Source organism: Kribbella sp. VKM Ac-2568 (genome assembly GCF_004345365.1).
GTDB classification, from domain to species: domain Bacteria; phylum Actinomycetota; class Actinomycetes; order Propionibacteriales; family Kribbellaceae; genus Kribbella; species Kribbella orskensis.
This window is the reverse complement of sequence record NZ_SLVF01000002.1, coordinates 1-57,671: the sequence shown is the minus strand read 5'-3', so window position 1 is coordinate 57,671 and position 57,671 is coordinate 1. Positions and strand designations below refer to the sequence as shown.

The 57,671-nt window shown below is 68.8% G+C and carries 51 protein-coding genes (1 of these 51 running past the window's edge); 34 read left to right on the top strand and 17 right to left on the bottom strand.

The genetic code is table 11. The features are described from left to right. Window positions 1-325, top strand: the 3' portion of a protein-coding gene (locus EV648_RS04165; protein WP_241994877.1) for a trimeric intracellular cation channel family protein. Its footprint begins 293 nt before the window's first position; only the last 325 of its 618 coding nucleotides appear in the window; its start codon lies beyond the left edge, outside the window; its stop codon occupies window positions 323-325. Here EV648_RS04165 and EV648_RS04160 read toward each other — a convergent pair. Continuing rightward, window positions 308-1,228 carry a MerR family transcriptional regulator gene (locus EV648_RS04160; protein WP_132285187.1) on the bottom strand — a complete coding sequence of 307 codons (921 nt, stop codon included), beginning with the start codon at window positions 1,226-1,228 and terminating at the stop codon, window positions 308-310. The two genes, EV648_RS04165 and EV648_RS04160, sit on opposite strands and share 18 nt — an antisense overlap. A 91-nt stretch (window positions 1,229-1,319) precedes the next feature. Continuing rightward, window positions 1,320-2,519, bottom strand: coding sequence for an MFS transporter (locus EV648_RS04155; protein WP_132285185.1), 1,200 nt, complete (start codon window positions 2,517-2,519; stop codon window positions 1,320-1,322). 46 nt (window positions 2,520-2,565) lie between these two features. On the opposite strand from EV648_RS04155, the gene EV648_RS04150 reads away from it, so the two are divergent. From EV648_RS04150 to EV648_RS04135, 4 genes are all read left to right on the top strand, one after another. Next, on the top strand, window positions 2,566-3,699 hold the full coding sequence (locus tag EV648_RS04150) for a ferrochelatase (RefSeq protein WP_132285183.1): 1,134 nt from the start codon (window positions 2,566-2,568) through the stop codon (window positions 3,697-3,699). After that, on the top strand, window positions 3,696-4,496 hold the full coding sequence (locus tag EV648_RS04145; protein WP_132285182.1) for an inositol monophosphatase family protein: 801 nt from the start codon (window positions 3,696-3,698) through the stop codon (window positions 4,494-4,496). Before EV648_RS04150 ends, EV648_RS04145 begins: the two co-directional genes overlap by 4 nt. Before the next feature lie 278 nt (window positions 4,497-4,774). Beyond that, window positions 4,775-5,074 carry a DUF4193 domain-containing protein gene (locus EV648_RS04140; protein WP_132196133.1) on the top strand — a complete coding sequence of 100 codons (300 nt, stop codon included), beginning with the start codon at window positions 4,775-4,777 and terminating at the stop codon, window positions 5,072-5,074. Window positions 5,075-5,265: 191 nt separating this feature from the next. Next, on the top strand, window positions 5,266-6,102 hold the full coding sequence (locus EV648_RS04135) for a DUF427 domain-containing protein (protein ID WP_132285181.1): 837 nt from the start codon (window positions 5,266-5,268) through the stop codon (window positions 6,100-6,102). On the opposite strand, the gene EV648_RS04130 is transcribed toward EV648_RS04135, so the two are convergent. Both EV648_RS04130 and EV648_RS04125 read right to left on the bottom strand, forming a co-directional pair. After that, window positions 6,099-6,401: a DUF4235 domain-containing protein gene (locus tag EV648_RS04130; protein ID WP_132285180.1), complete on the bottom strand. Its 303-nt coding sequence runs from the start codon at window positions 6,399-6,401 to the stop codon at window positions 6,099-6,101. The genes EV648_RS04135 and EV648_RS04130 overlap by 4 nt on opposite strands. Window positions 6,402-6,431: 30 nt before the next feature. Beyond that, entirely contained in the window at window positions 6,432-6,911 is a 480-nt protein-coding gene (locus EV648_RS04125) for a DUF3093 domain-containing protein (protein ID WP_132285179.1), read from the bottom strand. Between the two features lie 52 nt (window positions 6,912-6,963). Between EV648_RS04125 and EV648_RS04120 the strand changes: the two genes are divergently transcribed. The 5 genes from EV648_RS04120 to EV648_RS04100 all read left to right on the top strand — a co-directional run bounded on the left by EV648_RS04120 (window position 6,964) and on the right by EV648_RS04100 (window position 10,102). Next, a complete protein-coding gene (locus tag EV648_RS04120; protein ID WP_132285178.1) occupies window positions 6,964-7,521 on the top strand; it encodes a PaaI family thioesterase in 558 nt (185 codons plus the stop codon). Beyond that, the gene (gene dut, locus EV648_RS04115; protein ID WP_132196123.1) at window positions 7,518-7,970 is read left to right on the top strand and encodes a dUTP diphosphatase; all 453 of its coding nucleotides are present in this window, start codon (window positions 7,518-7,520) and stop codon (window positions 7,968-7,970) included. The genes EV648_RS04120 and dut overlap by 4 nt, the downstream gene beginning before the upstream one ends. 100 nt (window positions 7,971-8,070) lie before the next feature. Beyond that, complete coding sequence (locus EV648_RS04110; protein WP_132285177.1) at window positions 8,071-8,763, top strand: DUF3710 domain-containing protein; 693 nt, start codon at window positions 8,071-8,073, stop codon at window positions 8,761-8,763. Between the two features lie 54 nt (window positions 8,764-8,817). Beyond that, entirely contained in the window at window positions 8,818-9,207 is a 390-nt protein-coding gene (locus tag EV648_RS04105; protein WP_132196119.1) for an OB-fold nucleic acid binding domain-containing protein, read from the top strand. Then, on the top strand, window positions 9,200-10,102 hold the full coding sequence (locus tag EV648_RS04100) for a DUF3159 domain-containing protein (RefSeq protein WP_132285176.1): 903 nt from the start codon (window positions 9,200-9,202) through the stop codon (window positions 10,100-10,102). The genes EV648_RS04105 and EV648_RS04100 overlap by 8 nt, the downstream gene beginning before the upstream one ends. A gap of 37 nt (window positions 10,103-10,139) precedes the next feature. Here EV648_RS04100 and EV648_RS04095 read toward each other — a convergent pair whose 3' ends face one another. Continuing rightward, complete coding sequence (locus EV648_RS04095) at window positions 10,140-10,280, bottom strand: hypothetical protein (RefSeq protein WP_199234428.1); 141 nt, start codon at window positions 10,278-10,280, stop codon at window positions 10,140-10,142. A 186-nt stretch (window positions 10,281-10,466) separates the two neighbouring features. Here EV648_RS04095 and EV648_RS04090 point away from each other — a divergent pair, with 186 nt between their 5' ends. Next, a complete protein-coding gene (locus EV648_RS04090; RefSeq protein ID WP_199234427.1) occupies window positions 10,467-14,153 on the top strand; it encodes a S8 family serine peptidase in 3,687 nt (1,228 codons plus the stop codon). A 560-nt stretch (window positions 14,154-14,713) separates the two neighbouring features. Here the strand turns inward: EV648_RS04090 and EV648_RS04085 are convergent. Both EV648_RS04085 and EV648_RS04080 read right to left on the bottom strand, forming a co-directional pair. After that, window positions 14,714-15,388 carry a TrkA family potassium uptake protein gene (locus tag EV648_RS04085; protein WP_132196115.1) on the bottom strand — a complete coding sequence of 225 codons (675 nt, stop codon included), beginning with the start codon at window positions 15,386-15,388 and terminating at the stop codon, window positions 14,714-14,716. Continuing rightward, the gene (locus tag EV648_RS04080) at window positions 15,388-16,050 is read right to left on the bottom strand and encodes a TrkA family potassium uptake protein (protein ID WP_132286600.1); all 663 of its coding nucleotides are present in this window, start codon (window positions 16,048-16,050) and stop codon (window positions 15,388-15,390) included. Before EV648_RS04080 ends, EV648_RS04085 begins: the two co-directional genes overlap by 1 nt. A 98-nt stretch (window positions 16,051-16,148) precedes the next feature. Between EV648_RS04080 and EV648_RS04075 the strand changes: the two genes are divergently transcribed. The 4 genes from EV648_RS04075 to EV648_RS04060 all read left to right on the top strand — a co-directional run bounded on the left by EV648_RS04075 (window position 16,149) and on the right by EV648_RS04060 (window position 24,826). Continuing rightward, window positions 16,149-18,176, top strand: a complete 2,028-nt coding sequence (locus tag EV648_RS04075; RefSeq protein WP_132285175.1) for an APC family permease — start codon at window positions 16,149-16,151, stop codon at window positions 18,174-18,176. Beyond that, the gene (locus tag EV648_RS04070; RefSeq protein ID WP_132285174.1) at window positions 18,173-19,342 is read left to right on the top strand and encodes a class I SAM-dependent RNA methyltransferase; all 1,170 of its coding nucleotides are present in this window, start codon (window positions 18,173-18,175) and stop codon (window positions 19,340-19,342) included. The genes EV648_RS04075 and EV648_RS04070 overlap by 4 nt, the downstream gene beginning before the upstream one ends. Before the next feature lie 110 nt (window positions 19,343-19,452). After that, window positions 19,453-23,883, top strand: coding sequence for a hypothetical protein (locus EV648_RS04065; RefSeq protein ID WP_132285173.1), 4,431 nt, complete (start codon window positions 19,453-19,455; stop codon window positions 23,881-23,883). Between the two features lie 10 nt (window positions 23,884-23,893). Beyond that, complete coding sequence (locus tag EV648_RS04060; RefSeq protein ID WP_132285171.1) at window positions 23,894-24,826, top strand: LLM class F420-dependent oxidoreductase; 933 nt, start codon at window positions 23,894-23,896, stop codon at window positions 24,824-24,826. 1 nt (window position 24,827) lies between these two features. Here EV648_RS04060 and EV648_RS04055 read toward each other — a convergent pair whose 3' ends face one another. Next, window positions 24,828-26,027 (bottom strand): MFS transporter, encoded by a 1,200-nt coding sequence (locus EV648_RS04055; protein ID WP_241994876.1) that lies wholly within the window; start codon window positions 26,025-26,027, stop codon window positions 24,828-24,830. Window positions 26,028-26,269: 242 nt separating this feature from the next. Here EV648_RS04055 and acnA point away from each other — a divergent pair, with 242 nt between their 5' ends. From acnA to EV648_RS04040, 3 genes are read left to right on the top strand one after another with little or no spacing between them, the layout of a single operon-like run. Next, window positions 26,270-29,044 (top strand): aconitate hydratase AcnA, encoded by a 2,775-nt coding sequence (gene acnA / locus EV648_RS04050; protein ID WP_132285169.1) that lies wholly within the window; start codon window positions 26,270-26,272, stop codon window positions 29,042-29,044. 60 nt (window positions 29,045-29,104) lie between these two features. Beyond that, a complete protein-coding gene (locus EV648_RS04045; RefSeq protein WP_132285167.1) occupies window positions 29,105-29,821 on the top strand; it encodes a sulfite exporter TauE/SafE family protein in 717 nt (238 codons plus the stop codon). A 60-nt stretch (window positions 29,822-29,881) separates the two neighbouring features. Beyond that, on the top strand, window positions 29,882-30,439 hold the full coding sequence (locus tag EV648_RS04040; protein ID WP_132285165.1) for a HEAT repeat domain-containing protein: 558 nt from the start codon (window positions 29,882-29,884) through the stop codon (window positions 30,437-30,439). A 4-nt stretch (window positions 30,440-30,443) separates the two neighbouring features. Here the strand turns inward: EV648_RS04040 and EV648_RS04035 are convergent, their stop codons facing one another. Continuing rightward, window positions 30,444-30,860: an HIT family protein gene (locus EV648_RS04035; protein WP_132285163.1), complete on the bottom strand. Its 417-nt coding sequence runs from the start codon at window positions 30,858-30,860 to the stop codon at window positions 30,444-30,446. After that, on the bottom strand, window positions 30,860-32,767 hold the full coding sequence (locus tag EV648_RS04030; RefSeq protein WP_132285161.1) for a Na+/H+ antiporter: 1,908 nt from the start codon (window positions 32,765-32,767) through the stop codon (window positions 30,860-30,862). The genes EV648_RS04035 and EV648_RS04030 overlap by 1 nt, the downstream gene beginning before the upstream one ends. Before the next feature lie 155 nt (window positions 32,768-32,922). On the opposite strand from EV648_RS04030, the gene EV648_RS42415 reads away from it, so the two are divergent. Beyond that, the gene (locus tag EV648_RS42415) at window positions 32,923-33,075 is read left to right on the top strand and encodes a hypothetical protein (RefSeq protein WP_158293893.1); all 153 of its coding nucleotides are present in this window, start codon (window positions 32,923-32,925) and stop codon (window positions 33,073-33,075) included. Window positions 33,076-33,095: 20 nt separating this feature from the next. Here EV648_RS42415 and EV648_RS04025 read toward each other — a convergent pair whose 3' ends face one another. Beyond that, window positions 33,096-33,590 (bottom strand): DUF402 domain-containing protein, encoded by a 495-nt coding sequence (locus EV648_RS04025; protein WP_132285159.1) that lies wholly within the window; start codon window positions 33,588-33,590, stop codon window positions 33,096-33,098. A gap of 53 nt (window positions 33,591-33,643) precedes the next feature. Between EV648_RS04025 and rfbB the strand changes: the two genes are divergently transcribed. The 6 genes from rfbB to EV648_RS03995 all read left to right on the top strand — a co-directional run bounded on the left by rfbB (window position 33,644) and on the right by EV648_RS03995 (window position 39,974). After that, window positions 33,644-34,642 (top strand): dTDP-glucose 4,6-dehydratase, encoded by a 999-nt coding sequence (gene rfbB, locus EV648_RS04020; RefSeq protein WP_199234425.1) that lies wholly within the window; start codon window positions 33,644-33,646, stop codon window positions 34,640-34,642. A 133-nt stretch (window positions 34,643-34,775) separates the two neighbouring features. Then, on the top strand, window positions 34,776-36,602 hold the full coding sequence (locus EV648_RS04015; protein WP_132285157.1) for a LamG domain-containing protein: 1,827 nt from the start codon (window positions 34,776-34,778) through the stop codon (window positions 36,600-36,602). A 52-nt stretch (window positions 36,603-36,654) separates the two neighbouring features. Next, on the top strand, window positions 36,655-37,098 hold the full coding sequence (locus EV648_RS45035) for an Imm53 family immunity protein (RefSeq protein ID WP_132285155.1): 444 nt from the start codon (window positions 36,655-36,657) through the stop codon (window positions 37,096-37,098). Window positions 37,099-37,270: 172 nt separating this feature from the next. Then, window positions 37,271-38,485 carry a formaldehyde dehydrogenase, glutathione-independent gene (fdhA, locus tag EV648_RS04005; RefSeq protein ID WP_132285153.1) on the top strand — a complete coding sequence of 405 codons (1,215 nt, stop codon included), beginning with the start codon at window positions 37,271-37,273 and terminating at the stop codon, window positions 38,483-38,485. A 138-nt stretch (window positions 38,486-38,623) separates the two neighbouring features. Continuing rightward, on the top strand, window positions 38,624-38,815 hold the full coding sequence (locus tag EV648_RS04000; protein WP_132196091.1) for a hypothetical protein: 192 nt from the start codon (window positions 38,624-38,626) through the stop codon (window positions 38,813-38,815). A 37-nt stretch (window positions 38,816-38,852) separates the two neighbouring features. Then, on the top strand, window positions 38,853-39,974 hold the full coding sequence (locus tag EV648_RS03995) for a CapA family protein (RefSeq protein WP_132285151.1): 1,122 nt from the start codon (window positions 38,853-38,855) through the stop codon (window positions 39,972-39,974). Here the strand turns inward: EV648_RS03995 and EV648_RS03990 are convergent. Then, entirely contained in the window at window positions 39,943-40,914 is a 972-nt protein-coding gene (locus tag EV648_RS03990) for an aldo/keto reductase (RefSeq protein ID WP_199234424.1), read from the bottom strand. The genes EV648_RS03995 and EV648_RS03990 overlap by 32 nt on opposite strands. A 117-nt stretch (window positions 40,915-41,031) precedes the next feature. Beyond that, entirely contained in the window at window positions 41,032-41,544 is a 513-nt protein-coding gene (locus EV648_RS03985; RefSeq protein WP_241994875.1) for a DUF402 domain-containing protein, read from the bottom strand. 191 nt (window positions 41,545-41,735) lie between these two features. On the opposite strand from EV648_RS03985, the gene dxs reads away from it, so the two are divergent. From dxs to EV648_RS03965, 4 genes are all read left to right on the top strand, one after another. Next, a complete protein-coding gene (gene dxs, locus EV648_RS03980; protein ID WP_132285149.1) occupies window positions 41,736-43,649 on the top strand; it encodes a 1-deoxy-D-xylulose-5-phosphate synthase in 1,914 nt (637 codons plus the stop codon). Beyond that, the gene (locus tag EV648_RS03975; protein ID WP_241994874.1) at window positions 43,609-44,979 is read left to right on the top strand and encodes a hypothetical protein; all 1,371 of its coding nucleotides are present in this window, start codon (window positions 43,609-43,611) and stop codon (window positions 44,977-44,979) included. The genes dxs and EV648_RS03975 overlap by 41 nt, the downstream gene beginning before the upstream one ends. Before the next feature lie 190 nt (window positions 44,980-45,169). Further along, window positions 45,170-46,462 carry a hypothetical protein gene (locus EV648_RS03970; protein WP_132285147.1) on the top strand — a complete coding sequence of 431 codons (1,293 nt, stop codon included), beginning with the start codon at window positions 45,170-45,172 and terminating at the stop codon, window positions 46,460-46,462. Between the two features lie 72 nt (window positions 46,463-46,534). Then, the gene (locus EV648_RS03965) at window positions 46,535-48,016 is read left to right on the top strand and encodes an APC family permease (protein ID WP_132285145.1); all 1,482 of its coding nucleotides are present in this window, start codon (window positions 46,535-46,537) and stop codon (window positions 48,014-48,016) included. Here the strand turns inward: EV648_RS03965 and EV648_RS03960 are convergent. After that, the gene (locus EV648_RS03960) at window positions 48,013-48,849 is read right to left on the bottom strand and encodes an aminoglycoside adenylyltransferase domain-containing protein (protein ID WP_241994873.1); all 837 of its coding nucleotides are present in this window, start codon (window positions 48,847-48,849) and stop codon (window positions 48,013-48,015) included. The two genes, EV648_RS03965 and EV648_RS03960, sit on opposite strands and share 4 nt — an antisense overlap. A gap of 94 nt (window positions 48,850-48,943) precedes the next feature. Here EV648_RS03960 and EV648_RS03955 point away from each other — a divergent pair, with 94 nt between their 5' ends. Further along, window positions 48,944-50,236 (top strand): hypothetical protein, encoded by a 1,293-nt coding sequence (locus EV648_RS03955; protein ID WP_132285141.1) that lies wholly within the window; start codon window positions 48,944-48,946, stop codon window positions 50,234-50,236. Window positions 50,237-50,392: 156 nt separating this feature from the next. Here EV648_RS03955 and EV648_RS03950 read toward each other — a convergent pair whose 3' ends face one another. From EV648_RS03950 to EV648_RS03940, 3 genes are all read right to left on the bottom strand, one after another. Further along, window positions 50,393-52,510 (bottom strand): 3-hydroxyacyl-CoA dehydrogenase NAD-binding domain-containing protein, encoded by a 2,118-nt coding sequence (locus EV648_RS03950; protein WP_132285139.1) that lies wholly within the window; start codon window positions 52,508-52,510, stop codon window positions 50,393-50,395. Beyond that, window positions 52,507-53,706: an acetyl-CoA C-acyltransferase gene (locus tag EV648_RS03945; protein WP_132285137.1), complete on the bottom strand. Its 1,200-nt coding sequence runs from the start codon at window positions 53,704-53,706 to the stop codon at window positions 52,507-52,509. The genes EV648_RS03950 and EV648_RS03945 overlap by 4 nt, the downstream gene beginning before the upstream one ends. A gap of 152 nt (window positions 53,707-53,858) precedes the next feature. Further along, window positions 53,859-54,494 carry a TetR/AcrR family transcriptional regulator gene (locus tag EV648_RS03940; RefSeq protein WP_158293891.1) on the bottom strand — a complete coding sequence of 212 codons (636 nt, stop codon included), beginning with the start codon at window positions 54,492-54,494 and terminating at the stop codon, window positions 53,859-53,861. 121 nt (window positions 54,495-54,615) lie between these two features. On the opposite strand from EV648_RS03940, the gene EV648_RS03935 reads away from it, so the two are divergent. The 4 genes from EV648_RS03935 (at window position 54,616) to EV648_RS03920 (ending at window position 57,394) form a co-directional block, all read left to right on the top strand. Then, window positions 54,616-55,353, top strand: coding sequence for an SDR family NAD(P)-dependent oxidoreductase (locus EV648_RS03935; protein ID WP_132285133.1), 738 nt, complete (start codon window positions 54,616-54,618; stop codon window positions 55,351-55,353). A 110-nt stretch (window positions 55,354-55,463) separates the two neighbouring features. After that, window positions 55,464-56,183, top strand: coding sequence for a hypothetical protein (locus tag EV648_RS03930; RefSeq protein ID WP_132285131.1), 720 nt, complete (start codon window positions 55,464-55,466; stop codon window positions 56,181-56,183). Between the two features lie 33 nt (window positions 56,184-56,216). After that, window positions 56,217-56,897, top strand: a complete 681-nt coding sequence (locus EV648_RS03925) for a dienelactone hydrolase family protein (RefSeq protein WP_132285129.1) — start codon at window positions 56,217-56,219, stop codon at window positions 56,895-56,897. A gap of 8 nt (window positions 56,898-56,905) precedes the next feature. Next, on the top strand, window positions 56,906-57,394 hold the full coding sequence (locus tag EV648_RS03920) for a glutathione peroxidase (RefSeq protein WP_132285127.1): 489 nt from the start codon (window positions 56,906-56,908) through the stop codon (window positions 57,392-57,394). The last annotated feature ends 277 nt before the right edge of the window (window positions 57,395-57,671 follow it).

Below are 57,671 nucleotides of genomic sequence, written 5' to 3'. Positions count from 1 at the left end.
GGCCGGGCTCGCCCTCTTCTGCGTGACCGGTGCGCGCAAGGCCCTCGATTACGGGCTGCCGCCGCTGTCGGCGGCCATGGTCGGGACGATCGCCGGCATCGGTGGCGGGGTGATCCGCGACCTCCTGTCCGGCCGCGTTCCGGTCGTACTGCGGAGCGAGATCTACGCGACCCCCGCCTTCCTGGGCGCGACCATCGTGGTCGCCGCCCATGCCGCCGGCTACACGGCTCCCTGGATCGCGATCGCCGCAGCCGCTGTCTGCTTCGTCATCCGGCTGCTCGCGATCCGCCGCGGCTGGAACGCCCCGCTACCCCGCACGCAGTAACGCCTCGATCGTCCAGTCATAGATCGGCGCGAGTGGCTCCGGTGCGGCCCAGCCGTTGATGGTCGCCAGCAGAGTCAGGTACTGCGCCCAGCGGGGGTCGTTCGCGGTCTGCAGGAGTTCCGCGAGACGGGCTCGGAGGTGGTCGTCATCAGCCGCGCCCACCGCAGCCGCGTAGTCCGCCGTCAGGCTCCGCAGTACGGCGTCAGCCTCGGGGGAGTGCGGGTCGATCCCGGCCCGCACCGCGGGATCAACCTGTTCGCGAATCCTGGCGACCAGGCCCGGCCGCAGCGGCACGCGCCCCGGCCCACGAGCCGCCTTGTAGTCCTCAGCCATCTGCCGTACTGCGGAACGGAAGCCAGGGTCCTGGGAGAGTTCGGCCAGTTCCACCCAGGCCTCGAGCTGGGCGGTCGTGGGGTGGTCGGGGAGCTCGGCGGTCAGCGTGCGCCGGATCGCGGCGAAGTCGGGGTCGTCGCCGAAGACGGTGTCGAGGAAGTCCCCGATCAACCGGTCGCGTTCGGCTTCGGACAGTCGGGCCAGTCGGTGCATCAGGTTCAGCTCCTCCGGAGTGGAGCCCCGCTCGGACACCGCGGTGAGGATCGCCCGGCGCAACCGCAACGTCCGGATCTGCACCGTGAGCGCGGCCGCGTGTGCCGCGGCGACCTCGGAGAGCGCGATCTCGTGATCCAGGACCCGGCGGACCGTGGTCAGGTCGAGTCCCAGTTCGCGCAGGGTGCGGATCAGGTCGAGACGGGCGACGGCGGCGAGGTCGTAGCGGCGGTAGCCGGCGGGGCTGCGGTCGGTCGGCGGCACGAGCCCGCGGTCGGAGTAGAACCGGATCGTCTTGACCGAGACCCCGGTCCGCCGCGCCAGTTCCCCGATCGAGTACAGCTCGTCGTCGTTCACGACCACACCCTTCCGTCTCCCCTCGCTGGAGACTCAAGTCTCGCCCTGGACCGGGCACAGTTGAAGCAAGCGCCAGCGTTCCGGCCTGGGGTCAGTTGTGGGCGAAGCGGGTGCGGGGCCGGGCGAAGGTGACGGAGACGCTCGCGACCAGGGCGCAGGCGATGCCGATGATGACCGGCACCCAGTACGCCGTCGAGGCGCCCCAGAGGTCGACCGCATGACCGGCCGCCGCGTTGCCGGGGGCAACACCGAGGAGTATGCCGGTGACGGTCCAGGTGATCGCCTCGGTCAGCCGCTGCGGCGGGACCCATTCCTCCACGCACGCCGTCACCGCGACCATCGTCGGCGCGATCGTCATACCCGCGCCGAAGAGCACGATGGCGAGCATGACGATGTTGCCGACCCAGGGGAGTGGCGACAGCGTGATGGCCAGGGCGATCGTGCCGATCAGCAGCCGGCGTTCGACCGGCGCGCGCCAGTGCACCGACCCGTACCAGAGCCCCGCGAGCAGACTCCCGAATGCCCAGACCGCCAGTACGACGCCCGACATGTCCGGCTGCCCGACCTCCGCGGTGAAGGCGATCGTGACCACCTCGGCGCTGCCCAGCGTGGCCCCGAGGCCCAGGCCGATGAGGCTCAGCAGCAGCAGCGAGAGCCACGGCAGCGGCGCCTTCTCGGCACCGTCGGACCTCCCGCGCCCAGGTGGGTCGGATGCCTTGAGCAGGGCCAGCCAGATCCCGCCGGCGAGCCCGAGAGCCCCGGCGGCGCCCAGTGCGGCGTACGGGCTGACCTGGTTGGCAAGGACGGCGACCAGGACCGGGCCGACGATGAAGACGACCTCGTCGCCGACCGCCTCGAGCGCGAACGCGGTCTGCAGCGCGCGGCCCCGGCCGAGCAGATGGGTCCACCGGGCCCGGACGAACGAGCCGACCTGCGGGCGGGTGCCGCCGGCAACGAACGAGATCAGGTAGAGCACCCACGCCGGCGCGTCCGCGTTGACTGCGAACAGCAGGCCGGCCAGCCCGATCGTGCAGAACACTGTCCCGACGAGCAGCAGCCGCCGCTGGCCGAACCGGTCGACGAGCCGCCCCTGGATCGGGCCCGTCAGCGCTCCGGCGACCACCGCGACGCCCGAGACCGCCCCGGCCAGGCCGTAGGAGCCCTTCTCCTGGGCGATCAGGATGACGATGCCCAGACCGATCATCGAGATCGGCATACGGCCGACGATCCCGGCGGCGAAGAAGGCGCCGGCACCGGGACGGCGCATCAGGTGTACGTAGGGCTTCAGCATGGGGGACCGTGCACACCGTATCTGCCCGGCCTGAGAACATCGTTGTATGCCCGTCGAAGTGTCGCCAGACCCAACCCCGTACGACGCCGTCCTGCTGCTCTCCTTCGGCGGTCCGGAGAAGCCCGAGGATGTGCTCCCCTTCCTGCAGAACGTGACCCGCGGCCGGGGCATCCCGGACGAGCGCCTGAAGGAAGTAGGCGAGCACTACTACGCGTTCGGCGGCAAGAGCCCGATCAACGACCAGAACCGCGAACTGCTGGCCGCGCTGCGGGCCTCCTTCGACGAGCTCGGCCTGGACCTGCCGCTCTACTGGGGCAACCGCAACTGGGCGCCGTACCTGACCGACACCCTGCGCGAGATGACCGCGGACGGAGTACGGCGGGCTGTGGTGATCGTCACGTCCGCCTACCCGTCGTACTCGGGCTGCCGGCAGTACCGGGAGAACCTGGCCGACGCGGCCGCGCAGGTCGAGGGTGCCCCGGTGATCGACAAGCTGCGCCACTACGCGAACCACCCCGGCTTCGTCGGCTCTTTCGTGGAGTCCACGGCCGAGGCGCTGAGCGGGCTGCCGGAGGGCTCCGCGATCGCCTACGTCACGCACTCCATCCCGACCGCCATGAACGCCACCAGTGGTCCGGACGGCAACGGCTACACCACCTGGCACGAGGACGTGGCCGCGGAGATCACCGCAGAGCTCCAGCGGCGTACAGGGGTCGAGCGCCGGACCGACCTTGTCTACTGCTCCCGCTCGGGTCCGCCCCAGGTGCCCTGGCTCGAGCCGGACATCAACGACCACCTGGATGATCTGGCGGCCGCAGGTGTTCCCGGTGTCGCGATCGTGCCGATCGGGTTCGTCAGCGACCACATGGAGGTCATCTACGACCTCGATACCGAGGCAGCCGCCACCGCGGACAAGCTGCACCTCCCGATGGGTCGCGCGGCCACTCCTGGCACCGACCCGCGGTTCGTGACGATGCTCCGGGACCTGGTGCTGGAGCGGGCCGCCGCGGAGCGTGGCGAGCAGCCGGAGCGCCCCTGCGTCGGCAAGCTCGGTCCGGGCTGGGACGACTGCCGCCCCGACTGCTGCCCAGCCCTCCGCCGTCCCGCCGCCCCGGGCTCAACCACCCCCGACGCCGTCCAGGCCTCTACCGCCGCATCGGCACCTAAGGAAACTGCATGAGCTCCGAGAACCCCCAGGACCTGCTGAAGCTGGCCGTCGAGGTGGCCACCGAGGCGGCCGGCCTGATCGTGGAGCGCCGCCGCGGCACGATCACGGTGGCCGACACGAAGAGCACCGCGACCGACATCGTCACCGCGGTGGACCGGGAGTCCGAGGAGCTGATCCGGGCCCGGGTGCTGGAGGCGCGGCCGGACGACTCGTTCCTCGGCGAGGAGGGCGACGACGTCAACGGCTCGAGCGGCGTGCGCTGGGTGGTCGACCCGATCGACGGCACCGTGAACTACCTGTACGACCTCCCGACGTACGCCGTCTCGATCGCGGTCGAGTACGAAGGCCGGACCGTGGCCGGGGTCGTCGTCGACGCACCGAAGGGCGAGGTGTTCACCGCGACGCTGGGTGGCGGGGCGTTCGCGGACGGCAGTCCGATCCAAGTCTCGGACTGCCCGGACCTGAGCAAGGCCCTGGTCGGCACCGGCTTCGGGTACGACGCGACCCGGCGCGAGGTCCAGGCCGAAGTTATGCAGCACCTGATCACCAAGGTCCGCGACATCCGGCGGATCGGGGTCGGCGCGATCGACCTCTGCTACGTCGCCTGCGGCCGGCTGGACGCGGTGTACGAGCGCGGCCTCAACCCGTGGGACTACGGAGCCGGCGCGCTGATCGCCTCCGAGGCAGGCGCAACCATCGGCGGACTGCACGGAGCGCCTGTTTCGCCCGAGATGTCGATCGCCGCGACCCCCGCGGTGTTCGGCCCGCTGCACGATGCCCTCGCGGCGGCGAATCCGCTCAGATCCTGAAACTGCTCGTTAGTGCGCGTAGTACGCAGTAACGAGCATTCGACTGTTCGGTGCTGTCTCAATCTGCGACACGCGGGCCAGAAGGTGGACCCCGACGCGCGCGAAGGGCCCTTCATAAGGCACAATCCCTGCCTCGGGGGCGGTGTCGATGCCGCTGCCAGCCTGTCTGTCAAGGGTTTCGGGGGACCAGGAGTTCCGGCACGGAATTTCTCGGCCGCTTTACCCGTTCAAGGGCTCAGCAGGCAACACCACGGGTACGAAGAGGGCAGGGAAACACCATGGCGACTGATTACGACGCCCCGCGCAAGACGGACGAGGACTCCAGCGAGGAGTCGATCGAAGAACTGAAGACTCGCCGTCACGACAAGAACTCCGGCAAGGTCGACGAGGACGAGGCCGAGGCCGCCGAGAGCTTCGAGCTGCCCGGTGCCGACCTGAGCCACGAAGAGCTGGCGGTGCGGGTGCTCCCGCGCCAGGCCGACGAGTTCACCTGTTCGAGCTGCTTCCTGGTTCACCACCGTAGCCAGCTCGCGAACACCAAGAACGGTCAGCTGATCTGCCGCGACTGCGCTGCCTGAGAACGGCAGCACTCTCGCCCTGCTCGGCTGAGTCCGTACCGGTTGCACGGGACCGTCCCTTTCACGGGGCCGGTCCCGTCGTCATGTCTGCCCACGTTGTCCGGCTCCGGGAGACTCAGAGCCGAAAGATAGGCAGTCGGGAGCGGGTTCTACCGATGTCCGCGAGGCCGGTCAGCTCCTAATCTCGCACTATGAGTACGAAGATGCGGGACCTCTGGTCCGAAGGATTGTCCTTGTTGCGCTACGAGCCGACCGAGATGCGGATCCGGGTCCGGCAGGGCGGGCGGGTGATCGCCGACACCACCCGGGCCGCGCTGGTCTGGGAGCCGCGGCGCGTGGTGCCCTCGTACGCCGTACCGGTGGCTGACCTGAGCGTCGACCTGGCCCGGTCCTCGGGTGAGGCTGTGCCGGCGCCGGACGGCATCCTGCACCCCGGCATCCTGCACCCCGGCATCCCGTTCACGGCGCACTCGAGCGACGGCCAGAGCGTGGATCTGCTGGTGGGGGAGGACCGGCTGGCCGGCGCCGGGTTCCGGCCGGACGACCCGGAGCTGGCGGAGTACGTAGTACTGGACTTCAACGCCTTCGACGAGTGGCTGGAAGAGGATCAGCCTGTCCTCTCGCACCCACGGGAGCCGTATCACCGGGTGGATATCCGGCGGAGCTCCCGGACGGTCCGGATCGAGCTGGACGGAGTGGTGCTGGCGGAGAGCTCGCGGCCGACCTTCGTTTTCGAGACCAGCCTGCCGACGCGCTTCTACCTGCCGCGCGAGGACGTCGTCGCGGAGCTGGAGCCGAGCGAATTGCGGACCACGTGCGCCTACAAAGGCCGGGCGATCTACTTCTCGGCCGGGGGCCGCGAGAACCTCATGTGGAGCTACCCGGACCCGTTGTCGGACGCCCGGGATCTAGCCGGGTTGGTGGCCGTCTACGACGACCTCGTGGACGTGTACGTCGACGGCGAGCTACGCGGCCGACCGAGTGGACCGGTCGCGCAGGCACTCCAGCAGGAGTTCGGCCTCGTCTAGGGCGTTTCCAGGGCCTTCGTGAGCGAGTCCTCCTTCTCGTAGCCGGGCGGGAGGCTGCCGGTGGACTTCAGCCAGTACTGCGCTGCCCTGTCCTCGGCGAACCGCTTGGCGGCGGCCGCGGCGGCTCCGCTGGCCACGGCCCAGGTGACCACCTCGACGTAGCCGGCCTTGTTGCCCTTCGGCGGCTCGCCTCCGGAGCCCAGCTTCCAGGCCGTGGTGACCGCCCTGTGGGCAACCAGCGACACGACGGTTGTGAATGCCATCAGTACGAGCTTCCAGCCGATCTTGGCTCCCACCACAACAGCCTCCTAGCTACTGATCCCCGATACTCAGGATCTTGCCACGCTGTCGGTCGTCAGAGCGGCTGCCAGCCGCTCCGGGTTCCTCGTGGCGATCAACCAGTACGGCGCTGGGTCCCTCGGGTCGGTGAGCTTCACCCGGACCGCCCCGGGCAGGTAGCTCCGCAGTACCAGGTAGGCGGCGGGGTCACAGTCGCGCCCGAAGGCGTTCCTGGCGTCCTCGCCGGTCAAGGGCTCTGCCTGACCCAGGTAGGTCCGCTCGATCGAGGCCCGGCCGGCCCGGAGCTGCTGGGCGTCCACCTCGACCACGGCACCGCCGTACCGGATGAACAGGACCAGTAGGAGGACCGCGGCGACTCCGGCGACCGCGAAGCCGGCGATGTTGCCGGCCGGGACCGCGGTGATGACAAACAGCGTCAGGACGGCGGCGGCCGCGATGATCCACCAGCGAACCGGCACGCTCAGCCGCTCCCGGTAGCCGGCCCCTGCGTCAACCCGTGCGTCACCCACAGGACCAGCCTGGCACGCGGTCTGCCGGAGTCCGTCGGTAGGGTCGCCTCTCGTGATCGAGCCACCGACGCGTACGGCGACGCCGAAGCGCGACCTGGAACCGCCGGAGCGGCATCCCGACGCTCCTGGGCCGGGCACGGTGCTGCCGTCGCACTACGAGAACTGTGTGGCCTGCGGGCCCTCCCACCCGACCGGGCTTCGGCTGGTGTCGACGGCCGGGCCCGGCGTGACCATCACTGGTGAGTTCACCGTGACCGCGGAGCATCAGGGAGCCCCCGGCCTGGCGCATGGCGGCGTACTGGCGATGGCGCTCGACGAGGCTCTTGGTGGTCTGTCCTGGTTGCTGCGCCGGCCGATGGTTACCGGGCGGCTCGAGACCGACTACATCCGGCCGGTGCCGGTGGGAGCCACGCTGTCGCTGCGGGCGGAGTGCCTCGGCTTCGAGGGACGGCGGATGTACGCGAAGGCCGTCGGGCGGCTGGGCGGTCCCGAGGGAAGTGTGGCGTTACGGGCGACAGCTGTGTTCGTTGTAGTGCCGCCGGAGCATTTCATCGAGCACGGCGCCGACATGACCGCTGAGAAGGTCCACGACTACGAGGTGAACCCATGACCGAGGTACTGATCCAGCGGCTCGACCCGGACCTGCCCGTCCCGGCGTACGCACATCCCGGCGACGCCGGCGCCGACCTGCTCGCGACCAGCGACGTCACGCTGAAGCCGGGGGAGCGGGCCGTGGTCGGCACCGGGATCGCCATCGCGCTGCAGGACGGATACGCCGCTTTCGTCCACCCACGCTCGGGTCTGGCCGCGAAACACGGCGTCACACTCGTCAACGCGCCGGGCACGGTGGACGCGGGATACCGTGGCGAGATCAGGGTTTGCCTGATCAACCTGGACACCTCCGCCGAGGTCACGCTGCGCCGCGGCGACCGGATCGCGCAACTGGTGATCCAGCGGGTCGAGAAGGCCCGGTTCGTCGAGGTGGAGAGGCTGCCCGGCTCGGCCCGTGGCGAGGGTGGATACGGCTCGACCGGCGGTTTCGGCGGTGTGACACGCTGATCAGGTGCACTCCGTTGACCTGCGGAATACGCGAGACTACGGCGGCTGAATCAGCCGGCCCGGTAGCGATGACTGACGAACGAGGAAGTAGGCAAGAGCAGTGATCTTCCGCCGCAAGGCCAAGAACGACGACACCGAAGCGACCGGCCCGGCCGGCAGCGACGACGTGGTCGAGGCCCCTGTCGAAGATGAGGGCGCCGAGGAAGCCGGTACGCCGGAGGGCCGCAGCGCGGGTCCGTACGACTCCAGCGAGGTGGACGCCTCGGAGCTGGAGGCCGAGGACCGGATCGACCTGGGTGCGCTGGTGATCACCGGTATGCCGGGCATGGAGCTGCGGCTGCAGGTCGACGAGCAGAGCGGTGACGTGCAGGCGATCCTGCTGGTGCTGGAAGACTCCGCGCTCGAGCTGCGCGCCTTCGCCGCACCGAAGACCTCCGGCATCTGGACCGAGGTACGCCGCGAGATCGCCGCCGAGGCGACCCGGATGGGCGGCACCGCGTCGGAGACCGGCGGCCCGTTCGGTACCGAGCTCGTGCTGGTGGTCCCGGTCGAGGACCCGGACGGCCAGATCTTCAGCCAGACCTCCCGGGTGATCGGTGTCGACGGCCCGCGCTGGCTGCTGCGCGCCACCGTGCTGGGCCGCGCCGCGGTCGAGCCCGAGGCCGCGCCGCCGATGGAGCAGTCGCTCCGCAATGTCATCGTGGTCCGCGGCAGTGAGCCGATGGCGCCGCGCGAGTCGCTGGCCCTGCGGCTGCCCCCGGGCGCCCAGCCGGCCGCCGAGGAAGAGGCCTGAGGGACATGTCCGGATACCGGCCGTGCACGTTCGCGAGCGGATTAGACTGTGCTCATGGGTAGCGAGAAACCCGCGGGGTTGTGGAAGCGTGCGTTCAAGGGGCTGGCGGGTGACCGCGACCAGCAGGACGCCGAGGTGCTCCAGGACTACGCGCACGACTGTGGCGCGCGGTCCATCACCGGTTGTCACGACCGGGAGATGGTGACGCTGTACGGCACGCTGCGCACGATCACCTTCAGCCCGCGGGGCGGCGTACCGGCGCTGGAAGGCGAGCTGTACGACGGCACCGGTACGGTCAAGCTGATCTGGCTCGGCCGGCGCAAGATCGCCGGCATCCACCCCGGATCGGAGCTGATCGCGTCCGGGCGGATCGGTGTCGTGGACGGGGACCGGGTGATGTTCAACCCGAAGTACGAGCTCCGTCCGACGGCCGCGCATGGCTGACCCGACCCAGGGCAGCCGCCGCGACCACCTCGACGAGGACCTGAACGAGAAGCTCGTCGAGATCCTCAAGCCCGAGTTCGAAGCCGCTGAGGCGATGGGCCCGGATGCCGACGTCTCTTCTTCCGCCGGCGACGGTTCGCCTTATGCCTCAGGTGCTGCGGCCTCGGGTACTGCTGGCTCGGGTACTGCGTCGGAGGCCGCTGCTGACGAGGCCGAGTCCGCGAAGACCGACGCGAAGCCGGCGACCACGGACAAGGACTTCTTCCAGGCGCTCGGTGGCTGGGGCGCGCTGCTCGACATCGGCCTGCCGTGGATCGCGTTCCTGATCGTCTACGGCGCCAGTGACCACAACCTGAAGCTGGCCCTGCTCGTCGCCGTCGTCTCCGGTGCCGCGGTCGCACTGCTCCGGCTGGTCCGCAAGCAGCCCCTCCGCAACGTGGCGGGCGGCTTCGTCGGCGTCCTCATCTCCGCCTGGGTGGCGAACCGCAGCGGCCGGGCCGAAGACGTCTACCTCCCCGGCCTCCTGATCAACCTCGGCTACGGCCTCCTCTACCTGCTGACGGTCCTCTTCCGCTGGCCGCTGTTCGGCGTGCTGTACGGAGTCATCACCCAGACCGGCACGGCCTGGCGCAAAGACCCAGCCATGCTCAAAGGCTTCAGCCGAGCCACCCTGGTCTTCGTCGGCCTCTTCGCCATCCGCCTGGTCGTCCAGGTCCCGCTCTACCTGACCGGCAGCCTCAACGCCCTGGGCATCGCAAAGGTAGGCATGGGCCTCCCCCTCTACGCCGTGGCCCTCTGGCTCGCCTACGCAGTCCTCCGAGGCTCCCTCCCGCCCGACAAATGGGACGAAGCCCGAGACCACGTAACCCACCTCCTCCGAGGCAACAAGAAGTAAACCCGCACTCCGCCACCTTCAACTGCCAGACGACAGCTCAGCGCTCGCCGAACGTCTTCTTGTAAAAGGTGGCGGAGTCCTCGTAGCCGAGGGCTTGGTAGAAGGTTCCCGCCCGGCGGCTGGCAAGCGTGAGGTAGGCAGCCCCGATCGACTGCGCCCAGTCCTCAGCGCGGTCCATCAGGCCACGTCCCACCTCAGCTTGCCATCGCCGTCCTGTTTGGTGGCCGAAACAGTTCCGGCTGGGGCAGGCACCACCGGTGTCGCAACAGTGACGTGGCCAAAGTGGTCAGGGGAAAGTGTTAGTTGCGGGTGTGAAGGAAGCCTACGATTTCGCGACCCTTCGTCGACACCCTGTGAGGCATCCGTGACACCACGCTCTGGCCGCGGTCGGAGGCTGACCGCCTTCTCGGCGGCTGTCCTGGCCGTTGCCGCGTCCGTGACCGGCGGTTCCGCCGCCGCGTCGCCCCCACCCGCCCCGCCCGGCTCGTACGACGTACTGGCTGCTGCCGGCCAGGTCGCGCCGCAGACCATCACCTTGATCACCGGCGACCAGGTCAAGGTCACCGTCGGCGCCGATGGCAAGAACAACTACACGGTGACTGGTCCGGACGGTCGCCTGGCCGACCACGATCTGCGGGTCAAGGGAGACGACACCTACGTCTACCCGCGTTCCGCGAGCCGGTACCTCGCCGCGAAGTTGCTGGACGAGGACCTTTTCAACGTGACCCGGTTGCTGGCCGACGGCTACCGCGGCGACCTCCCGTTGATCGTCACCTACACGGACGCCGCCACCCGCTCGCGCCAGCAGGCCGTGCCGGACGGCGCCCGCAAGCAACGCACCCTGAGCAGCATCCAGGGCGCCGCCCTCAGCACCAACGACACCGCTGACTTCTGGCGTTCACTGACTGCCGGGAGCACCGCCCGCTCGACTGGCGCGGCCACCTTCACCGGTGGTATCGCCAAGGTCTGGCTGGACGGCAAGTTCAAGGCTGACCTCGCCGACAGTACGGCGCAGATCGGCGCGCCGGAGGTCTGGCGTGGCGGCAACACCGGGCAGGGCGTGGACGTCGCAGTACTGGACACCGGCGTCGACCTCGAGCACCCGGACCTCGACGACCGGGTGACCGCGTCGACGAGCTTCGTCCCGGACCTGGACGTCACTGACCGGCACGGACACGGCACCCACGTCGCGTCCACCATCGCCGGCACGGGTGACGCGTCGGGCGGAGTCGAGCGCGGTGTCGCGCCCGGCGCCCGGCTGCACATCGGCAAGGTGCTCGACAACGAGGGCAGCGGCCAGGAGTCCTGGATCATCGCCGGGATGGAGTGGGCCGCCCGCGACCAGCACGCCAAGGTCGTCAGCATGAGCCTCGGCGGTGGACCGACCGACGGCACCGACCCGATCAGCCAGTCGCTGAACGAGCTGTCCGCTGAGACCGGAGCTCTCTTCACGGTTGCCGCCGGCAACTACGGACCGGGGTACTACACCGCGACCGCGCCCGGTGTCGCCGACGCGGCGCTGACCGTGGGTGCCGTGGACGGCGCCGACAAGCTCGCCGACTTCTCCAGCTGGGGCCCACGCGTGGGCGACGGCGGGTTGAAGCCGGACATCACCGCGCCCGGCGTCGACATCCTCGCCGCGCGTTCGCAGTACGCGGCCGAAGGCACCGGCTCGTACCAGCTGATGAGCGGTACTTCGATGGCGACGCCGCACGTCGCCGGAGCCGTGGCCCTGCTGGCCGCGCAGCACCCGGACTGGACCGGGCAGCAGCTCAAGAACGCGATCGTGAGTACTGCGAAGCCGACGCCGCAGTACATCCCGTATCAGGGCGGCAACGGGCGGCTGGACATCGCCGCGACCAGCAAAGCGTCCGTGTTCGCCACGTCGAGCGCGTACTCCGGCTTCTACGGCTGGCCTGTCGCGGCCGGCAAGTCCGTCGACCGCGTGGTCACCTACACGAACACCGGTGATGCGCCTGTCGTGCTGGACCTGTCCACTCAGGTGAACGATGCCCCGGCGGTCCTGTTCACGCTGTCGACGCCCAAGGTCACCGTGCCCGCGCACGGGACGGCCGACGTCACTCTGACCGCCAAGGTGGATGTCGCACCGGTGGACAAGCAGCTGTCCGGTCGCCTGATCGCTACCGGCGCCAACGGCCTGCAGCTGAGCACGATGATCGGTATCGGTCGAGAAGGCGAGCGTTACCAGCTCACCCTGAACGCCAAGGACCGCAGCGGCCGCCCGCTGGCCGGTGACGCGATCCTGATCGGCCGGGGCTCGTACGGCCAGTTCACCGTCGAGGAGAGCGGCACCGAGCTTCGCCTTCCGCCTGGCGACTACACGACCTGGCTGACCGCGGATGTGCAAGGTGCGAACGGGCCGTCGTCGCGAGGCCTCGCAGTACTGACGTTGCTCGACATCCACCTCGACAAGGACCGGACTGTCACGTACGACGCGCGCAAGGCCCGGCAGCTGAAGGTGGTGACTCCGCAAGCGACCAGCCTGGGTGAGGTGCGGGTGAACACCTATCGCGACTTCGGCCGGGACTTCTCGGTCGGATCGTCCCGCTGGCCGGATCCCAGCTACGACAGCGCCTGGGTGTTGCCGACGGCAAAGGTCACCGACGGTACCTTCACCGCAGGCGCCCGCTGGCGGATGGAGCAGCCTGCTCTGACCCTGGCCGCTTCGTCCCTGTCGTTCCCTGACCTGAGGGTCCGTCAGGCGGCGACTCCGCTGCCCAAGGGGAAGCAGGAGCTCGACGCTGTGTTCGCCGGTGACGGCGGCCCAGCCGCGAGCAAGACGATCGACAAGCGCGGCCAGGCGGTCGTAGTACGGCGCAACGACAGCGTCTCGCTGGAGGACCAGGCAACTGCTGCCGCGGCCGCAGGCGCCAAGCTGCTGGTGGTCGTGAACGACGGCATCGGCAAGCTGTCGCCGTGGGGCGACTCGATCTGGGCGCCCAACCCGCCGCCGATCACGGTCGCGGCCGTGACGCACGACGAGGGCGAGCAGCTGATCTCCCAGCTGGAGCACGGCGAGCGCACGCTGACCGTGGAGTCGAATCCGGCGATGGCGTACCAGTACGACGTGTCGCACTTCTCGGACCAGGTGCCGGCCGACCCGTCGTACCGGCCGGGCTCGCGCGACCTGGCCCGGCTCGACCTCTCGTACCGGAACTTCCGCCAGGGCCAGGTGACCGAGAACCGGTACGACGTGTGGAACGTCGACTGGGAGTCCTCGATGAACACCTGGGGGACGGCTGCCCAGGGGGAGCGGACCGAGTGGGTCACCGCGGGTGTGCCGTACCAGGGGCACGCGGAGATCGTGCGGGAGCTCCAGCAGGCCGACGCGGGCTGGACCGCCTATCGGGCCGGTAGTCGTACGGCCGTTCAGTGGTTCGGGCCGATCCAGCGCCCGCGGCTGAGCAAGGACCTCTCACCGATGCGGCTCGAGGATGGTCTCGCCATCGTTGCGCCCGGCTGGGGCTCTGGCGGTGACCACTACGGCACTGCGTTCGGCAACTTCGACCTCACCCAGAAGGTGAGCCTCTTCCAGGGCTCGACGCTGGTGTCCGAGGCCGACCGCGACCAGCTGAGCGTGACCGGCCTCAAGCCCGAGCGCCTGCCTTATCGGCTGGTGGTGGACAACACCCGCGGCACCTTCCCGAACCCGTACTCGACCGCGACCCGGACCGAGTGGGGCTTCAACTCCGGTGCTCTGGCCGAGGCGGCTCCGGTGTCGCTGATCCAGCTCGACTACGCGGTCGACACCGACGCAGCGGGCCGAGCCGGTCGCCGCGACGACCTGACCATCTCCCCGAAGTGGTCGGTCGACTCGTCGACGAACGGCCTTCGCCAGCCATCGGTCGACGTCTCGTATGACGACGGCAAGACCTGGCGGCAGGCTTCCCTGAAGCACACGTCGAACGGCTGGACCACCCGCCTCGACGCGCCCCGCTCGGCCTCCTTCGTCACCCTGCGAACCCACGCAGAGGACGGCTCAGGCTCCACGATCAACCAGCAGATCACCAGGGCCTTCGGCCTGAAGTAAACGCGGTGACATCGCGGCCCGAGCGGCCGCGACCCTTCGGACGTGCTGGGTGGCGGTTCTCCCTCACCCAGCACGTCCTCCAAATCCCCTGCGCCGCAGCCCTGGGCAGCACGGCGCAGGCAAGGGGACCTCGGACACCTTCACGAGACCTCGGACACCTCACCCCTGCCCGAGCCTCCCGAGAACTGCCCGAGGTCCCCGTCCATGCACTGCCTAGGGTGCTCATGCATCGCGCGCCGCTCCTCCCACCCCCGGACGCGACTCCTGGCTCGCCACTGACGACAGCAGGTGCTCCACCATGGGGTGCTGGCGTACGGAAGAACAGGAAGTACTGCGTGCTTTGCGAGCCTCTACCGTCTGGGTAGGTGTGGAGGTTGACGGTGCGAGCGACATCTTCCTGTCGATCGGGACAGCCGTGCCGGAGCAACCCGTCCGGGCGGTCACCCACTCCACCGCGCGACACCTGGCATTCGCTGAGCGGCAACAGGATTCGCGCCCAGAGGTGGTGGAGCGGCGACTTGCGGGTGGGTGGGAGCCGGCTACGGGGGAGGTGCGTGGGGTTACTGGGGGCGGCGGTGGTGGGGGGAGAGCATGTCTTCCAGTTGTTCTTCGGTTTCGTCGGCGGCTACGAAGAGGAGTTCGTCGTTGAGCTCGAGGGTGCCGTCGGGGTCGGGGCGGAGGACTCGGCCTTCGCGGATGATGGTGACCAGGGCGGTGTCGATCGGCCAGTCGATGTCGCCGACACGGAGGCCGATCATCGGGGAGTCCTCGGGCAGGGTGAGCTCGACGAGGTTCGCGTCGCCCTGACGGAAGGTGAAGAGGCGAACCAGGTCGCCGACGGACACGGCTTCCTCGACCAGTGCGGACATGATCCGCGGGGTGGAGACGGACACGTCCACGCCCCAGGCCTCGTTGAACATCCACTCGTTCCTCGGGTGGTTGACCCGGGCAACGGTCCGCGGTACGCCGAACTCGGTCTTGGCCAGCAGCGACACGACCAGGTTCGTCTTGTCGTCACCGGTGCTCGCGATCGCCACCTGGCACCGCTGCAGCGCGGCCTCCTCCAGTGAGGACAGTTCGCAGGCGTCGGCGAGCAACCACTCGGCACGCGGTACGGACTCGGCCTTGATCGCGCGCGGGTCCTTGTCGATCAGCAGGACCTCGTGGCCGTTCTCCAGCAGTTCGGCCGCGATCGATCGCCCGACGTTCCCCGCGCCGGCGATGGCTACCCGCATCACAGCTCCTCAGGCTTGGTGCCGAGCAGGGACTCGATCGTGTCGGCGTCCCGCTCGAGCATGACGACGTGGACCAGGTCACCCTCCTGGATGACCGTGTCGGCCTTGGGCAGCAGACCCTCGCCGAGCCGGGTCAGGAACGCGACCCGGGCGCCGGTGGCCTTGTCGATGTCCAGGGCGAGCCGGCCGACCCAGCCGGAGTGCACGTGCACCTCGGCGAGCCGGACGGTGCCGGACGGGTCGCGCCACTCGGGCTCCGAACCGCTCGGCAGCAACCGCCGCATCATCTGGTCGACGGTCCACTTCACCGTGCCGACGGTGGGGATGCCGAGCCGCTGGTAGACCTCGGCGCGGCCCGGGTCGTAGATCCGGGCGACGACGTTCTCGACGCCGAAGTTCTCCCGCGCCACCCGGGCGGCGAGGATGTTGGAGTTGTCGCCGTTCGAAACGGCCGCGAACGCCTCGGCCTCCTCGATGCCGGCGTCGATCAGCACCTCACGGTCGAAACCCATGCCGGTGATGGTGCGGCCGGAGAAGTTTGGGCTCAGGCGGCGGAAGGAGTCTGCGGACTGGTCGATGACGGCGACCGTGTGGCCGCGTTTCTCGAGCGTGCGGGCGAGCGTCGACCCGACGCGGCCGCAGCCCATGATGACGACGTGCACTCCGTTGATCACTCCTTGCCCCTCGCAGGGGCCGCTGGCATCGGGTTCGGCAGGGATAGACGCTACACCGGCCCTCGCATCCCTCTAACATCACCGGTGTGACTCCCGCTCTAGGCGATATCGGCAAACGCATCCTCATCGGACGTAAGTTGCGCAGTACGCAGCTCGGCGAGACGCTGCTTCCGAAGAAGATCGCACTCCCGGTGTTCGCCAGTGACGCTCTGTCGTCCGTCGCCTACGCCCCGGACGAGATCTTCCTGACGCTCTCCCTGGCCGGTCTGGCGGCCTACTCCTTCTCCTGGAAGATCGGCCTGCTGGTCGCCTTCGTGATGCTCGTCGTGGTCGCGTCGTACCGGCAGAACGTGCACGCCTACCCCTCCGGCGGCGGCGACTACGAGGTCGCCACGGTCAACATCGGTCCGAACTCCGGCCTGACCGTGGCCAGCGCGCTGATGGTCGACTACGTGCTGACGGTCGCGGTGTCGATCTCCTCGGGGGTGCAGAACGCCAAGTCGGCCCTGCCGTTCCTGGCGGGCCACGAGGTCCCGCTGGCGGTGGGGCTGGTGGTGGTGCTGACGGCGTTGAACCTGCGCGGTGTCCGGGAATCAGGCGCGCTGTTCGCGGTCCCGACGTACATCTTCATGGCGTCTATCATCGGGATGGCGATCTGGGGCGTCATCCGGCTCACCGCCGGAAACCTGCCGCTGGCCGACAGCGCCCAGTTCGACATCCGGCCCGAGCCCGGGCACGAGGTGTTCAGCGGGCTCGCGGCGGCCTTCCTGCTGGCCCGGGCCTTCTCGTCCGGGTGTGCCGCGCTGACCGGTGTCGAGGCGATCAGCAACGGCGTACCGGCGTTCCGCAAGCCGAAGAGCAAGAACGCGGCGACCACGTTGCTGCTGCTCGGCACGATCGCGGTCACGATGCTGATGAGCATCATCTTCCTGGCCGACAAGATCAGGCTGCGGTACGCCGAGGATCCCGCGACCCAGCTTCTTCTCAACGGGGAACCGGTCGGCGACAGCTACACCCAGAAGACGGTGATCGGCCAGATCGGCGACTCGGTCTTCTCCAACTTCCCGCCCGGGTTCTACCTGGTGATCGGTGCGACCATGCTGATCCTGGTGCTGGCCGCGAACACCGCCTTCAACGGGTTCCCGGTGCTGGCCTCGATCCTGGCCAAGGACGGGTACCTGCCCCGGCAGTTGCACACTCGCGGCGACCGGCTCGCCTACAGCAACGGCATCATCCTGCTGGCGCTCTGCGCGATCGGCCTGATCGTGGCGTTCGACGCCGAGGTGACGAAGCTGATCCAGCTGTACATCGTCGGGGTGTTCGTCTCGTTCACGCTCAGCCAGTTCGGCATGATCCGGCACTGGACCCGGCACCTGAAGACCGAGACCGACAGCGGCAAGCGCCGGCAGATGATGCGGTCCCGGTCGATCAACGCGGTCGGCCTGACCATGACCGGCATCGTGCTGGTGATCGTGCTGATCACCAAGTTCACCCACGGCGCCTACATCGCGATCATCGCCATGGCCGTGCTGTTCGTGCTGATGAAGGGTATCCACCGGCACTACGACACGGTCGGCCGGGAGATGGCAGTCGACGCCAGCGACCAGCTGATGCTGCCCGCCCGGGTGCACGCGATCGTGCTCGTCTCCAAGTTGCACAAGCCGACGCTGCGAGCTCTGGCGTTCGCCAAGGCTGCCCGACCATCTGTGCTCGAGGCAGTCACGGTCGACGTCGACAGGGACGAATCGGACACGCTGCAGGCCGAGTGGGAGGCCCGGGACATCCCCATCCCGCTGAAGCGGCTGGCGTCGCCGTACCGGGAGATCACCCGGCCGATCCTGCAGTACGTCCGCGACATCCGGCGCCAGTCGCCGCGGGACGTGGTGATGGTCTACATCCCCGAATACGTGGTCGGACACTGGTGGGAGCACCTCCTGCACAACCAGAGCGCACTGCGGCTCAAGGGCCGGCTCTTGTTCACACCTGGTGTGATGGTTACGTCCGTTCCGTACCAGCTGATCTCTTCGCAGGCGGCTGAGGAGCGGCAGGACCGTGAAGAACGCGTAGCCGGCCAGGTACGGCGCGGCGCGCGCAAGAGTTCAGGAGACCGGTGACGGCAGAAGAGATCGTCGGGACGCTACTCGAGCTCGAGGTGGGACCGGTAGCGCACGGCGGGCACTGCGTCGCGCGTTACGAGGGCCAGGTGGTGTTCGTCCGGCACGCGTTGCCGGGGGAGCTGGTGCACGCCCGGGTGACCGAGCAGAACGCGAAGTACCTGCGGGCGGACGCAGTACAGGTCCTCACCCCGTCGCCGCACCGGATCGAACCTCCCTGCCCGTACGCCGGGCCAGGGCGTTGCGGCGGTTGCGACTTCCAGCACGCGAACATCGTCGAGCAGCGCCGGCTGAAGGCGACCGTCGTGTCGGACACGCTGCGGCGGATCGGCGGGATCGAGCGCAACGTCGTGATGGAGTCACCGGGCGACGACGGGCTCGGCTGGCGGACCCGGATGCGGTACGCCGTGGTCGGCGGCCGGCCCGGGATGTTCGCTCATCGCTCGCATGACCTGGTACCGATCGACCGGTGCCTGATCGCCCACCCGGACACCCCTCCGGTGCTCGACCAGCGGTGGCCCGGGGCTTCCTCGGTCCAGGCGGTGGTGTCGTCGGAGGGCAAGACCGCCGTCCTGACCGACGAGAACTCGGCCGGACGTGTCGTCGAGGTGGTGCGCGACCGGCGGTTCCGGGTGGAGGCCGGTGGCTTCTGGCAGGTTCACCCGGCGGCTCCGTCGACGCTCGTGGACGCAGTACTGGCCGGGCTCGAGCCTGTCGCGGGGGAGACCGCGCTGGACCTGTACTCCGGGGTCGGGTTGTTCGCGGCGTTCCTTGCCGAGGCGGGGTGCGCAGTACTGGCTGTCGAGGGGGACCGGGACGCCGTCAAGAACGCGCGGCGGAACCTGCACGATCTGCCCGCGGTGACGCTGGAGCAAGGCGACGTCGACAAGGTGCTCAACAACGCGGCCGGGCAGGGGCTGGAGTCGGTCGACCTGGTCGTTCTCGACCCGCCTCGCACCGGCGCGGGCAAGGCCGTCGTACGCCGGATCGCGGCGCTGTCGCCGCGCAAGATCGCGTACGTCGCGTGCGACCCGGCCGCGCTCGCCCGGGACCTGAAGACCTTCGGGGAGCTCGGCTACGGCATCAGCTCGCTGCGGGCGTTCGATTTGTTCGGGATGACGCATCACATAGAGTGCGTGGCGGTGCTCGAGCCACGACCTGACTAGTGGGTCGTCGGCGTCTCGGGTACCGTTCTGGCCTGGATCTGACCCCGGAGCCGGAGCGGGCCCTCAGTTGGGGCCGCCTGAGCTGGATTGGCACCTGAGCAGGAGACCCGATGCCGCTCGTCGACCTGGACGACCCGGAGGAGCTGCGCGCCCGCTGGACCGCGCTGGCTGCGGTCGCCCATGCGACGGGCTTCGACCGCCGCTGGTACGCCGACGAGAACGGCTGGTACCACCAGGACGAGACCGGCAGCGACCTGCGCATGGTCAAGCTCGGGGGCGGCCGGGCGGTGCTGTTCGGGTTCCACACCCAGCACAGCCGGACAGCCGAGGCCGACCTACTGGCCGGGTCGCCGGACTGGATCGGGCAACCCGAGGTCAAGCGGCGGATCGCGGCGGGGCAGCTGGGGTTCGTCTACGGTAGCTTCAACGGGACGTGGGCTCGCGCCTCGTATCCGGGGGATCCGTGGCAGCCGCTGGACGACGGGTTCCTGCCGATCGCGGAGTGGGTGACCTCGGACGAGGAAGCCGCACGCGAGCTGATCGAGTGGACCGCCGAGTGGGCTGATTACCTCGGCGGCCTGGACGAGTTGCTGCCGATCGGGATCCGGCTGATTCGTACCGCGGGGTCTACCGGGCTCACGCCGCACGCGCTGCAGGAGTTGTTCGACCGGCTCGGGGTCGGGCCGAGGTCGCCGCAGCAGCCGGATCTGCGGGCGGCCCTGGTGGCGGCCGAGCATTTCAATGGGCCAGCTGCCGATCCTGTGATCGGTACCGCGGGTCCGGCTGCCGCTCCTTCTGCGGCGGTTCCTCCCGTTGCTGTTGTTCCGGCTGGACCGCCTGCGGCTGCTGAGACTCAGGCGGAGCCGCGGTTCGAGCCGGACGAGGGCCGGTACGAGCCGGACGCCGGTCGGTACGAGCCGGACGCGGCTCGGTCTGTGCCGGACGGAGGCCGGTACGAGGCGGATGCCGGTCGGTATGGAGCGGACCCAGGCCGATACGAGGCGGATGCTGCTGGGTATGAGGCGGATGACGACGAGGAGGACGAGGAGCTTTTTGTCGTCCCGCCGGGGATCAGTCCGTTCACGGGTCAGCCGATCGGCGACGACGCGAATCTGGTCCTCGGAGGCGCCGAGCCGTTCGCGCCGGAACCACTGACCCCGGAGCTGCCGTTCCGGCCGGATTCGCCGTTCGCTCCCGAGCCGCAGTACACGCCGGAGCCGACGTATGAGCCGACTCGGCCGGCGCCGGCCCAGTCGCAGTACGGGGCTGAGGCTCCGGCACCTCGAGGGGACGATTACGGGGTCACCGGACGCAAGCGGAGATTCCGACGCAAGAAGCGGGATGAGGACGACGGCGAGGCGCTTGTCCGCCTCGGCCTGGTCGGCCCGGAGCCGGAGACTGCTGAGCCGCGCCCTCAACCGCCGGCCGAGCCGCCCCGGTCCCATCCGACGGCCTACGCGCAGAGCACGCCGGCACCACTTGGACCGCTGCCGTCCTCGGAGCCGCCGCGGGTCGGTGGTGAGGGCGAGGGCGAGGACTTCTACGCCAGCCTCTTCGCCGATGCTCCCGCCGCTGCTACCTACACCCCCGACGTACGCCGCGACGCGCCGCGGGACTGGAATGCCCGCGAGCAGTCGCCCCAACCGGATCAGCACAGTCAGTCCGAGCCGTCGGCCTGGTCCGCCGCCGACGACGCGACCAGCGAGTTCACCCCTTTCACCGACGACACCGCCGCCACCCCGATCGTCGAGGACGACATCGCCCCGCCGGCCGCCACCGACGACGGGCCGCCGGCCGCCACACCGATCGTCGAGGACGACATCGGCGTAGTCGACCCGGTCCCGGCGGACGAAGCGGAATACATCCCCGACCATCTGGACTACGACGGACCGACAGACGCGTTCGACGTACTGCCGGATTCGGAAGGCGACCGGCCAGACCACGACGGACCGACGGACGCCTTCGACGTACTGCCGGATTCGGGAGACGACCGGCCGGACTACGACGGACCGACGGACGCGTTCGACGTACTGCCGGATTCGGGAGACGACGAGCAGGTTGCGGCCTCGCAGCAGGTGAGCGACGAGCAACCTGTTCAGCAACCCAGGCGTGGGCAGCAGCCGCCGGCTGAGCGCGAGTGGGTCGGCGGTGCCTGGATCAACGGCGAATGGGTCGAGGACGTCGCCGCCTACCTTGCCGCCCAGCAACAGGCCGCTCAGCAACAGGCCGCCCAGCAACAGGCCGAGGAGCCGCCGACCGAGGAACACCTCGTCATCGTCCCGACGGACGCCGCGCCTTCCGCTGATGAGTCTTCCGCGGGCGAGGCGGCCTCTAGCGACGAGTCTGTTGAGAACAGCACCGAAGACGCCCCGACGGCTGAGATCGCCGCGGTACTGTACGCCGACTTGGACTCCGGCGACCCGGCAGAAGACGAGTACTACCCCTCCGGCCCGTCACCCTTCGCCACCGCGGACGGCCCCACCAGCCGCGACCTCCCACCCAACGGCTTCAGCAGCATCACCCCAGAAGAATTGAAACCGGGGGAGTACGCGTACGAGCTCGACGGCCAGCTCTTCCACGACGAGATCCTCGGCGACGCCGACTGGACCGCCGACCAGCTCGCCGACCTCCCGCCGCCCACCACGGCCCCGGCCCCTGGGCCAACTCCGACGCCCCCGGCCTCCAGCCCCACTCCGACGGCCCCGGCGCCCGGCCCAACTCCGACGTCACCCGCTGCCCAGGATCCGGCCTCCACCGCGCCAGCGCCGGTCGCACCCGCCGAGGCGATCGACGATCCTGCCCGGACCAACGCCCCGTACGCGGCCGACGCTCCTTCCACGCCCGATCACCAGGCCGACGCGTCGGGTGCCGCGCAGGGGGCTGCCGAGGGGCAGTCACAGGCTCCTCTGAGGGATGTCGAGGAACCGTTCAACCTGGACGACCTGCGGCCGATGACCGGCTACAACGCCGAGCAACTGGCCGCACTCAGGTCGCTCGCGGCGCCCGTTCAGATCGGCCCTCGCCCCTTCCACGAGCCCGGCCGAACCGAGCAACCCGACCAGCAGCCGCCCGTCGCGCCGGAAGCCCCTGCGCCGGAAGCCGTGGCGTCGGAAGCGACCACGCCGGAAGCCGTGGCGCCGGAAGCTGTAGCGCCCCGAGACCAGGCTGATGGTGGTTGGGGTGAGCAGTCCGCAGTCGAGATCACGGCCCAGCTCGAACCCATCCAGGACGACTCTTCGGATCTCGCCGCGGACGATTCCGGCGAGCCGGAGGCCGGTCGCGAACAGCTCGATCGTGAACAGTTCGATCGCGGACAGTTGGATCGCGAGCAGCTCGATCGTGAGCAGCCGGATGCTCGGCAGCCGGATGCGGTGCACGACGCCGGCTTGGGATCGGAGGAGGCAGGTCCGCTCTGGCAGCGGTCTGCGCTGGACGACACCATGGAGCGGCAGCCGTTCGGGCCGATAGAGGACTTCGCACCCGGTGCCGACGACCGGCCGACCGGTGAAGCTGGAGTGCAGGTTGAGGCCTGGCAGCAGGAGGTCTCCGCCCAAAGGGGGCCGGAGGCTGGGGCTGACCCCGCTTGGGCGGTAGACCCGGAACAGGCGCCTGAGGTGGACTCGGCCTGGGTGGTGGACCCGGAGCAGCCGGCTCAGGCGGACTCGGTCTGGGCAGGAAACCCGGAGCAGATGCCGGAGGCTGAGGCGGGCTCTGCCTGGGCGGAGACCCCGGGGCAGGCGGCGGAGGCTGAGGCGGGCTCCGCCTGGGCGGCAAAGCCGAAGGGTGGGGCGGTTTCTGACCTGCACCGGGCGCAACGTGAGGTGGTTCCTGACCTGCACCAGGCGCAACGTGAGGTGGTTCCTGACCCGGAGCAGGCGGCATTTGAAGCGGGTCGTGGTCCGGAGTTTGGTGTTGCCGGGGCGTCTGAGGTTGAGGTTGAGGGGGTCCCCGAGCGGGCGGAGGCTGCCGGGCGGCGGGAGGAGTTGGTGGCGCCGCCGGCGAGTTCGGCCGTGGATATTCCGGGGCTGGGTGTTGTCGGGGGTGAGGCGGCTGAGGTCGAGGCTGAGCCTGGGTCTATCGAGGAAGCCATGCGAGCTGAGTACGAGCGTCCTCGCCCGCGGCCCAAGGAGTCCGAGGCGTTGAAGGCCTTGCGGGAGTGGTGCCGGGTTCGGACGAAGATCGTGCCGTCCGGCTTCACGATCCAGGTGCAGGTACTGGATCCGGCGGCGCCGTCCTACCGGTTCGATCTCGAGCCGCCGGACGTCGACGACCCGCAGTACGGGGCTGAGCGGCTCAGTGGGTTGCTCGGGGAGTTGTGGCTGGCCGAGTCGCAGAGGGAGCAGGGCGGCTGGCTGTTCGCGCGCGTCGATGCGGCCGGGCGGACCGTGCGGATCGACCGGTGGTACGACCAGGTGCCCGACTGGTGGGACAACCCGGTGGAGCCGCGGCTCGACGTACTCGGGCTGGTCCGGCGGCTGAACGACCGCGGCCCGGACTGGCAACCGTCATACCTGGAGAAGTTGTACACGACGGCGAGATAGCGTTATCCGCATGTTGCTCAGGATCTTCACCGAACCCCAGCAAGGCGCCTCGTACGACGACCTGCTGGCGGTCGCGCGCAAGACGGAGGAGTGCGGTTTCGACGCCTTCTTCCGCTCCGACCACTACCTGGTGATGGGGGACCAGGACGGCCTCCCTGGTCCGACCGACGCGTGGATCACGCTGGCCGGCCTCGCCCGCGAGACGAGCCGGATCAAGCTCGGCACCCTCGTCAGCTCGGCCACCTTCCGCAACCCCGGTGTGCTCGCGATCTCGGTCGCGCAGGTGGACCAGATGAGCGGCGGACGCGCTGAGCTCGGCCTCGGCGCGGGCTGGTACGAGGCGGAGCACGCGGCGTACGGCCTCGACTTCCCGGATACGCCGGGACGGTTCGACCTGCTGACCGAGCAGCTCGAGCTGATCACCGGACTGTGGGACACGCCGCTGGGGGAGAAGTACGACTTCGCCGGCAAGCACTACCAGCTGAAAGACTCCCCGGCGCTGCCGAAGCCGGTGCAGCAGCCGCACCCGCCGGTCATCGTCGGTGGCGCGGGCAAGAAGCGGACGCCGGCCCTCGCGGCGAAGTACGCGGCCGAGTTCAATGCGGGTTTCCGGTCGGTCGAGGAGACGCAGGTGCTCTTCGATCGCGTCCAGGAGGCCTGCCGGGCGATCGGGCGCGACCCGCAGACCCTGGCGCTCTCGACCGCCCACACCGTTGTGGTGGGCAAGGACGACGCGCAGGTCAAGCAGCGCGCCGCGGCGATCGGCCGTGACGCTGACGAGCTGATCGAGAACGCCGTCGCCGGTACTCCGGCGCAGGTCGTCGACCGGCTGGGCCGGTTCGCCGAGGCGGGTTCGCAGCGGCAGTACGTCCAGATCATGGATCTCGCGGACCTCGACCACCTCGACCTGATCGCCGCCGAGGTCCTCCCGCACGTCTCCTGACTCAGCCCCTCGCCGGCCGCCGCATCAGTACCCCGGTCACGGCGTACAGCGCGGCGGACCCGGCGAGGGCGAGCGGCAGGCCGGCGACGCCGGCAATCAGCGCGATCGACAGCCCGCAGATGACCGCGCCCAGGTACTCGGCCTGGGCGAGGAACGAATGCGTCGTAGCCCGTACTTCGCTCGTCGTGCGCGCGTTGACCCAGATCGTCGCGATCAGCCGGGTCAGCGGCGCGGCGATCCCCGAGACGACCACGAGCGCGACACTCCCGCAGACCGCGCCGGGCGCGAACGCGAGCACCGCCATCCCAACTGCCCCCACAGCGGCGGAGACACCGTAGGAGTGGCGCGCGTGCTGCCCGTCGAGCCGCTTGTCCACCATCCGCAGCACTGCGGCGCCGACCACGAGCGCCATGAACCCGAGCGCCGTGAACCAGACGATCGGATCAAGCTCGGGCAGTCCCAGCTCAACCAGTTGCTTCGGCGCAAGACGCCCGCCCGCGTTGACAGCCCCGTTGACCAGAAACGTGGCCAGGAAGATCCGCAAGATCTCCGGACTCCGGCGTACCAGGGCGAGACCGCGGCGGAAGATCGTCCACGACGCCGACCACCGCGCGTCGCGGGTCGGCATGAACCGCTCCTCGGTGAACCGGAACCCGACGTAGAACGCCAGCAGCAGCATGGCCGACCCGGCGAGCACGATCGCGAGGTCGCGCCAGGTCGCCCACGCCAGTGCCCCGATCCCGAGGAGTCCCACTGCCGCGCCGGTCAGCTCAGCCCGGGCCGCCCGGGACAGGACTGCCGCGATCCGGTCCGGCTGGTCCAGCTCGTCAGTGATCCAGGCGATGTCCGAACCGCTCGCGAACGTCCACGACAAACCCCACAGCACCTGCGTCCCGAGCAGCAGCGGGAACGAGGTGACCAGCCCGGTGGTCAGCATCGCCGTGCCCATCAGCACCTGCGACAGCACCAGCGACCACTTCCGGCTGATGGTGTCGGCGAGTACTCCGGCCGGCACCTCGCTCACCAGCGCGAACAACCCCTGCGCGGAGCCGATCAGCACGAGCTCCGACTCGGTCAGGCCGGCGTCGAACACCAGGTAGACGCCGGCGACCAGCCACCAGCCGCGGTGCAGAGCCGCCCGCATCCACGTCCAGCGGACAAAGGTGGCGACCAGACGGCGTTGGTACTCCGATCGGCTCAAGGTGGCCAGCAGTCCAGCAGCCCGCGCCGTACACCGGCAACCGAATTCGGCGGGTGTGGCGGGTTGCCGGGAGTACGCGGGCGTGATGCGGTGAACCTGGTGCGACGTGATGACTCGATGTCGTGTATCTTGATGTCGAGAGACTTTGCGGGGCGGGAGGTTAGGGCAGCCTGATCTCCCGGCCGGGCCGGCGGCTCGGCAGGATGGCTTCAGCGAACAGGACCGGATAGAGGAGCAGGTTGATGGCCAGCGTCGACAGCTTCGGTGCCAAGGGTGCACTCGAGGTCAGCGGACAGTCGTACGAGATCTTCAGGTTGGCGGGAATCGAGGGCGCGGAGACGCTGCCCTACTCCCTCAAGGTGCTGCTCGAGAACCTGTTGCGCACCGAGGACGGCGCGAACATCACCGCCGACCACATCACCAAGCTCGGCAGCTGGGACCCGAACGCGGCCCCCGAGACCGAGATCCAGTTCACCCCGGCCCGGGTGATCATGCAGGACTTCACCGGCGTGCCGTGTGTCGTCGACCTGGCCACCATGCGCGAGGCGGTCGCCGAGCTCGGTGGCGACCCGGCCAAGATCAACCCGCTGGCTCCGGCTGAGCTCGTCATCGACCACTCGGTCATCACCGATGTCTTCGGTCGCCCGGACGCCTTTGAGCGCAACGTCGAGTTCGAGTACCAGCGCAACGGCGAGCGGTACCAGTTCCTGCGCTGGGGCCAGACCGCCTTCGACGACTTCAAGGTCGTCCCGCCCGGCACCGGCATCGTGCACCAGGTCAACATCGAGCACCTGGCGCGCACCGTGATGGTCCGCGACGGCGTGGCCTACCCGGACACCTGCGTCGGCACCGACAGCCACACCACGATGGTGAACGGCCTCGGCGTGCTCGGCTGGGGCGTCGGCGGTATCGAGGCGGAGGCGGCCATGCTCGGCCAGCCCGTCTCGATGCTGATCCCGAAGGTGGTCGGCTTCAAGCTGTCCGGCTCGGTGCCGGCCGGAGCGACCGCGACGGACGTCGTCCTGACCATCACCCAGCAGCTGCGCAAGCACGGTGTGGTCGGCAAGTTCGTCGAGTTCTACGGCGAGGGCGTCGCGGCGGTGCCGCTGGCCAACCGCGCCACTATCGGCAACATGAGCCCGGAGTTCGGCTCCACCTGTGCGATCTTCCCGATCGACGATGTCACCCTGGACTACCTGCGTCTCACCGGTCGGTCCGACCAGGACGTCGCGCTGGTCGAGGCATACGCCAAGGAGCAGGGCCTGTGGCACGACCAGTCGGTCGAGCCGCGCTTCTCGGAGTACCTCGAGCTCGACCTGTCCACCGTCGTGCCGTCGATCGCCGGCCCGAAGCGGCCGCAGGACCGGGTCGCGCTGAGCGAGTCCAAGGAAGCCTTCCGCGGGGCGCTCACCGACTACGCGACCGAGGAGCTCGACGTCGACCCGTCGGAGACCGGCAGCTTCCCAGCCAGCGACGCGCCGAACGGTCACGGCAACGTGAACGACGAGCCGCACGTGCCGCACGGCGCCAACGGCCGTCCGTCGAAGAAGACGAAGATCAGCATGAACGGCCAGGAGGTCGAGCTCGACCACGGCCACGTCGTGATCGCCAGCATCACCTCCTGCACCAACACCTCGAACCCGTCGGTGATGCTCGCCGCCGCGCTGCTGGCGAAGAACGCCGTCGACAAGGGTCTGTCGAGCAAGCCCTGGGTGAAGACGTCGCTCGCGCCGGGCTCGAAGGTCGTCACCGACTACTACGATAAGGCCGGCGTCACGCCGTACCTGGAGAAGCTCGGCTTCCACCTGGTCGGCTACGGCTGCACCACCTGCATCGGCAACTCGGGTCCGCTGCCCGAGGAGGTCTCGGCGGGCGTGCAGGAAGCCGACCTGGCCGTCGTCTCGGTGCTGTCCGGCAACCGCAACTTCGAGGGCCGGATCAACCCGGACGTGAAGATGAACTACCTCGCGTCGCCGCCGCTGGTGATCGCCTACGCGCTGGCCGGCACGATGGACTTCGACTTCGAGACCGACGCGCTGGGCCAGGACACGGACGGCAACGACGTGTTCCTGAAGGACATCTGGCCGGCCGCGGACGAGGTGGAGAAGGTGATCGCCTCCTCGATCAACAAGGAGATGTTCACCAAGGACTACGCCGACGTGTTCGCCGGTGACGAGCGCTGGCAGTCGCTGCCGACGCCCGAGGGCAAGACGTTCGACTGGGACGCAGACTCGACGTACGTGCGCAAGCCTCCGTACTTCGACGGCATGGCGAAGGAGCCGTCGCCGGTCACCGACATCGCCGGCGCCCGGGTGCTGGCCAAGCTCGGCGACTCCGTCACCACGGACCACATCTCCCCGGCCGGTTCGATCAAGGCCGACAGCCCGGCCGGCAAATACCTGGCCGAGCACGGCGTGGACCGCAAGGACTTCAACTCCTACGGCTCGCGCCGCGGCAACCACGAGGTGATGATCCGGGGCACGTTCGCCAACATCCGGCTGCGCAACCAGATCGCGCCGGGCACCGAGGGCGGCTTCACCCGCGACTTCACCAAGGACGACGCGCCCGTCACGTCGATCTACGAGGCCTCCGAGGCGTATGTCGCCGCCGGTACGCCGCTGGTGATCCTGGCCGGTAAGGAGTACGGCTCCGGCTCGTCCCGCGACTGGGCCGCGAAGGGTACGGCGCTGCTCGGCGCGAAGGCGGTCATCACCGAGTCGTTCGAGCGGATCCACCGGTCGAACCTGATCGGCATGGGCGTCCTGCCGCTGCAGTACCCCGAGGGCGAGAACGCGGAGTCCCTCGGCCTGACCGGCGAGGAGACCTTTGACATCACCGGTGTCACGGCGCTGAACGACGGCGAGATCCCGCGCACGCTGCACGTCAGGGTCACCGGCACGGACGGTTCGGTCAAGGAGTTCGACGCGGTCCTGCGCATCGACACCCCGGGCGAGGCGGACTACTACCGCAACGGCGGCATCCTGCAGTACGTGCTCCGCTCGCTGATCGCCAGCTGACCCTGCCCCTGTACGGCGTACGTCGTACAGGCTGATACCGACGGAGAGGCCGCCCGCAGCATGGATCTACACATCCTGCTGCTGGGCGGCTTCGCTGTCATTGTGGCCGCGATGGTCCAGGGGACGCTCGGGCTCGGGCTGTCGCTGGTGGCGGCGCCGGTGGTGGCCTTGCTCGACCCGACGCTGATGCCGGGAGCCATGCTCGTGCTGGGCATGGTGATGCCTTCCATGACGCTGGCGCACGAGTGGCGGCACGTCGCGTGGCGTCAGGCCGGCTGGCTGACGAGTGCCCGGGTCGCGACCACTCCGCTCGGTGTACTCGTGCTCGCCTGGGTGCCGGCCCGGGCCATCGGAGCTGTTGTCGGGGTGGTTGTGCTGGGGGCCGTGGCTCTCACTGCTTGGCGCCTCAAGCTGCGGCCGAGTCGGCGAGGCTTGATCGTGGCGGGAGCCGTCGCCGGGGTGTCCGGTACGGCGGCGTCGATCGGCGGGCCGCCTGCCGCGCTGGTGCTGCAGCATGAGCAAGGGCCGCGCCTGCGGGCGACCCTGGCCGCGTTCTTCCTCGTCGGCTCGATCGTGTCTCTTTCCGCGCTGGCCGTCGGCGGGCAGCTCACGCACCACCAACTCCTGTACGGCGCGTCGCTCATCCCGGGCCTGGCGATCGGCTTCGCGCTGGCGGTTCCTCTGCAACGGCGCCTGCACGGCCCCCGGCTCCGCCAGGCGGTGCTGCTCCTCGCCGCGCTCTCCTCGATCGTCGTGATCATCCGGTCGATCGCCTGAGCGGCCCGCTTCCCTCGGCCGGGGTTGGGAAACTGTCGGACCGGCGCGCTTTACTGAGCTATGGCCGTCCAGGAACGGGAGCATCCGCGGGAGGTGATCCGCGGTTCGTGCGCGAAGCACGGGACCGACGAGGTGATCGACTGGTGTGTCGCACTGCTGACGACCGAGGTTTCGCCGGAGGAGGCGTTCGGGCCGCTGCTGCCGAAGCTGAAGTGGATCACGGGGCCGTCGGCCGGCGGCTGGGCGTCGCTCGACCCGGTCAACTTCTACTGGGTCCGCGTCTGGGCTGCTCGGGCCTTCCTTTACGTCTGGCGCGACGACGTGGTCGACGCGTTGCTCGTGGCGGCCGGCGACCCGGCGTGGCGAGTCCGCGAACACGTCGCCCGCATCACCGCACAACGCGAGCTCGGCCAGCTGGTCGACTCACTCCTGCCGATGCTCGACCACGAACTGCCTCGCGTCCGCGCGGCCGCAGTACGCGCGATCGGCGCGGCCGGCGAGTTCGAGCATGCGGAGGCTGTGGTCGAGCTGCAGGACGACCCCGACCAGGCGGTCCGGGCCGCCGTCGAGCGTGCCCTCCAGCGACTGGAGACCCGCCTGGACCGCCCGGTGACCTGAGGAGCTACGCCTCCAGTGCCTGGCGGAGTTTCGTCGCGTACTCCGCGGCCTCGGCGTCGTCGGCGTACTTGGTGCGGGGCCAGAAGAAGCCGCGCAGGCCGTCGCCCTTGGTCCGCGGTACGACGTGGACGTGCAGGTGCGGTACGGACTGCGAGACCACGTTGTTCACGGCGACGAACGACCCCTGCGCGGAGTACGCCGTACGGACCGCGGCCGCGATCGAGCGGGCGGCGCCGAACAGCGGCACAGTGAGCTCGTCGGGCATCTCCACCATCGTCGCGATGTGCTCGCGCGGCACCAGCAGGGTGTGGCCCTTGAACACCGGGCGGATGTCCAGGAAGCCGACCACCTCGGGGGTGTCCAGCACGATGTGGGCGGGCGTGGAGCCGGCGATGATCGAGCAGAACAGGCAGTCCGCCATCAGCCGAGCTTCTCGTCCACGAAGCACCAGCGCCAGTTCTCACCCGGCTCGAAGCTCCGCATCACCGGGTGCTGGGCGCTGGAGAAGTGCTTGCTGGCGTGGCGCCCCTGCGAGGAGTCACAGCAGCCGACGTGGCCGCACCCCAGACACAGCCGCAGGTGTACCCAGGTGCTGCCGTCGACGAGGCACTCCTCGCAGCCCTCGGGCGTGTTGGGGGTCAGCACCATCGGTGCCTTCTCCAAGTGCTCGCAGGCGCCGGCCGGCGACGGCGGTACGCGAAGGTCCTCTGACTGTCCGCCGACGTCGTCGGCCTCTGCCCGGTCCAAGATGGACTCCTCGATGTCGAGTGCGATCTGGGCCCGTTGCAACACCTCGTCGGCGACGAGGCCCTCGTCCCGGACCTTCAGGATGTGTTCCCGCTCAGCCTGCAGCATCGCGGTCCTGAGCCGACGATAAGCCTCACTGGGCGTTTCGTACTCCGTCTCGGGCCGTCCCAGCCGCTCCCAGGCCGCCAGGGCGCGGGCCTCACCGCGCTGCCGGAGCAGGTCGATCACCTCTGGTGGGTCGTCCGGCCGGGCGATCCGGTCGAGTTCCTCCTCGCCCGCCTTGTGCGCGCCCTGCAGGACCGCCGCCTCCTGGAGCGCGTCCTCGGCGGGATCGGGGCCCGGCAGCCGCATCACGCGGACCAGCCAGGGCAGCGTCGAACCCTGCAGCAGCAGCGTCCCGGCGGTGACGATCAGGGCGATGAAGACGAGAACCTCACGGTGCGGCGTGTCCACCGGAAGGATGAACACGGCCGCCAGGGTGACCACGCCGCGCATCCCGGCCCAGGAGATGATCGCCAGGCTCTGCCAGCTCACCGGTCCGGGCCGGGACCGGCCGAGGATCCGCCGGGACAGGTAGGTCGTCGGGAAGACCCAGATCGGCCGGAGCAGCACGACCGCCAGGAAGACCCCGATGGTGGCGAGCGCGATGGTCCCGGCCGACAACGGGCTCCTCGAGACATCGTCCAGGATCCAGCGGGTCTGCAGCCCGATCAGCAGGAACACGGCGTTCTCGAGCAGGAACTGGATGGTGCGCCAGTTGGTCCGCTCGGAGATCCGGGAGGCGGCCGACTGGATGATCGGCGCCTTGTGCCCGAGGATCAGGCCGGTCACCACGACCGCGAGCACCCCGGATGCATGCACGTAGTGGTTCTCGGCCGCGACGTACGCGATGAACGGAGCGGTCATGCTGAGCGTGGTGTCGAGCACCGGATCAGTGAATCGTTTGCGGATCTTGGCCAGCACGATCGCGACGAGGAAGCCGACCAGTACGCCGCCGCCGGCCGCGCGGAGGAAGTCGAGACCGACCTCCAGGACCGTGGGCGTCACCGCGGCGGCCGCGAGCGCGGTCCGCAGGCAGACCAGCGCGGTCGCGTCGTTCACCAGGCTCTCGCCCTCGAGGATCGTCACCACCCGGCGGGGGAGTCCGACCTTTTTCGCGATCGCCGTGGCCGCGACCGCGTCCGGGGGAGCGACGACGGCGCCGATCGCGAAGGCGGCCCAGAGCGGGAGCCGTTCCTGACCATCGGCCTCGGCGCCCACGTTGAACAACCAGTAGGCGACCAGGCCGACGCCGACGGTGGTGAAGGCGACCAGGCCGACGGACAGCAGGCCGATCGACCGGCGGTGCTTGGAGAAGTCGACCAGGCTGGTCTTGATCGCCGCCGAGTACAGCAGTGGGGGCAGGAACCCGACCAGCACGACCTCGTGGGAGAGCTCGACCCGCGGTACGAACGGCAGGTACGAGAACCCGATGCCGACGACGACCAGGAGCAGGGGAGCCGAGATCCCGATCCGCCGGGCGAGCGCCGCACCGGCCGCGACCACGGCAACCAGGGCAACGATCTCGATCGCGATATCCACCGGCACAGTCTGGCAGGCGACGACCTCGCTCGTGACCTGGTTCGCCCACAGCGGAGCGCAGGCTCCGCGAACGGGTGGGGAGCGTGATCTGTTCTCCCGGACCGAGGTCGTCCAGCGCGTGCGCACCGGAACATCATGATCACTGGGGGTCATAGATGCGCTGGTCGACCTCGTGGCCGGGCCTGGACTGGGTGGCCAAGCAGCGGCCGGGCGATCCGCTGATCGGCGGCCGTGTCCGCGAGCTTTGCGCCTTCTTCGCGCTGAGCGTCGGCACCAACCCGGCGCTGACCCTCCATCGGGTCCCGTGAAACATCGCGACCCGTGAAGGTCAGCGGACCTTGTCGAGGTAGGTCTTGTAGACCGTGAGGAACGGCTCCTCGGTGGTCACCGCGGTGAAGAGCCAGTCGCAGGTCGCCTGGGCCTGGGCGATCACCTCGGGCGGGTAGCCGAACTGCACCTGGTGCTCGGCGAACTCGTCCTCGTCGTCCACGATGACCTGCCCGTCGCGCTTCCGGATCACGTCGAGGTCGAGATCCACCATCGTGACGACGTCGTCGCCGAACTCCACCGGCGTGGTGATGTCGGCGTAGATCTCGGTCGACCGCGGCTCGTCGTTGAAGAGCGCGGTGAACCAGCGATCCCGGGGGAACAGTTGGACGTAGGCCTGCGGCTGGGACACCTCGGGCTCGGAACCGCGCTGCGACACGGAGTTCGGCCGGGCACCGAGCCACAGACCGTACTGGTCCTCGCCCAGGTACTCCATCCACTGGTGCCAGTGCAGTCTCTCGTCGTACTTGCGGTAGACCACCCGGACGTTGCGCATGGCGTCACCGTACCGGCGGCGACGGTCACCGCCGTACTGGATATCCTCACCGCATGCGGCGCATGCTCGTGACCGGGGGAGCCGGCTTCATCGGTGCGAACTTCGTGCACGACACGGTCCGCCGTGACGAGGACGTCGAGCTCACCGTGCTGGACAAGCTGACCTATGCCGGCAACCGGCGCAACCTCGATCCGGTGTCCGAGCGGATCACCTTCGTGCACGGTGACATCTGCGACGCCGACCTGGTCGACGACCTCGTCCGCGGTACCGAGCTGGTGGTGCACTTCGCCGCCGAGTCGCACGTCGACAACTCGCTGAACGACCCGTCGCCGTTCATCCGCACCAACATCGTCGGCACCTTCACCCTGCTCGAGGCGGTCCGCCGGCACGAGAAGCGGTTCCACCACATCTCCACCGACGAGGTGTTCGGCGATCTGCCGTTGGACTCGGAGGACCAGTTCACCGAGCAGACGCCGTACGACCCGTCGAGTCCGTACTCCGCGAGCAAGGCGAGCTCCGACCTGCTGGTGCGCGCCTGGGTCCGCTCGTACGGCGTGGCCGCGACGCTGTCGAACTGCGCGAACAACTACGGCCCGTACCAGCACGTCGAGAAGCTGATCCCGCGCCAGATCACCAACATCCTCCTCGGCGACAAGCCGAAGCTGTACGGCACCGGCGAGAACGTCCGCGAGTGGACCCACGTCGACGACCACAACGACGCGGTGCACCGCATCATCGCCGACGGCCGGATCGGCGAGACCTACCTGATCGGGTCGGGCGACGAACGCAGCAACCGCCAGATCGTCGAGAAGATCCTCACCCTGATGGACCTCCCCGCGGACGACTACCTCCTGGTCGACGACCGGCCCGGCCACGACCTGCGCTACTCCAACGACTCCACCAAACTGCGCACCGAGCTCGGCTGGACCCCGACGTACCCGGACTTCGACACCGCCCTGGCCGCGACCATCGACTGGTACCGCGCGAACCCGACTTGGTGGAAGCCCCAGAAGACCGCCACCGAAGCGGCGTACAAGCTCCTCGGCCGCTAATTCTTTCGGCGTTACAGGTTCTGCACGTTGCTGCAACTTCTGGGATCTCTCTAGACGCACCCGCGCAGGTGACCAAGGATGATCCGGCCGCCCGGCTGCAGGAGCCTGGGACGGCTCTGTCCGGGAGGGCTGCATGACCAGGTGGGGAGCGCCGCGACTTTGGCTGTCGAATTGGCGAACGGCAACTATCGGAGCCGTCGCGCTGGCAATCGCAACAGCAACTGGCCTCCAGGCCGCCGCGACCACGCTGGACGACCCGCCGGTCCCGCCGACGCCTCCGGTGATCACCGCGACCTACCACGGCACCGAGATCACCAACTGCCTCGACCAGACCGTCTGCCCGGAGACCGCAGTACTGGGTGAGTCGGTCACCTTCACCTTCATCGCCACCTCACCCGACGTGGTCCGGCACCAGTACGGCTTCATCGGCACGGGAGCCGAGTCCATCGATGGGAACACCGTCACAATCACGCTCGCGCCGCCGGACCAGGGCTGGAACAGGCTCGACGTTCAGAGCATCAACGAGCTCGGTCAGTTCAGCACGACCGCGTCCTTCCTGTTCAACGTTGGGCCGCGGCCAGGACCACTCGGTTCATGGGGCTTCGACGACGGCACCGGTATTACGGCAGCAGACGGCCCGGGCCTGACGCATCCGCTCAACCTCGGCGGTGGCACGGCATTCGACGGCAAGGGCCGGGTAAACGGGTCGGTGGCGCTCGATGGCGTGGACGACTTCGCGCAGGCCGGCGATGCGGTGGTCGACACGTCCCAGAGCTTCACCATCTCCGCTTGGGCGCGCCCGACGAACAGCACCAAGCGGGGCGTCGTCGCCGCGGTGACCGGTACTGACAGCAACGCCTTCGCCCTCTTCTACGACGCGGCCGCCAGGCGCTGGGTCTTCGCCCGCAGCTCCGCGGACGCCAAGAACCCGACCCTGTACCGCGCAGCCTCCAAGGAAGCTCCGATCAACGGTGCCTGGGCTCACCTGATCGGCACGTACGACGCCGCGACCGGCCGGCTGCAGCTGTTCGTCAACGGACGGCTCCAGCAGTCGACGACCTCCTCGACGACCCCCGCGTGGCGGGCCGCCGGTCCGCTGATGATCGGCCGGGGCAAGTACTCCGGTGCGCTCAGCGGCTGGTTCGCGGGTTCGCTCGACCAGATCAACCTCTGGCAGCGCGTGCTCGTCGCCGACGAGATCCCCGGTCTCGTCGACCCCCGGATCGGCTCGAGTGGCAACGACCGGATCGCATCCGGCGGCGCGGCGTACTGGCCGTTGGACGACGCCGCCCAGGGCACCGATCACGTCTGGCGGACGGCGGAAGCAGTGCGCGGAGCGGATCTCACCCTCGCGGGCTTCGGCAGCCCGGCCGGCGCTTTCGTCGACGATCCGGAGTACGGGCGGGTGCTGGAGCTGACCGGCCGGTCGCGTGAGTCGTTGACGCTGAACCGTTCCGTGGTCGACGGCAGCACGAGCTTCACGGTCGCGGCCAGGGTGAAGATCGGCGATCCGGCCAAGCCGATGGTGATCGCGCGTCAGGGCACGACCGGGAAGGACACCTGGCGGCTGGAGTACAAGCCGGTCGACGAGTTCACCAGCCAGTGGATCTTCGCCCGCGGTGACGTAGCGTCTGCCGCCGAGACGGTGGCGATCGCGACCGTCGACCGGGAGTCGGTGGCCGGCTGGCACCTGCTCGCCGGCTCCTACGACGGCAAGCCGGCCAGCGCGTCCGACCCCGCGGGCGAGCTGGGGCTGACCGTCGACCTCCGCGCATCCGACGGCTCGTCCGAGCGCTACACGGCCACCCCGCCCCGGGCCGGCAACACCGTGGTCGGCGCCGCCCGCACAACAGGCAAGTCCTTCACCGGCCGCCTCGACGACCTCCGCCTGTACGCCGGAGTAGCCGGCTCATTCAAACTCTGCGAAGACTACCCAGGCCAAGACGCCTGCGGCTCGTAGCCCATCGCTCCCTTACCCTCAGTCCGCGCGGGTCAGGGAGCGAAGCTGAGTCATGGGAGATTCCTCGATGACATCAGGTGCCCTCGAGTTCCTGATCGATTGGTTTGCGATCCACTGCGACGGTGACTGGGAACACTCCGAAGGGATCAGGATCGCGACACTCGGCAATCCCGGCTGGGCGCTCGACGTACGGATCGAAGACACCGAGCTCAACGGCGTACTGGGACTGGTTCACCAAGCGCCTCTGCATGACTTCCTGGGGCCCGCATACCTCGGGTTCGACGCTGTGGTGGCAGCGCATCTTCGAGGCGGGTCCGTCTCCGAAGGAGCCAGTATCAGTTGGGGTTTCGGGCACCCGGATAGCGAACGACGGTGCGTTGACGGGGTCGGTGGACGGGGACTAGCGTCGGGATCAATCCCTCGGAACGGCGCCGACCTTTGCAACGCAGGGGTTCGCTGTCGGGTGGGGACTCACCTGGTACGGGGCAGGCGATGACCGCATCGCTCAACCACAGCGCGGTCGCGGTCCGCGATCGAAACAGCGAGGCCTGTCGAACTCGGATGTATGAGTTGGTGATGCCGCTGCTCCATCGGACATCGCAGCAGGTCGTATCGCAGGACTCCACAGCGTTCAGCGACGGAGCTTTCCGCGGAGAGGAGCACTACTCGTGCCAGCCAACAGGGCAGTTATCTACAAGGGACCAGGGGACGTGGCGGTCGAGACGATCGACTACCCGAGCCTGGAACTCAAGGACGGTCCAGGGGTCAATCCCGCCAACGTGGGACGGCAGGTCCCGCACGGGGCGATCCTCAAAGTCGTCGCCAGCAATATCTGCGGCAGCGACCAGCACATGGTGCGCGGCCGGACGACGGCGCCACCAGGACTCGCTCTCGGCCATGAGATCACCGGTGAGGTGGCGGAGGTCGGCCGGGACGTCGAGTTCATCAAGGTCGGCGACCTGGTGTCGGTCCCGTTCAACATCGCGTGTGGACGATGCATCAACTGCAAGGAGGGCAAGACCGGCGTCTGCCTGAACGTGAACCCGGACCGGCCGGGTTCGGCGTACGGGTATGTCGACATGGGCGGCTGGGTCGGCGGCCAGGCGGAGTACGCGCTGGTGCCGTACGCCGACTGGAATCTGCTGAAGTTCCCGGACAAGGACCAGGCGCTCGCGAAGATCCGCGACCTGGCGATGTTGTCGGACATCTTCCCCACCGGGTACCACGGCTGCGTCACCGCCGGCGTCGGGACTGGTTCCACCGTCTACATCGCCGGGGCCGGTCCGGTCGGTCTTGCCGCGGCCACCTCGGCATTCCTGCTGGGCGCCGCGGTCGTCATCGTCAGCGACCTGCAGAAGGAACGGCTGGAGCAGGCCCGTAGCTTCGGCTGCGAGACGGTCGACGTCGCGGCAGGTGAACCGAGGGACCAGGTCGAACAGATCCTCGGTGAACCGGAGGTCGACTGTGCCGTCGACGCAGTCGGTTTCGAGGCCCACGGCCACGGCAGCGACTCCGGGTCGGAGCGGCCGGCGACCGTGCTCAACACGGTCATGGAAGTCACGCGAGCCGGTGGTGCGGTCGGCATCCCCGGGCTCTACGTCACCGGAGACCCCGGCGCGAGTGACGATGCCGCGAAGACCGGTTCGCTGTCGATTCGGCTCGGCCTCGGCTGGGCGAAGTCCCTGGCGTTCACGACTGGGCAATGCCCCGTCATGCGCTACAACCGCCAGTTGATGATGGCGATCCTGAACGACCGCACGCAGATCGCGAAGAACGTGAACGCCACGGTCATACCGCTGGACCAGGCGCCACAGGGGTACGCGGACTTCGACAAGGGAGCGGCTCGGAAGTACGTGCTCGACCCGCACGGACTGATCAAGTAGCCGTCAGGACGGGAGCGGGGCCACCAGCCCGGCTCCCGTCGCGCTGGAGATTTACTCGTGACCGCGGCGAAATACGGTGGTAACCATGGCCTGGTCATACTGCAGATGAGGGGGCAGATCTTCACGAGAGCGACTTTCATGAGCAGTGACAACCGGCTCGACCTCGAGTTCGCCTACACCAGATACCAGGATTCCTGCCGCGATCTCTATTCGCCGCACTACTACTGCCGTCGGCCGATCGGCCACGAGGGCGTCCACGCCGCGGGCTTCGGTTCGAGCCGGCTGCGCTGGGAACACGAGCCTGACCACGCCCCGCACATGCTCTCTTAGCCCCCGACGACAGCACGGTGGATTCTAGAGAGGAACTGTGCTCGACGGCACTGTGACGCTGTTCCTGGGCGGCGATGTGATGCTCGGCCGAGGGGTCGACCAGATCCTTCCATATCCGGGCGACCCGACGTTGTGTGAGCGCTCCGTCCGCGACGCCCGCACCTACGTCGAGCTGGCAGAGGCCGTGAACGGTCCGATCCCGCGGCCCGTCGGCTATTCCTGGCCGTGGGGAGACGCCTTGGTGATCCTCGACCGCTTGCGGCCCGATGTACGGCTGGTGAACCTGGAGACCAGTGTCACCCGGAGCGAGCACTTCGCCACCGGCAAGGGCGTCCACTACCGGATGAGCCCTGACAACCTGCCCGCCCTGTCTGCTGCCCGGCCGGACGTCTGCTCGCTCGCCAACAACCACGTCCTCGATTTCGGTATCAGCGGACTCGAGGAGACGCTCGACGTGTTGAGCCGGGCAAGGATCTCAGTCGCGGGCGCGGGTCGGGATGCGAAGGAGGCAGCCCAGCCCGTGATAGTGCCGGGCGATGGTGGGCGGGTCGTCGTGTTCTCCTTCGGCACGACGTCGAGCGGCGTACCGAGGAGCTGGGCGGCGAGTGCGAACCGTCCCGGTATCTCCCTGCTTCCCGATCTGTCCGACGACACTGCGGCCGCGATCACCGCGCAGGTGTCACGGGTGAAGCGTCGCGGCGACGTTGTCATCGCCTCGGTCCACTGGGGACCCAACTGGACGTACGCCGTCGCGCCCAGACAGGTCCGATTCGCTCACCGGCTGGTCGACGGCGGTGTGGACCTGGTACATGGACACTCCGCGCACCATCCGCAGCCCATCGAGATCTATCGGGACCGGCTCGTGCTCTACGGCTGCGGCGACCTGATCGACGACTATGAAGGCATCGCCGGCTACGAGCAGTACCGCGACGACCTGCGCCTGCTGTACTTCGCCACGGTCGAACGCCAGACCGGCCGGCTGACCGCGCTGCGGATGGCTCTGATGCAGACCCGCCAGCTAAGACTGCGCACTGCCGCGCCGAAGGACTGCCTGTGGATGTGCCAGACCCTCAACCGGCTAGGTCGCGGCACAGGGATCGCGCTGGACGCGATCGGGCTACTCGAGCTCACCGACCGTTCGCCATGGTCGCTTGGCTGAGCGCTTCCACTTCCTCGTCGTCCAGCGTGAAGGTGAGTGCTCCGGCGTTCTGGGCGGCCTGAGTTGCGTTCTTGGCGCCGGGAATGGGCAGCACGCCGTCCTGCTGGATCAGCCACCGCAGGGCGACCTGGCTGGGACTCCTGTCGTGGCGGCCACCGATTTCGCCGAGCAGATCGGCCACTCGCTTCAGATTCACCAGGTTCTTGTCGCGGAATGCGCCGCTGTAGCGCCGCCATCCGGCCGGTCGGGTGGCGGCCGAGTACTTGCCGGTCAGCGCACCCGAGGCCAGCGGCATGTAGGCGATGAGAGTGATGCCCAACTCCCGGCACGCGCCGAGTACGCCGTCAGTCTCGGGGGCCCGGTGCAGCAGCGAGTACTGCACCTGGTTGGAGGCGAGCACCAAGTCTCTCCGAGCGAGTTCGGCGTGCGCGGTACGCGTCTGCTCGGCGCTGTAGTTGCTCACACCAACGGTGCGGACCTTCCCCGCCTCGACAGCGTCTGCCATCAGGTTCATCAACGTCGGGATGGACATCCACCGGAAGGGGAAATGGACCTGATAGAGGTCGATCCGCGTCCGCTGCAGCCGGGCGAGGCTGTCCTCCAGCATGGCCGGCAGGCTGCTGGCACGGGAAAAGAATCCGAACGGGAACTTCGTCGCCACCACCACGTCCTCCCCCGTGGTCAGCTCACCCACCCGGCGCTCGGAAGCCCCCTTGCCATACATCGCCGCGGTATCGACGAAGTTCACGCCGGCGGCCAGGCTCACCTCCAGCGCCGCTCGTTGGTCCTCGGCCGTGCTGGTCGGACCGTAGACGTTACGAGCAGGATTCCACCGCGGTGCGGTCGACATGTCACCCCAGACCATCGCCCCGATGCCGAGCCGCGACACACGAAGGTCCGTCTGCCCCAGTGTCATCGAGTGCCCATCTGGCTCGGTCATTCCGGCCACCTCAGCTCTTCAGCAGGTCCGCCCCGTGCCTGCCTTCATGGTGCCACCGGGTGGGCGCCAACCCGCAGTCATGACCGCTGTCCTCGTCCGGCAGATCGCGGCCGCAGCTCACGAAGTGAGCGCCAGGGAGCGGAGCCTCTCAAGGTAGGTCTTGTAGGTGGTGATGAAGGGTTCCGTGGAGGTTATGTTGGCGACCACCCAGGCGCAGGAGGCGCGGGCCGCGGCGATCACCTGGGGTGGGTAGGCGTAGAGCTGCTGGTGGGACTCGAACTCGTCCTCGTCCATGACCTCGACCCGGCCGTCGCGGTACCGGCGGATGTCCAGGTCCAGGTCGACGGTGGTCACCGAGTCGACGCCGAACTCGGCGGGCATGGTGATGTCGCAGTACACCTCGGTCGGGTGGGGAGCGTCGTTGAAGAGGGCGCTCCACCATTCGCCGCGGGGGTAGAGGCGAACCCGGTGGTGGTCGATGGAGACCCAGCTGCCGTCGGCGCGCTGGCCGCGGGAGCCGGGGACCGAGCCGACCCAGAGGCCGTGCTCGTCCTCGCCGAGCTTGATCGATTCCAGCAGCCGGTGCGGGCGCCCGTCGTACTTGCAGAACAGTGTCCTCACCATCTCCATGCTTGCCCACCCCACCGGCCCCGGTCTGGCTCCATGTCGATCACTGTAGGTGAGGCCGACATCACGAGCGACGAGGCTCCACGCGAGGGTGTCCCGGAGTGTGAGATTCGTCCGAGAGCCAGGTCACGTTCGGAAACGGACGGGGAGGTGCATAGACTCAAGCATTCGAGGACAACCTGCGGAGGAGCTCGATGGGCGTGCTGGAGGCGGTCGGAGGACCAGCGGACCTCAGGGGGATGACCGATCATCAGCTCCGTGAGCTGGCCACGGAGATCCGTGACGTGTTGGTGGAGACGGTCTCGCGGACCGGCGGCCACCTGGGCCCGAACCTGGGCATGGTCGAGATCACCCTGGCGATGCACCGGGTGTTCGACTCCCCGCGTGACCGGCTGGTCTACGACACCGGTCACCAGACCTACGTGCACAAGCTGCTCACCGGCCGCGCGCCGCAGTTCGACTCGCTCCGCCAGCAGGGCGGCCTGTCCGGCTACCCGAGCCAGGCCGAGTCCGAGCACGACGTGGTGGAGAACAGCCACGCCTCGACCTCTCTGTCGTACGCCGACGGCCTGGCCAAGGCGTACAGGCTGCGCGGTGAGGACCGGCACGTCGTCGCGCTGATCGGCGACGGCGGTCTCACCGGCGGGATGGCCTGGGAGGCGCTGAACAACATCGCCGCCGCGAAGGACCTGAAGCTGGTCATCATCGTGAACGACAACGGGCGCTCGTACAGCCCGACCGTCGGCGGCCTCGCGACCCACCTGACCAGCCTGCGCACCAACCCGCGGTACGAGAAGATCCTCGACCTGATCAAGAAGAACCTCGGCCGCACGCCGTACGTCGGCCCGCCGATGTACGAGGTGCTCCACGGGGTGAAGAAGGGGCTGAAGGACATGCTCGCCCCGCAGGGCATGTTCGAGGACCTCGGCCTGAAGTACGTCGGGCCGGTCGACGGCCACGATCGGCAGGCGATGGAGGACGCGCTCACCAAGGCGAAGGCGTTCGGCGGCCCGGTGATCGTGCACGCGGTGACCCAGAAGGGCTTCGGGTACGCGGCGGCCGAGCAGGACGAGGAGGACAACTTCCACCAGGTCCGGCCGAAGAACAAGCCGCGCGGGTGGACCGAGGTCTTCGCCGACGAGCTCGTCGAGATCGGGCACCGGCGGCCGGACGTGGTCGCGATCACCGCGGCGATGCTGCACCCGACCGGGCTCGCGCCGTTCGCCCAGGAGTTCCCGGACCGCATCTTCGACGTCGGCATCGCCGAGCAGCACGCCGTCACCAGCGCCGCGGGTCTCGCGATGGGCGGTCTGCACCCGGTCGTCGGGCTGTACGCGACCTTCCTGAACCGCGCCTTCGACCAGTTGCTGCTGGACGTCGCGCTGCACAAGTGCGGTGTCACCTTCGTGCTCGATCGCGCCGGGGTCACCGGTGACGACGGAGCCAGCCACAACGGCATGTGGGACATGTCCCTGCTGCAGCTGGTCCCCGGCCTCCGGCTGGCCGCGCCGCGCGACGGCTCCCGGCTGCGGGAGCTGCTGAACGAGGCGATCGAGGTCGAGGACGCCCCGACCGTACTGCGGTACGCCAAGGGCGAGGTGTTCCCCGACATCGAGGCGATCGACCGTGTCGGGGACTGCGACGTACTCGTGAAGACCGGCACGAGCGTCACCGCCGGTGCCGACGTCCTGCTGGTCGGGATCGGCTCGATGGCCGCCACCGCGGTGGACGTGGCCACCCGGCTCCAGGACCAGGGATTCGGCGTCACGGTCGTCGACCCGCGCTGGGTGAAGCCGGTCGATCCGAAGCTGGTCGAACTGGCCGGCAAGCACAAGTACGTCGTCACGATCGAGGACAACGGCCGGGCCGGCGGCTGCGGCTCGGCGATCTGCCAGGCGCTGCGCGACGCGGGTGTCACCACGCCGGTCCGGGACTTCGGGATCCCGCAGCAATTCCTCGACCACGCCAAGCGCGACGCGGTGCTGACCGCCATCGGGTTGACGGGCCAGGGCCTGGCTCGGGACGTGATAGAGATGATCGCCAAGCATCAGGGGGACGCGATCACCAGTGAGCCAGACACCGCGAGCGGCAGGCCGGGCAGCGCCTGAGCCCGGCCGGGCGCGTCACTCCGCGGCTCCGCGGCGACGGCGCCTCTGGCCGCTGCTCCTGTCGCTGGTCCTTGTTGCGGGTGCCACCGCAGGTGGGCTGGCCCTGCACCTTTCCGGCTCCTCTGACCGCCCCGACAAAGCGATAGCCAGCGGACCCGGCAGTACTGCGAGCCTCGACCTGGCCGCGCGCTCCGCAGGGGTGGAGAAGGTGCTCGCCGCTCGTGCCGAGGCTGTCCGGCTGAACAAGCCGGCCGGGTTCCTCGCCAACGTCGACCCCGGTAACAAGAGCCTGGTCGCCCGGCAGAAACTGCTCTTCAGCAATCTGAGGCAGTTCGGTTTCGCGAGCCTGCGGTACGAGCAGTTGCGCGAGCAGTTCGACCAGACGCTGGTCGACAAGTACGGCCCGTCGACGTATCTGGTCGCGGTGGCGATGGCGTACCAGATCAAGGGCATCGACCCGCAGCCCGTCCGGACGATGCTCGGCTACACCTTCACCGAGAAGCCGAACGGCGGCTGGATGCTGGTGTCCGACACGGACCTGGACCATCTGCTGCCGCGCGGGTCGCACCAGGAGGCCTGGGACATCGGGGAGGTCCTGGTCAAACGCGCCCCAAGGGTGCTCGTCGTGGTCGAACGCGGCCAGACCAGGCTCGCGGACAGCCTGCTCGCGAAGGCCGGAAGCGCGGTGAAGGCGGTCAGCAAGAGCTGGCCGAGCGGCTGGACCGGCTCGGGCGTGGTGATCGCGCTCGACGACAAGGTGGTCCGCGGTGCCGACTACACCCTGCCGAAGAACGCCGAGGACGCGCTGGCGATGGCGACCTGGGTCTACCGGACCTTGCCGGGAGAGGTCAGCGGGATGGGGGAGCGGGCCGACTCCTACGTGGTGATCAACCCGCGCAACCGGTCCAGGGTGGACGCCCGCACCCTGGCGCACGAGTTCACCCACGTCGCGACCGCGCCGTACGGGCCGTATGCGCCGCGGTGGCTGGTCGAGGGGGCGGCGACGTACGTCGAGTTCCTGCCGATGGACGGCGCGACGAACCTGGCGCTGGACAACTACCGCCGGGAGGTCCGGACCAAGTACCTGGCGAAGGCGAAGTCGCTGCCCGTCGACAACCTCTTCTTCCAGAACTCGACCAGCTCGTACCCGTTGTCCTGGCTCGCCGTGGACTACCTGTTCACGAAGTACGGCGGAACGGAGGTCGGCACCCTCTACCAGGAGATGGCCGCGCTGGGCTCTACCCAGGCGGAGCGCAACAGGATCATGCTGGAACATGTCGGAATCACCGAAGCAACCCTTTTCCAGGCCCTCAGGGCAGAAGCGGCCTGACCGGGGCATTCTTGTGTACCCGGCGTGTCGGTGGTGGATCTCACATAAGCGAGTAGGGTAGCCGGGCTGTGACAGACGGGCGGACCGGAGGAATCGACCCGACGTGAGTGTGACACCACCCAGCGCCGCCCCGCCCGGCGCTGGCGCCCCGCCCCACGGGCCCCGCCGCTGGCTGGGCCTGGTTGTTGCCGTGGCCTTGGTGACCGGTGGTGTCGCCTACGCGGTCGAGCAGAGGCAGGATGATGCCCGCAGCCGGCCCACGGCAACCGTCACTCCGCCGACCACCCGGCCGAACCAGGGCACCAAGCCGCCCTCGAAGACTGCCGCCGCGATCGCAGCCCGGCGGGTCGCCATCGACACCATCCTGCTGCGCCGCGCCAAGGCGGTCCGGACCGTCGACGAGCGGTTGTTCCTGCAGGACGTCGACCCGGCGAACGCGAAACTGCGGCAGGCCCAGAAGGTGCTGTTCGCGAACCTGGTCGAGATCGGCTTCCAGGAGATCGGCTACAGCCAGGCCGAGGAGCGGTTCGACGCCGCCGCGGCGCGCGAGCACGGCCCCTCGACGTACCTGGTCCGGGTGCTGATGCGCTACCAGATCACCAACGTCGACCTGACCCCGGTGACCACCGAGCTCGGCTACACCTACGTCAGCCGCGGCGGCCGGTGGATCCTGGCCGATGACGACGACCTCGACAAGGACCTCGGCCCCGGCGCTCACCAGGAGGCCTGGGATCTCGGCCGGATCGAGGTGCACCGCGGCCCGCGGGTGCTCGTGCTGGTCGAGAAGGGTGACACCCAGCGCGGCCGGACGATCGTTGCCGAGGCCACCGAAGCGCTCACCGAGGTCTCCGCGTACTGGCCGCGGCGCTGGCGGGGTTCGGTCCTGATCGCCGCGCTCGACGAGACCGAGGTGCGCGACGCCCGGTTCAGCGACGAGGACGTGGAGTCGGCGGCGAGCGCCGGATCGACCTTCTCCTCGCTGCCGGGCCAGGACACCGCCGACGGCACCGTGGCCGGCGCATACATCGTGATCAACCCCAAGGAGCGCGACCGGGTCGACGAGATCCTGCTGTCGCACGAGATCACCCACGTGGCCACGGCGGACCTCGGCGGGTACGAGCCGCTCTGGCTGGCGGAGGGCGCCGCGGAGTACGTGTCCTGGCGGGGGATCGAGGCGATCAGCGGGCCCGGCGAGGTCGGCAAGTGGGAGCAGGAGATCATCGACGACGCGCTGCCGGCGTTGCTGGCGCTGCCGTCGGACGCCGGCTTCTACCAGAACACCGCCGACGTGTACGGCGTGAGCTGGCTGGCCGTTCGCTTCCTGGTCAGCCGGCTGGGACTGCCCGCGGTCGAGGAGTTGTACGAGGACCTCGCCCGGCACGGCACCGACCAGGCGTCCCGGGACCGGATCCTGCTGACCCGGACCGGTTTCAACGAGGCGTCGCTGTGGATGTATCTCAAGGAGTACGAACCGCAACGCTGAGTGGCGGTTTGACCTCGCCCTGTCAGAGGGGCAGGCTCGGTTAGATCCGTCCGAGTTCGAGGAGGCGTGCAGATGAGTCTGTTGCGGAAGAAGACGATCGAGCAGTCGATCGCGGACACCGACGAACCGGAGTACCAGCTCAAGAAGCGGCTGACCGCCCTCGATCTGACGGTTTTCGGCATCGGCGTCATCATCGGCGCCGGCATCTTCACGCTGACCGGCCGGGCGGCCCAGGCCTACGCCGGCCCGAGCATCGCGCTGTCGTTCGTGCTCGCCGCGATCTGCTGCGGACTGGCCGCGCTCTGCTACGCCGAGTTCTCCTCGACCGTGCCGGTCTCCGGTTCGGCGTACACGTTCTCCTACTTCTCCCTCGGTGAGATCTTCGCCTGGATCATCGGCTGGGACCTGCTGCTCGAGCTGATGCTCGGGGCAAGCGTGGTGGCGCAGGGCTGGTCCACCTACGCGGCGTTGTTCCTGGAGGAGATCGGTCTCGGCTGGCCGGACTCGATCGGCCCGGACAGTAACGTCAACGTGCTGGCGATGCTGCTGATCATCGTGCTGACGATCCTGGCCACGATCGGCATCAAGGAGTCGCTGCGGGTCAACCTGGTGCTGGTCGCGGTCAAGTTGTTCGTGGTGCTCTTCGTGATCGTCGCCGGCCTGTTCTACGTCAAGGGGGAGAACCTCACCCCGTTCATTCCGCCGAGCGTGCCGGCCGAGAGCGGCGACGTCACCATCACGACGCCGTTGTTCCAGGCGATGTTCGGGTTCACCCCGTCGACCTTCGGTCTGATGGGCCTGGTCTCGGGCGCCTCGCTGGTGTTCTTCGCGTTCATCGGGTTCGACGTGGTCGCGACCACGGCCGAGGAGGCCAAGAACCCGCAGCGCGACCTGCCGCGCGGCATCCTCGGCTCGCTGGCGATCTGCACCGTGCTGTATGTGCTGGTCTGCATCGTGATCACCGGCATGGTCAACTACAAGGACATCAGCAGCGAGGCCGCGCTGGCGGAGGCGTTCCGCTCGGTCGGCAGGCCGGGCTTCGCGACGCTGATCTCGGCGGGTGCCGTGGCGGGTCTGACCACGGTGGTGCTCACCTTGATGATCGGCGCCGCGCGCGTCGTCTTCGCGATGAGCCGCGACCACCTGATGCCGTCCAAGCTCGGCAAGACGCACCCGAAGTTCGGTACGCCGTACCGGCTGACCCTCGGTATCGGGCTGGTGGTGGCGATCGTCGCCGGGCTGACCCCGATCGGCAAGCTCGAGGAGATGGTGAACATCGGCACGCTGGCCGCGTTCACCCTGGTGTCGATCGCGGTGCCGCTGCTGCGCAAGCGCCGGCCGGACATCCAGCGGTCGTTCACGGTGCCGGGCAACCCGGTGATCCCGATCCTGTCCGCGGTGATCTGCGTCTACCTGATGCTGAACCTGTCGATCGAGACCTGGCTGCGGTTCGCGATCTGGATGGTGCTCGGCTTCATCGTCTACGCGCTCTACGGCAATCGGAAGAGCCGGGTGGGCGAGACGGAACGCACCGGCGAGAGCACCAGGGCCTAGCGCCCTCCCGCGGACCGCCGGGCGATCGCCGTCGCGTACTCCGCGAGGGCGATCGTCTCGGCGACGGCCGCCGGCTCGGCCGCGTCCTCGGGATCGAACCCGAGGGCGCGGCCTTCCAGCGTCCGCAGGCACAACCCGGACCAGCGGGGATCGAGGGCGTCGGCGGCCCAGCGCAGCGCGGCCTTCTTCGAGCACACCCGGCCGGTGTCGAGCGTGTAGAGCATCCGGCACAGCGTCGTCACCGCGTACCGCTGCCCCCAGGCCATCTCGATGGAGATCCAGGTCGCCAGGTCCGTGAGCAACCGCGGGATGTCGGCGCGCATCCGCTCGCGCAGGGCTTCGGCGGGCACCACCTCGACCAGTTTCCGCGGATCCGGCCCGGCCAGCGTCACGCCGTACTCGCGCAGGGTCCAGCGGACGACCTCGGTGTTGCAGTGGGTCGACCACTGCATCTGCCGCCAGCCGTGGTCGATGTACAGCCAGTCGCGCCCGAGCCCGTCGAGTGTGCGCAGCTCGCCGAGCACGGGGTACGAGCCCTCCAGATGCTGTGTCCAGAAGCCTTCCCTGGTGGGGATCTCGTCGTGCAGTGCGCGCAGAGCCGCCTCCTGGTCCGCCGAGATCGGGCGATGCACGGGGATCAGGAAGTCGCAGTCGCTCTGCAGATCGGCATCACCGAGCGCGAACGAGCCCTGCAGATAGGCCCCGGCGAAGTTGTCGCCGAGGATCTCCCGGGCGGTTCCGGTGAGTTCCACCAGCAGCCGGTTCAGTTCGTCGTACGGCGTGGGTCCGTCGATCGGCTCGCTGGTCGGCTCCTGGGTCGGCTGGTTGGTCACGGGGAGAGCCTGGCAGAGCCGGGTGGCGCCGGTCGAAGGGTTTGCTGGAGTAGGATCCGAGCGGCTGGACTGGGGCGGGCGAGGGGTGCGGGACATGGTGAACCAGCGGGGGCGGCTGCTGGCGGGAGTTGCGGCGCTTGCGCTGGTCGGTACCGCGGGCTTCGTCGTGGCGGACAGATCTGACCAGGGCGTCGCGCCGGGCGGTACTGCGGTCGCGGCCCGGAAACCAGGAGTGGACCCGGCGGTTCGCAAGCATCAGCTCGACGCGATCCTGGGGCAGCGTTCGACGGCGGTCGTGAAGGGGGACCTCAAGAGCTTCCTGGTCGCGGTCGACCCCAAGCAGCCGAAGCTGCTGGCCAGGCAGAAGCTGCTGTTCACCAACCTGCGGAAGTTCCAGTTCGCCAGCCTGCGGTACTTCGTCGCCGACGAGCGCGAGGCGCCGGCACAGGTGGCCAAGTTCGGCCCGACCACGTATTCGACCCGGGTGATGATGCGGTACCGGCTGACCGGGCTCGACCCGAAGCCGGTGCAGACCGACCTCGGCTACACCTTCGTCCAGCGTGCCGGCCGGTGGATCCTGGTCGCGGACGACGCGATCGACGAAACGCTCAGCGAGGACGGCCACCGCCAGCCGTGGGATTACCAGGAGATCGCCGTCGTCCGCAAGGACAAGGTGGTCGTGGTGGTCGACAAGCGCGAGGCCGCCCTCGGCCAGAAGATCGCGCAGGTCTCCGAGGACGCGGTCGAGGGCGTACGCCGGCACTGGCCGCGGCCGTGGAACGGTGCCGTCATGGTGGTCGCGATGTCCGAGCCGCGGGTGCTGTCGACAGTCTGGACCGCCGGCACCGGAGCCGGCTGGACGATCGCCGCGAAGGCGGTCACCCTGTACGACGGCGAGCCGCTCGGGCTCAAGACGGTGGCCCCGGTCGGCAGCCGGATCGTGGTCAACCCGGCCGTCCGCAAGGACCTCGAGGAAGACCTGCTGGTGCACGAGATGACGCACGTGGCGACCGTGCCGATCGGGATCCGCACCCCGATCTGGCTGGTGGAAGGTGTCGCGGAATACGTCCGCAGCCACGCGATCGAGGACGACCCCCACTGGACCATCGACCCATACCGCAGGACCGTCCGGACGAAGTACCTGCCCTCGATGAAGGTGCTGCCCGGCGAAGCCGAGTTCGACCAGAACGGCGACCGCTCCTACGGCCAGGCCTGGTGGGCCACGGAATACCTAGCCTCAAAGCTGGGCAAGAAGGGCCTGGCCGCCCTCTACACAGACCTGGCCTTACACGACCTCAGCCCAACGACGTACGCGTCCATCATCAAAAAACACACCGGCCAGACTCCCGCCCAACTAACGGCCGCGGTGAAGAAGTTCAAGGACTAATCCAGCCGCTCGCCCGCACTGCCGGGAGACCTCACCCTCGGTCGACGTTCCGACGACACTCGCCACAGCGACGGGTCACCCGACCGGTCGCGCCCGCCTCCGCGAGTGTCGCGAAGGAGGAGCGGGGCCGGGATGGGTGGCAGCGAACGTTCTTGGTCAGGCGAGGCTGGCGACGCCCTTGGGGAGGAACCGCTGGCCGTTGACCTTCTCGGCGATGCCGCTGCGGTCCAGGTACGGCGTGATGCCGCCCAGGTGGAACGGCCAGCCGGCGCCGAGCAGCAGGCAGAGGTCGATGTCCTGCGCCTCCGCGACGACACCCTCGTCGAGCATGATCCGGATCTCCTCGGCCAGCGCGGTGAGCACCCGGCTGCGGAGCTCCTCGGCGGTGGACGGCTTGTCCCCGACGGTCACCAGCGCCTCGACCTCGGGGTCGACCGACGGCTTGCCCTCGGCGCTCCAGACGTAGAACGAGCTCTTGCCTGCGGCAACCACCTTGGCGAGGTTCTCGGACACCGCGAACCGGTCCGGGTGGGCGCGGTTCATCGTCTCCGCGACGTGCAGCGCGACCGGCAGTCCGACGAGCTGCAGCAGCACGAACGGCGGCATCGGCAGACCGAGCGCCGACAGCGCCTTGTCGGCCGCCGGGATCGGCGTACCCTCGTCCACCGCGGCGCTGACCTCGCCGAGGAAGCGAGTGAGCAGCCGGTTGACCACAAAAGCCGGGGCGTCCTTGACCAGTACACAGGACTTCTTCAGCGTCTTGCCGACCGCGAACGCCGTCGCCAGCGACGCGTCGTCGGTCTGGTCGGCCCGGATGACCTCCAGCAGCGGCAGCACCGCGACCGGGTTGAAGAAGTGGAACCCGACCACGCGCTCAGGGTGTTCCAGGTCGGCCGCCATCTCGGTGATCGACAGCGAGGACGTGTTGGTCGCCAGGATCGCGTCCGGGCGGACGATCTTCTCCAGGTCGGCGAAGATCGTCTTCTTCAGCTGGAGCTCCTCGAACACCGCCTCGATCACGACGTCCGCGTCCGCGAAGACGGCGCGATCCACCGAGCCGGTGACGAGCGCCTTCAGCTGGTTTGCCTTGTCTGGGCGGATCCGGCCCTTGCCGAGCAGCTTGTCGATCTCGCCGTGCACGTAGCCGACGCCGCGATCCACCCGCTCCTGGTCGAGGTCGGTCAGCACCACGGGCACCTCGAGGCGGCGTACGAACAGCAGCGCGAGCTGGCCCGCCATCAGGCCGGCGCCGACGACGCCCACCTTGCTGACCGGGCGGGCGAGCGACTTGTCCGGCGCACCGGCCGGACGCTTGGCCCGCTTGTTCACCAGGTCGAAGGCGTAGAGGCCGCTGCGCAGCTCCTCGCTCATGATCAGATCGGCGAGCGCCTCGTCCTCGGCCGCGAACCCACGATCGCGATCGCTGTCCTTGGCCGCCGCGATCAGCTCCAGCGCCCGGTACGGCGCGGGCGCCGCGCCGCTCACCTTGAGGTCGGCAAAGCCCTTGCCTCGGGCAACGGCTGTGTCCCAGGCGTCGCTTCGGTCGATCTCCGCCCGCTCGACCGTGACCTCACCCGTCAGCACCTTGCTCGCCCACAGCAACGACTGCTCGAGGAAGTCGGCGGAGTCCAGCAGCACGTCGCCGATGCCGAACTTCACCGCCTCGGGGCCGCTGAGCATCTTGTTCTGGTTGAGGGCGTTCTCCACCACGACCTTGACGGCCTTGTCCGCGCCGATCAGGTTCGGCAGCAGGAAGTTGCCGCCCCAGCCCGGGATCAGTCCGAGGAAGACCTCGGGGGTGGAGATCATCCCCGCCGCGACCGACACGGTCCGGTACTGCGCGTGCAGCGCGACCTCGAGACCGCCGCCCAGCGCGACACCGTTGACGAAGGCGAACGAAGGCTTGCCGCCGTCCTGTAGCTTGCGCATCACGCCGTGGCCGATCCGGCCCAGGTCGAGCGCCTGCTCCCGATCGGTCAGCTTCGGTACGCCGGTCAGGTCCGCGCCGGCGGCCAGGATGAACGGCTTGCCGGTGACGCCGATGGCGACGACGTCCTCGCGGGCCAGGGCCGCGTCGATCGCCTTGTTCAGCTCGGCCAGACCCTTGGGCCCGAAGGTGTTCGGCTTGGTGTGGTCATGCCCGTTGTCGAGGGTGATCAGCGCCATCGTGCCGGCCTTGTTCGGCAGCACCACGTCGCGGCTCGGCGCCAGCGTGACGAGCTCGTCGGTCTCGATCGCGACAGCGGCATCGATCAGCTGCTGGAGGTCACTCATGCCTTGTTCCCCTCGAAGTTCGGGTTCTCCCAGATCACGGTGCCGCCCATGCCGAGGCCGACGCACATCGTGGTCAGGCCGTAGCGGACGTCGGGGCGCTGCTCGAACTGCTTGGCCAGTTGGTTCATCAGCCGTACTCCGGACGAGGCGAGCGGGTGCCCGTACGCGATGGCGCCGCCGTACGGGTTCACGCGCGGGTCGTCGTCGGCGATGCCGTAGTGCTCCAGGAAGGCCAGGACCTGGACCGCGAACGCCTCGTTCACCTCGAAGGCCTGGATGTCGTCGATGGTCAGGCCGGCCAGCTTCAGCGCCTTCTCGGTCGCCGGGACCGGGCCGATACCCATCACCTCGGGCTCGACGCCGACGAAGCTGTAGGAGACGAGCTTCATCTTCGGCTTCAGGCCGAGCTCCTCGGCCGTCTCGGCGGAGGTTAGCAGGCACGCCGTCGCGCCGTCGTTGATCCCGGCCGAGTTGCCCGCCGTCACCCGACCGTGCGGGCGGAACGGGGTCTTCAGCTTGGCCAGGTCCTCCATCGTGGTGCCCGGGCGCATCGGCTCGTCGGTGGTCGCGTAGCCCCAGCCGAGCTCAGCCGAACGGGTCGCGATCGGGACCAGGTCGGGCTGGATCAGGTCGTTCGCGTAGGCCTTGGCGGCACGCTCCTGGGAGGCGACCGCGAAGGCATCCACACGCTGCTTGGTGATGGTGGGAAACCGATCGTGCAGGTTCTCCGCGGTCGAGCCCATCACCAGCGCGGAGGTGTCCACCAGCTTCTCGGAGATGATCCGCGGGTTCGGGTCGACGCCCTCGCCCATCGGGTGCCGGCCCATGTGCTCGACCCCGCCCGCCACGACCACGTCGTACGCGCCGAACGCGATGCCGGCGGCGGTGGTGGTGACGGCGGTCATGGCGCCCGCGCACATCCGGTCGATGGCGTAGCCGGGGGTGGTGTTCGGCAGACCGGCCAGCAGGGCGGCGGTCCGCCCGATGGTCAGGCCCTGGTCACCGATCTGGGTGGTGGCCGCGATCGCGACCTCGTCCACCTTCTCCGGGGGCAGCGACGGGTTCCGCCGCAGCAGTTCACGGATGCACTTGATCACCAGGTCGTCGGCGCGCGTCTCGGCGTACTGGCCCTTGGCCTTGCCGAACGGGGTGCGAACGCCGTCGACGAACACGACATCGCGGATCTCACGGGGCACGAGGCCCTCCTCTTGTGGTCCAGGACTTGGGAGCAAGCCCGATGCTACCCGTGGGTAACACATCGCCCCAAGACGGCGCGCCTGTGCGACTGCTCACAAGCTCCCGAGAGATCAGGTCAGCTCAGGAGGTCCAGGTCAACCGGGAGATCAGGTCAGCCCAGGGGGTCGGTGAGTTGCAGGCGGTCGGGTGGTCGATGCGGCAGTTCTCGGGCGTTGGTGGTGGTGAGCCCGTCGAAGGCCAGTTCGAGGTACCGGCGCCAGATCTGTGGCTGCGTGTCCAGCACGGGTGCCGCTGTCTGGTGGATGCCGCCGAGCAGCAGCACGATGTCCGTTCCCGTGATGTCGCTGCGGATGGCGCCTTGTTCACGAGCCCGAGCCGTGAGTACCTCTACGACGTCGGCGAGGCGTGCGATCGCCTTCCGTACCTCGGAACTCTGCAGCGACGGCCGTCCGACCACCTCGCAGAACGCGCGGTCTGCAGCAAGCATCTCGACGCCGGCGGTCATGAACTCCCGAAGCGCCTCGGTTGCGTCGTCGGCCTCCAGCAGGCGGTTTGCCGAGCCGATGAGCTGGTCGAGCAACTGCAGCGTGATCGCCGCGAGCAGGTCCTCCTTCGAGGCGAAATGCCGGAACACCGTGCCTTTGGCGACGCCGGCTCGCTGGGCGATCTCGCCCATCGATACGTCCACTCCGCACTCGGCGAACGCCTCGGTCGCAGCCCCGATCAGCAGGCGCCGGTTGCGCACCATGTCCGCCCTCGGGCCTGGCGTCGCTGTCCTCTCGCTCATCTGTCGTTCCTCCCTGGTGTGAAGCCTACCACCTAACATGACCAGCCGGTCAGGTTAGGTGGTACGCTGAAGATGACCAATCGGTCACTTTTGGATTCATCGAACTCCTGGAAGGAAGAACGTGAGCAACACCCTTGAAGGAAAGGTCGTTCTCGTCACCGGCGCGTCCTCGGGCATCGGTCAGGCCACGGCGCTCGCCCTGTCGGAGGCCGGGGCCCGGGTGGCTGTCGGGGCTCGTCGGGCCGATCGGCTGAAGACCCTGGCGGAGGACGCTCCCAGCGAGCTACTGGTCCTCGAACTGGACGTCACCGACCAGCAGTCGGTGCAGGACGCGGTCGCGGCGACCATCGAGCGTTTCGGCGCCCTCGACGCCTTGGTGAACAACGCAGGCGTCATGCTCAGCGGCATGATCCTGGACGCGGACACCACGGAGTGGACGCGCATGGTCGAGACCAACCTGCTCGGATCGATGTACGCGGTCCATGCCGCGCTGCCGCACCTACTCGAGTCCAAAGGCGCAGTCGTGCAGATCTCCTCGACCTCGGGGCGTGCGTCCTCGGCCGCGAGTGGCGTGTACGCAGCCACCAAGTTCGGCATCACCGCCTTCTCGGAGGCGTTGCGTCAGGAGGTCACTACGCAGGGCGTCCGCGTCATCGTCGTCGAGCCTGGATTCGTCTCGACCGAGCTGGCCAGCCACATCACCGATCCCGCCATCCAGGCCATGGCCAAGACCATGGCCGAGTCCATGCGGACCCTCCAGCCCGAGGACATCGCCGGCGCAGTTCTGTACGCGCTTACCCAGCCCGATCACGTCGCCGTCAACGAGATCCTGATCCGGCCGACCGACCAGACCCGCTGACCTGTGGCGGCGGACTCGGTCCGGTGCGGTGGGCCGAGTTCCCGCAACCCGTGGCGTCACGGCGCGATCCGGCGCATGCTGAGTGGACGAGAGACTTCTCTGGAGCCGCAATGAACAATTTCGATCTCGCTGTCCCGGTTCTGTCCCGGGGCAAACACCGGAATCCCCGCAAGGGCGCCTGCTTCATGGAGTTCGCGTCGTACCTGGCAGGCGAGCCGTGGTCGGATCACCCGGCCTGCACCCACCAGTTGCTGGCCGGCGTGGCCCGCGACGTCAACGACTGTACGACGGACGCCGGCCGGTCTCGGCTGGCTCCACTGATCCCCTCGGTGATCGGCCTGGTCCCGGACGACCCGCACGTCGTACCGCGGGTCACGGCGGTGTGCATCCAGCACGCGCTGCCAGTTGTGTCACAGGAGCGGCAGTACATCCTCGCTGTGGCTCTGCTGGTGGGGGAGCGGCACCTGGCCGCGATGGACGGCCGTCCCTTCGACAGCCTCGAGCCCGCGTCCAAGGAAGCCCTGGACTCGGTCCCGGCGGCCACCAAGTGGGCCCGGGCCTTCACCGCACGACCACACCGCGGTACGCCGGACTTCGCCCGCCGGACAGCGCCGCGAGCCGTGTCGTGCGCGGTCGAGGGCATCTCCCAGGCCTGCGTGTCGAACCCGGACGAGCGGCTGTTCGACCTGCTGACCGCGGCGATCGCCGAGTGCGAGGCCTGGATGCCGGCGCCTGTTGCCGACATCAAGCCTGCTCCTGTGGCCGACATCAAGCCTGCTCCTGTGGCCGACATCGGCACAGTCCGGAAGGAGTCTGTGGACGCCAGGTAACTGCTGGTGCCGGATCGACGTAGGCTCGACTCTGTGGCTTTGGAGATCGATACCGGCACGGGGTTGATGCCGGCACACGTCTGGGAACCTGCCGGCGGCTCTGGTCCGGGCCTGCTGCTGCTCCAGGAGATCTTCGGGGTCTCGGAGTACATCAAGCAGCGGGCCGAGGACCTGGCGTCACTCGGCTACTACGTGGTCGCGCCTGAGATCTACTGGCGGCTGGACGACGTCTCGCTGGACGAGGACGCCCCGGATCTGTTCGACCGCGCCCTTGAGGCCGTGGGACGGCTCGACTGGTCGGCGGCCGTGTCGGACTCGGTGGCGGCGCTGGACTACCTGCGCAGCCGTGAGACCGCTGTCGGCGTGGTCGGGTTCTGCTTCGGCGGAGGACTGGGGTTCAACGTCGCTGCCGCGTCCTCGCCCGACGTCCTGGTGAGCTACTACGGCTCCGCCCTGCCCAACCTGCTGGACCTCGCGCCGAAGGTGGACGCGGTCAGCCTGCACCACTTCGGCGACGCCGACGACTACCTGAGCCCTGCCACGGTCGACCAGATCGTCGCGGCCGTGGACAGCCCCGACAACGAGATCTACCGGTACCCCGGTGCCGGCCACGCCTTCGACAACCCGATGCCCGCCTTCCACCACCCAGAGGCCGCCGCCTTGGCGTGGAGCCGTACCGAGTCCTTCCTGTCCCGCCGTCTGCCTACCTCCTAAGGATCTGCATGAGCCTGTACGACATCCCGCTGCGCACCCTGTCCGGCGCGGAGACCTCGCTGTCCGACTACAAGGGCAAGGCCGTCCTGGTGGTCAACGTCGCCTCCAAGTGCGGCCTGACCCCGCAGTACGAGGGCCTCGAGAACCTGCAGAAGCGCTACGCCAGCCGCGGCTTTACCGTGCTCGGCGTGCCCTGCAACCAGTTCGGCGGCCAGGAGCCCGGAACGGCCGAGGAGATCGAGACCTTCTGCTCGACCACCTACGGCGTCACCTTCCCGATGCTCGACAAGCTCGAGGTCAACGGCGACAACCGCCACCCCCTCTACTCCGAGCTCACCCAGACCCCCGACGCCGAAGGCAACTCCGGCGACGTCCAGTGGAACTTCGAAAAGTTCCTCCTGACCCCCGAAGGCACGGTCGCAGCCCGCTTCCGCCCCCAAACCCTCCCTGAGTCGGACGAGATCACGTCCCTGATCGAGACCACGCTTCCTGCCTGACCTGTACGCCGTACCGCGAAGCCGCCGACTCCACCTGGAGCCCGGCGGCTTCGTCGTACATGCGGACGGGACGAGCGGGTCGAGCGCCAGGGGTTTTCCGTGGCGCAGGCGGTGGTTGCGTCTTTGGCATAGGCGGAGGTGGTTGCGTCCCCGGGCTGCGTGATCGTGCTGGTCGGGCTGGTGTGCGTCAAGAGAAGCCCTGTGTCAAGCCGCCTGGTGTTGGTTGGGGTTGAGGAGGCGTTGGAGGGCTTGGTGTTGGGTGGGGTCGTAGGGGGTG

Bases quoted from the DNA above. Each gene is read 5' to 3' on its own strand.
- EV648_RS04035 (WP_132285163.1), bottom strand. From the start codon at position 30,860: ATGGCGGACTGCCTGTTCTGCTCGATCATCGCCGGCTCCACGCCCGCC.
- EV648_RS04025 (WP_132285159.1), bottom strand. From the start codon at position 33,590: ATGCGCAACGTCCGGGTGGTCTACCGCAAGTACGACGAGAGACTGCAC.
- EV648_RS03990 (WP_199234424.1), bottom strand. From the start codon at position 40,914: ATGACCGAGCCAGATGGGCACTCGATGACACTGGGGCAGACGGACCTT.
- EV648_RS04145 (WP_132285182.1), top strand. From the start codon at position 3,696: ATGAGCTCCGAGAACCCCCAGGACCTGCTGAAGCTGGCCGTCGAGGTG.
- EV648_RS04045 (WP_132285167.1), top strand. From the start codon at position 29,105: ATGGATCTACACATCCTGCTGCTGGGCGGCTTCGCTGTCATTGTGGCC.
- EV648_RS03955 (WP_132285141.1), top strand. From the start codon at position 48,944: ATGGTGAACCAGCGGGGGCGGCTGCTGGCGGGAGTTGCGGCGCTTGCG.
- EV648_RS04085 (WP_132196115.1), bottom strand. From the start codon at position 15,388: ATGCGGGTAGCCATCGCCGGCGCGGGGAACGTCGGGCGATCGATCGCG.
- rfbB (WP_199234425.1), top strand. From the start codon at position 33,644: ATGCGGCGCATGCTCGTGACCGGGGGAGCCGGCTTCATCGGTGCGAAC.
- EV648_RS04140 (WP_132196133.1), top strand. From the start codon at position 4,775: ATGGCGACTGATTACGACGCCCCGCGCAAGACGGACGAGGACTCCAGC.
- EV648_RS03950 (WP_132285139.1), bottom strand. From the start codon at position 52,510: ATGAGTGACCTCCAGCAGCTGATCGATGCCGCTGTCGCGATCGAGACC.
- dut (WP_132196123.1), top strand. From the start codon at position 7,518: ATGACCGAGGTACTGATCCAGCGGCTCGACCCGGACCTGCCCGTCCCG.
- EV648_RS45035 (WP_132285155.1), top strand. From the start codon at position 36,655: ATGGGAGATTCCTCGATGACATCAGGTGCCCTCGAGTTCCTGATCGAT.
- EV648_RS04155 (WP_132285185.1), bottom strand. From the start codon at position 2,519: ATGCTGAAGCCCTACGTACACCTGATGCGCCGTCCCGGTGCCGGCGCC.
- EV648_RS42415 (WP_158293893.1), top strand. From the start codon at position 32,923: ATGCGCTGGTCGACCTCGTGGCCGGGCCTGGACTGGGTGGCCAAGCAG.
- EV648_RS03920 (WP_132285127.1), top strand. From the start codon at position 56,906: ATGAGCCTGTACGACATCCCGCTGCGCACCCTGTCCGGCGCGGAGACC.
- EV648_RS04105 (WP_132196119.1), top strand. From the start codon at position 8,818: ATGGGTAGCGAGAAACCCGCGGGGTTGTGGAAGCGTGCGTTCAAGGGG.
- EV648_RS04100 (WP_132285176.1), top strand. From the start codon at position 9,200: ATGGCTGACCCGACCCAGGGCAGCCGCCGCGACCACCTCGACGAGGAC.
- EV648_RS04150 (WP_132285183.1), top strand. From the start codon at position 2,566: ATGCCCGTCGAAGTGTCGCCAGACCCAACCCCGTACGACGCCGTCCTG.
- EV648_RS03930 (WP_132285131.1), top strand. From the start codon at position 55,464: ATGAACAATTTCGATCTCGCTGTCCCGGTTCTGTCCCGGGGCAAACAC.
- dxs (WP_132285149.1), top strand. From the start codon at position 41,736: ATGGGCGTGCTGGAGGCGGTCGGAGGACCAGCGGACCTCAGGGGGATG.
- EV648_RS03940 (WP_158293891.1), bottom strand. From the start codon at position 54,494: ATGAGCGAGAGGACAGCGACGCCAGGCCCGAGGGCGGACATGGTGCGC.
- acnA (WP_132285169.1), top strand. From the start codon at position 26,270: ATGGCCAGCGTCGACAGCTTCGGTGCCAAGGGTGCACTCGAGGTCAGC.
- EV648_RS04065 (WP_132285173.1), top strand. From the start codon at position 19,453: ATGCCGCTCGTCGACCTGGACGACCCGGAGGAGCTGCGCGCCCGCTGG.
- EV648_RS04015 (WP_132285157.1), top strand. From the start codon at position 34,776: ATGACCAGGTGGGGAGCGCCGCGACTTTGGCTGTCGAATTGGCGAACG.
- EV648_RS04040 (WP_132285165.1), top strand. From the start codon at position 29,882: ATGGCCGTCCAGGAACGGGAGCATCCGCGGGAGGTGATCCGCGGTTCG.
- EV648_RS04135 (WP_132285181.1), top strand. From the start codon at position 5,266: ATGAGTACGAAGATGCGGGACCTCTGGTCCGAAGGATTGTCCTTGTTG.
- EV648_RS04060 (WP_132285171.1), top strand. From the start codon at position 23,894: ATGTTGCTCAGGATCTTCACCGAACCCCAGCAAGGCGCCTCGTACGAC.
- EV648_RS03985 (WP_241994875.1), bottom strand. From the start codon at position 41,544: ATGGAGATGGTGAGGACACTGTTCTGCAAGTACGACGGGCGCCCGCAC.
- EV648_RS04000 (WP_132196091.1), top strand. From the start codon at position 38,624: ATGAGCAGTGACAACCGGCTCGACCTCGAGTTCGCCTACACCAGATAC.
- EV648_RS03965 (WP_132285145.1), top strand. From the start codon at position 46,535: ATGAGTCTGTTGCGGAAGAAGACGATCGAGCAGTCGATCGCGGACACC.
- EV648_RS04095 (WP_199234428.1), bottom strand. From the start codon at position 10,280: ATGGACCGCGCTGAGGACTGGGCGCAGTCGATCGGGGCTGCCTACCTC.